This window comes from Roseospira marina (assembly GCF_014197855.1).
GTDB classification, from domain to species: Bacteria; Pseudomonadota; Alphaproteobacteria; order Rhodospirillales; family Rhodospirillaceae; genus Rhodospira; species Rhodospira marina.
On the sequence record NZ_JACIGJ010000004.1, the window covers coordinates 283,363 to 340,232 of the forward strand.

General features: G+C 66.6%; 51 protein-coding genes and 1 tRNA gene (2 of these 52 only partly in view). 15 read left to right on the forward strand and 37 right to left on the reverse strand.

The window, feature by feature from the left end; all coding sequences use genetic code 11:
• Window positions 1-611, forward strand: the 3' portion of a protein-coding gene (gene ribA, locus GGD82_RS07610; RefSeq protein WP_150062169.1) for a GTP cyclohydrolase II. 553 nt of this gene lie to the left of the window's left edge; only the last 611 of its 1,164 coding nucleotides appear in the window; its start codon lies off the left edge, out of view; the stop codon is at window positions 609-611.
• Between the two features lie 28 nt (window positions 612-639).
• Here the strand turns inward: ribA and GGD82_RS07615 are convergent, their stop codons facing one another.
• Window positions 640-1,425, reverse strand: coding sequence for a dienelactone hydrolase family protein (locus GGD82_RS07615; RefSeq protein ID WP_150062170.1), 786 nt, complete (start codon window positions 1,423-1,425; stop codon window positions 640-642).
• 99 nt (window positions 1,426-1,524) lie between these two features.
• On the opposite strand from GGD82_RS07615, the gene GGD82_RS07620 reads away from it, so the two are divergent.
• Window positions 1,525-2,406: a thermonuclease family protein gene (locus GGD82_RS07620; RefSeq protein ID WP_150062171.1), complete on the forward strand. Its 882-nt coding sequence runs from the start codon at window positions 1,525-1,527 to the stop codon at window positions 2,404-2,406.
• Here GGD82_RS07620 and GGD82_RS07625 read toward each other — a convergent pair.
• Genes GGD82_RS07625 through GGD82_RS07635 form a run of 3 tightly spaced genes read right to left on the reverse strand, consistent with a single transcriptional unit; the run spans window position 2,393 to window position 5,872 of the window.
• The gene (locus GGD82_RS07625; protein WP_150062172.1) at window positions 2,393-4,474 is read right to left on the reverse strand and encodes a sensor histidine kinase; all 2,082 of its coding nucleotides are present in this window, start codon (window positions 4,472-4,474) and stop codon (window positions 2,393-2,395) included. The two genes, GGD82_RS07620 and GGD82_RS07625, sit on opposite strands and share 14 nt — an antisense overlap.
• Entirely contained in the window at window positions 4,471-5,376 is a 906-nt protein-coding gene (locus GGD82_RS07630) for a substrate-binding periplasmic protein (RefSeq protein ID WP_150062173.1), read from the reverse strand. The genes GGD82_RS07625 and GGD82_RS07630 overlap by 4 nt, the downstream gene beginning before the upstream one ends.
• Window positions 5,377-5,425: 49 nt before the next feature.
• Window positions 5,426-5,872, reverse strand: coding sequence for a hypothetical protein (locus GGD82_RS07635; RefSeq protein ID WP_184013249.1), 447 nt, complete (start codon window positions 5,870-5,872; stop codon window positions 5,426-5,428).
• A 223-nt stretch (window positions 5,873-6,095) separates the two neighbouring features.
• Here GGD82_RS07635 and GGD82_RS07640 point away from each other — a divergent pair, with 223 nt between their 5' ends.
• Entirely contained in the window at window positions 6,096-7,442 is a 1,347-nt protein-coding gene (locus tag GGD82_RS07640) for a glutamine synthetase family protein (protein WP_150062175.1), read from the forward strand.
• A 45-nt stretch (window positions 7,443-7,487) separates the two neighbouring features.
• Here GGD82_RS07640 and GGD82_RS07645 read toward each other — a convergent pair whose 3' ends face one another.
• Both GGD82_RS07645 and phaR read right to left on the reverse strand, forming a co-directional pair.
• On the reverse strand, window positions 7,488-7,814 hold the full coding sequence (locus tag GGD82_RS07645; protein WP_150062176.1) for a hypothetical protein: 327 nt from the start codon (window positions 7,812-7,814) through the stop codon (window positions 7,488-7,490).
• Between the two features lie 241 nt (window positions 7,815-8,055).
• Window positions 8,056-8,802 carry a polyhydroxyalkanoate synthesis repressor PhaR gene (gene phaR, locus GGD82_RS07650; protein WP_150062177.1) on the reverse strand — a complete coding sequence of 249 codons (747 nt, stop codon included), beginning with the start codon at window positions 8,800-8,802 and terminating at the stop codon, window positions 8,056-8,058.
• A gap of 550 nt (window positions 8,803-9,352) precedes the next feature.
• Here phaR and GGD82_RS07655 point away from each other — a divergent pair.
• Window positions 9,353-10,759, forward strand: coding sequence for an alpha/beta fold hydrolase (locus GGD82_RS07655; protein ID WP_150062178.1), 1,407 nt, complete (start codon window positions 9,353-9,355; stop codon window positions 10,757-10,759).
• 205 nt (window positions 10,760-10,964) lie between these two features.
• The gene (locus GGD82_RS07660) at window positions 10,965-12,137 is read left to right on the forward strand and encodes an acetyl-CoA C-acetyltransferase (protein WP_150062179.1); all 1,173 of its coding nucleotides are present in this window, start codon (window positions 10,965-10,967) and stop codon (window positions 12,135-12,137) included.
• A 773-nt stretch (window positions 12,138-12,910) separates the two neighbouring features.
• Here GGD82_RS07660 and GGD82_RS07665 read toward each other — a convergent pair.
• From GGD82_RS07665 to GGD82_RS07750, 18 genes are all read right to left on the reverse strand, one after another.
• Window positions 12,911-13,747, reverse strand: coding sequence for a hypothetical protein (locus GGD82_RS07665; RefSeq protein WP_150062180.1), 837 nt, complete (start codon window positions 13,745-13,747; stop codon window positions 12,911-12,913).
• 35 nt (window positions 13,748-13,782) lie between these two features.
• A complete protein-coding gene (locus tag GGD82_RS07670) occupies window positions 13,783-15,273 on the reverse strand; it encodes a helix-hairpin-helix domain-containing protein (protein WP_150062181.1) in 1,491 nt (496 codons plus the stop codon).
• An 11-nt stretch (window positions 15,274-15,284) separates the two neighbouring features.
• The gene (locus GGD82_RS07675) at window positions 15,285-16,514 is read right to left on the reverse strand and encodes a PP2C family serine/threonine-protein phosphatase (RefSeq protein ID WP_170284262.1); all 1,230 of its coding nucleotides are present in this window, start codon (window positions 16,512-16,514) and stop codon (window positions 15,285-15,287) included.
• A gap of 680 nt (window positions 16,515-17,194) precedes the next feature.
• On the reverse strand, window positions 17,195-18,268 hold the full coding sequence (locus GGD82_RS07680; RefSeq protein ID WP_150062183.1) for a TerY-C metal binding domain-containing protein: 1,074 nt from the start codon (window positions 18,266-18,268) through the stop codon (window positions 17,195-17,197).
• A 114-nt stretch (window positions 18,269-18,382) separates the two neighbouring features.
• Window positions 18,383-19,018, reverse strand: a complete 636-nt coding sequence (locus GGD82_RS07685; protein ID WP_150062184.1) for a vWA domain-containing protein — start codon at window positions 19,016-19,018, stop codon at window positions 18,383-18,385.
• Window positions 19,019-19,167: 149 nt separating this feature from the next.
• A complete protein-coding gene (locus GGD82_RS07690; RefSeq protein WP_150062185.1) occupies window positions 19,168-19,803 on the reverse strand; it encodes a vWA domain-containing protein in 636 nt (211 codons plus the stop codon).
• A gap of 29 nt (window positions 19,804-19,832) precedes the next feature.
• Window positions 19,833-20,411: a TerD family protein gene (locus GGD82_RS07695; RefSeq protein WP_150062186.1), complete on the reverse strand. Its 579-nt coding sequence runs from the start codon at window positions 20,409-20,411 to the stop codon at window positions 19,833-19,835.
• 20 nt (window positions 20,412-20,431) lie between these two features.
• Window positions 20,432-21,013, reverse strand: coding sequence for an HAD family hydrolase (locus tag GGD82_RS07700; RefSeq protein WP_150062187.1), 582 nt, complete (start codon window positions 21,011-21,013; stop codon window positions 20,432-20,434).
• A complete protein-coding gene (locus GGD82_RS07705) occupies window positions 21,013-22,074 on the reverse strand; it encodes a TerC/Alx family metal homeostasis membrane protein (protein WP_150062188.1) in 1,062 nt (353 codons plus the stop codon). The genes GGD82_RS07700 and GGD82_RS07705 overlap by 1 nt, the downstream gene beginning before the upstream one ends.
• A 19-nt stretch (window positions 22,075-22,093) precedes the next feature.
• Window positions 22,094-22,546: a tellurite resistance TerB family protein gene (locus tag GGD82_RS07710; RefSeq protein ID WP_150062189.1), complete on the reverse strand. Its 453-nt coding sequence runs from the start codon at window positions 22,544-22,546 to the stop codon at window positions 22,094-22,096.
• Between the two features lie 128 nt (window positions 22,547-22,674).
• Window positions 22,675-23,838, reverse strand: a complete 1,164-nt coding sequence (locus GGD82_RS07715) for a TerD family protein (protein ID WP_150062190.1) — start codon at window positions 23,836-23,838, stop codon at window positions 22,675-22,677.
• Window positions 23,839-23,880: 42 nt separating this feature from the next.
• Window positions 23,881-25,254 (reverse strand): TerD family protein, encoded by a 1,374-nt coding sequence (locus tag GGD82_RS07720; RefSeq protein WP_150062191.1) that lies wholly within the window; start codon window positions 25,252-25,254, stop codon window positions 23,881-23,883.
• Window positions 25,255-25,318: 64 nt separating this feature from the next.
• Window positions 25,319-25,885, reverse strand: coding sequence for a TerD family protein (locus GGD82_RS07725; protein WP_150062192.1), 567 nt, complete (start codon window positions 25,883-25,885; stop codon window positions 25,319-25,321).
• 11 nt (window positions 25,886-25,896) lie between these two features.
• Window positions 25,897-26,475 carry a TerD family protein gene (locus GGD82_RS07730; protein ID WP_150062193.1) on the reverse strand — a complete coding sequence of 193 codons (579 nt, stop codon included), beginning with the start codon at window positions 26,473-26,475 and terminating at the stop codon, window positions 25,897-25,899.
• A gap of 964 nt (window positions 26,476-27,439) precedes the next feature.
• Window positions 27,440-28,429, reverse strand: a complete 990-nt coding sequence (locus tag GGD82_RS07735) for an HpcH/HpaI aldolase/citrate lyase family protein (protein ID WP_150062194.1) — start codon at window positions 28,427-28,429, stop codon at window positions 27,440-27,442.
• Window positions 28,426-29,517: a cysteine protease StiP family protein gene (locus GGD82_RS07740; RefSeq protein WP_150062241.1), complete on the reverse strand. Its 1,092-nt coding sequence runs from the start codon at window positions 29,515-29,517 to the stop codon at window positions 28,426-28,428. Before GGD82_RS07740 ends, GGD82_RS07735 begins: the two co-directional genes overlap by 4 nt.
• Before the next feature lie 5 nt (window positions 29,518-29,522).
• Window positions 29,523-30,278 (reverse strand): HAD family hydrolase, encoded by a 756-nt coding sequence (locus GGD82_RS07745; protein WP_150062195.1) that lies wholly within the window; start codon window positions 30,276-30,278, stop codon window positions 29,523-29,525.
• 1 nt (window position 30,279) lies between these two features.
• On the reverse strand, window positions 30,280-31,428 hold the full coding sequence (locus GGD82_RS07750; RefSeq protein ID WP_150062196.1) for a phosphoribosyltransferase domain-containing protein: 1,149 nt from the start codon (window positions 31,426-31,428) through the stop codon (window positions 30,280-30,282).
• Window positions 31,429-32,566: 1,138 nt separating this feature from the next.
• On the opposite strand from GGD82_RS07750, the gene GGD82_RS07755 reads away from it, so the two are divergent.
• Window positions 32,567-32,956, forward strand: a complete 390-nt coding sequence (locus tag GGD82_RS07755; RefSeq protein ID WP_150062197.1) for a hypothetical protein — start codon at window positions 32,567-32,569, stop codon at window positions 32,954-32,956.
• 320 nt (window positions 32,957-33,276) lie between these two features.
• On the opposite strand, the gene GGD82_RS07760 is transcribed toward GGD82_RS07755, so the two are convergent.
• From GGD82_RS07760 to dgcN, 3 genes are all read right to left on the reverse strand, one after another.
• Window positions 33,277-33,352 (reverse strand) — tRNA-Glu (locus GGD82_RS07760).
• 184 nt (window positions 33,353-33,536) lie between these two features.
• Window positions 33,537-34,520, reverse strand: coding sequence for an N-acetyl-D-Glu racemase DgcA (dgcA, locus tag GGD82_RS07765; protein WP_150062198.1), 984 nt, complete (start codon window positions 34,518-34,520; stop codon window positions 33,537-33,539).
• Window positions 34,513-35,520 carry an N-acetyltransferase DgcN gene (gene dgcN, locus GGD82_RS07770; protein ID WP_150062199.1) on the reverse strand — a complete coding sequence of 336 codons (1,008 nt, stop codon included), beginning with the start codon at window positions 35,518-35,520 and terminating at the stop codon, window positions 34,513-34,515. Before dgcN ends, dgcA begins: the two co-directional genes overlap by 8 nt.
• 118 nt (window positions 35,521-35,638) lie before the next feature.
• On the opposite strand from dgcN, the gene GGD82_RS07775 reads away from it, so the two are divergent.
• A complete protein-coding gene (locus GGD82_RS07775; protein ID WP_150062200.1) occupies window positions 35,639-37,156 on the forward strand; it encodes a malonate--CoA ligase in 1,518 nt (505 codons plus the stop codon).
• Between the two features lie 65 nt (window positions 37,157-37,221).
• Here GGD82_RS07775 and GGD82_RS07780 read toward each other — a convergent pair whose 3' ends face one another.
• On the reverse strand, window positions 37,222-38,715 hold the full coding sequence (locus GGD82_RS07780; protein ID WP_150062201.1) for an aldehyde dehydrogenase family protein: 1,494 nt from the start codon (window positions 38,713-38,715) through the stop codon (window positions 37,222-37,224).
• Between the two features lie 290 nt (window positions 38,716-39,005).
• On the opposite strand from GGD82_RS07780, the gene dctP reads away from it, so the two are divergent.
• The 4 genes from dctP to GGD82_RS07800 all read left to right on the forward strand — a co-directional run bounded on the left by dctP (window position 39,006) and on the right by GGD82_RS07800 (window position 42,925).
• A complete protein-coding gene (gene dctP, locus GGD82_RS07785) occupies window positions 39,006-40,019 on the forward strand; it encodes a TRAP transporter substrate-binding protein DctP (protein ID WP_150062202.1) in 1,014 nt (337 codons plus the stop codon).
• Window positions 40,020-40,131: 112 nt separating this feature from the next.
• Window positions 40,132-40,647, forward strand: coding sequence for a TRAP transporter small permease (locus tag GGD82_RS07790; RefSeq protein WP_150062203.1), 516 nt, complete (start codon window positions 40,132-40,134; stop codon window positions 40,645-40,647).
• 25 nt (window positions 40,648-40,672) lie between these two features.
• Entirely contained in the window at window positions 40,673-41,995 is a 1,323-nt protein-coding gene (locus tag GGD82_RS07795) for a TRAP transporter large permease (protein ID WP_150062204.1), read from the forward strand.
• A gap of 36 nt (window positions 41,996-42,031) precedes the next feature.
• Window positions 42,032-42,925: an alpha/beta fold hydrolase gene (locus GGD82_RS07800; RefSeq protein WP_150062242.1), complete on the forward strand. Its 894-nt coding sequence runs from the start codon at window positions 42,032-42,034 to the stop codon at window positions 42,923-42,925.
• A gap of 40 nt (window positions 42,926-42,965) precedes the next feature.
• On the opposite strand, the gene wrbA is transcribed toward GGD82_RS07800, so the two are convergent.
• From wrbA to GGD82_RS20805, 4 genes are all read right to left on the reverse strand, one after another.
• Window positions 42,966-43,571, reverse strand: coding sequence for an NAD(P)H:quinone oxidoreductase (wrbA, locus tag GGD82_RS07805; RefSeq protein WP_150062205.1), 606 nt, complete (start codon window positions 43,569-43,571; stop codon window positions 42,966-42,968).
• A gap of 103 nt (window positions 43,572-43,674) precedes the next feature.
• Entirely contained in the window at window positions 43,675-43,920 is a 246-nt protein-coding gene (locus GGD82_RS07810; RefSeq protein ID WP_150062206.1) for a helix-turn-helix domain-containing protein, read from the reverse strand.
• A 78-nt stretch (window positions 43,921-43,998) separates the two neighbouring features.
• Window positions 43,999-44,526, reverse strand: a complete 528-nt coding sequence (locus GGD82_RS07815) for a DUF2975 domain-containing protein (RefSeq protein WP_150062207.1) — start codon at window positions 44,524-44,526, stop codon at window positions 43,999-44,001.
• A 104-nt stretch (window positions 44,527-44,630) separates the two neighbouring features.
• Entirely contained in the window at window positions 44,631-44,870 is a 240-nt protein-coding gene (locus GGD82_RS20805; protein WP_221240734.1) for a hypothetical protein, read from the reverse strand.
• Between GGD82_RS20805 and GGD82_RS07820 the strand changes: the two genes are divergently transcribed.
• On the forward strand, window positions 44,869-45,288 hold the full coding sequence (locus GGD82_RS07820) for an isochorismatase family protein (RefSeq protein WP_246163844.1): 420 nt from the start codon (window positions 44,869-44,871) through the stop codon (window positions 45,286-45,288). The genes GGD82_RS20805 and GGD82_RS07820 overlap by 2 nt on opposite strands.
• A gap of 24 nt (window positions 45,289-45,312) precedes the next feature.
• Here the strand turns inward: GGD82_RS07820 and metH are convergent, their stop codons facing one another.
• The 4 genes from metH to GGD82_RS07840 form a co-directional block, all read right to left on the reverse strand.
• Window positions 45,313-48,840, reverse strand: coding sequence for a methionine synthase (metH, locus tag GGD82_RS07825; RefSeq protein ID WP_150062209.1), 3,528 nt, complete (start codon window positions 48,838-48,840; stop codon window positions 45,313-45,315).
• A 143-nt stretch (window positions 48,841-48,983) separates the two neighbouring features.
• The gene (metF, locus tag GGD82_RS07830) at window positions 48,984-49,880 is read right to left on the reverse strand and encodes a methylenetetrahydrofolate reductase (RefSeq protein WP_425468506.1); all 897 of its coding nucleotides are present in this window, start codon (window positions 49,878-49,880) and stop codon (window positions 48,984-48,986) included.
• Between the two features lie 44 nt (window positions 49,881-49,924).
• The gene (locus GGD82_RS07835) at window positions 49,925-50,929 is read right to left on the reverse strand and encodes an ArsR/SmtB family transcription factor (RefSeq protein ID WP_246163838.1); all 1,005 of its coding nucleotides are present in this window, start codon (window positions 50,927-50,929) and stop codon (window positions 49,925-49,927) included.
• A 195-nt stretch (window positions 50,930-51,124) separates the two neighbouring features.
• Window positions 51,125-51,664, reverse strand: a complete 540-nt coding sequence (locus GGD82_RS07840; RefSeq protein ID WP_150062211.1) for a peroxiredoxin — start codon at window positions 51,662-51,664, stop codon at window positions 51,125-51,127.
• A gap of 175 nt (window positions 51,665-51,839) precedes the next feature.
• Here GGD82_RS07840 and GGD82_RS07845 point away from each other — a divergent pair, with 175 nt between their 5' ends.
• Window positions 51,840-52,271 carry a nucleoside deaminase gene (locus GGD82_RS07845; RefSeq protein WP_150062212.1) on the forward strand — a complete coding sequence of 144 codons (432 nt, stop codon included), beginning with the start codon at window positions 51,840-51,842 and terminating at the stop codon, window positions 52,269-52,271.
• 28 nt (window positions 52,272-52,299) lie between these two features.
• Here the strand turns inward: GGD82_RS07845 and GGD82_RS07850 are convergent, their stop codons facing one another.
• Window positions 52,300-52,818: a DUF2141 domain-containing protein gene (locus tag GGD82_RS07850; protein ID WP_170284263.1), complete on the reverse strand. Its 519-nt coding sequence runs from the start codon at window positions 52,816-52,818 to the stop codon at window positions 52,300-52,302.
• A gap of 204 nt (window positions 52,819-53,022) precedes the next feature.
• Between GGD82_RS07850 and dprA the strand changes: the two genes are divergently transcribed.
• Window positions 53,023-54,177, forward strand: a complete 1,155-nt coding sequence (gene dprA, locus GGD82_RS07855; protein ID WP_150062214.1) for a DNA-processing protein DprA — start codon at window positions 53,023-53,025, stop codon at window positions 54,175-54,177.
• A gap of 62 nt (window positions 54,178-54,239) precedes the next feature.
• Window positions 54,240-56,870, forward strand: the 5' portion of a protein-coding gene (topA, locus tag GGD82_RS07860) for a type I DNA topoisomerase (RefSeq protein ID WP_150062215.1). The gene runs 204 nt beyond the window's last position; 2,631 of the gene's 2,835 nt are visible here — the first part of the coding sequence; its start codon is at window positions 54,240-54,242; the stop codon falls past the right edge of the window.

Consider the following 56,870-nt stretch of genomic DNA (forward strand, 5'->3'; position numbering starts at 1 on the left):
TCGATCATCACGAGGCCTGGGCCCGGGCGTTGCGGCCGGTGGGCGAGGCGCGTGTGCCGCTGGACGGCGCCGAGGAAACCCGAGTCGTCGCGTTCCGTCCGGTTGACGGCGGGATCGAGCATCTGGCGATCGTGATCGGCCGTCCGGATCCCGACACGCCCGTGTTGGCCCGCCTGCATTCGGAGTGTTTTACAGGCGACTTGCTGGGCTCTCTGCGCTGCGATTGCGGGGAGCAGTTGCGCGGCGCCCTTCAGGCCATTGCGGCGGAAGGGGCCGGCGTTCTGCTCTATCTCGCGCAGGAGGGGCGGGGGATTGGGCTGGTCAACAAACTGCGGGCCTACCGTCTTCAGGACGAGGGCCTGGATACCGTCGACGCCAACGAGCAACTCGGCTTCGACGACGACGAGCGGATCTATTCCCCGGCGGCGGAGATGCTCCGGCACCTCGGCTTTCAGCGCGTCCGCCTGATGACCAATAATCCGCGCAAGATCAGCGCCCTGGCCCGGCATCGCATCGAGGTGACGGAGCGGGTGCCGCACACCTTCCCCGCCAACGCCCACAACGTCGGTTACCTGCGCGCCAAGGCACGTCGGAGCGGCCACCTGTTCTGACCACATCGGGTGCGCCGGGCGGTGGGGCTTACCCCTTCAGGTGTTGGGCGAAGAACGCCATCGTACGGGCCCAGGACAGCTTGGCGTCCTCCTCGTCGTAGCGCGAGCCCGACGGGTTGGCGAAGGCGTGGTCGGCGTCGTACCAGTGCACCGTCAGGCTGTCCGCCTTGCCGGCCTCGGCCATGGCGCGCTCGAACCCGCCCACCATGTCGGCGTTAATGTAGCCGTCCCGCGTGGCGAAGTGACCCAGCACCGGCCCCTTCAGCGCTTTCAGCGGTTCGGCCTCCTGCACGAGGCGCCCGTAATAAATCACCGTGGCGTCGGACGGGGCCGCGAGCGAGGCATTCAGCGACCAGCCGCCGCCGAAGCACCAGCCGACGGTGCCCAGCGTGCCGTTCGAGGCCTCGTGGTTCCGCAGCCACGCCATCCACGCCGTGCAGGTTTCGGTCGCTTCGTCCGCGTCCACGTTCGCCATTTGGGTTTGGGCGGCATCCGGCGTGGTGGCGACGGACCCGCCCATCAGGTCGATGGCCAGCGCGACATAGCCGTTGGCGGCGTATGCGCGCGCGGTGGCCTTGATCTGGTCGTTCAGGCCCCACCACTCATGGATCAGCAGCACAGTGGGCGCTGGAAGAGTTTCCGGCAGGGCCAGAGCCGCCTGCACGGTCTTGTCCGACCCAAGGGTGAGCGAGACCGCTTCGGTTTCCTCGGCGGCGGCGCGGGCCAGAACGGGGTCGGCGAGCACGGCCGCGAACGAGGCGCCGGCCAACCCCTTCATAACGGTGCGGCGGCCGATTTGGGCATCATCGAGCATCGTGGTCTCTCCCTGGACACGGTATGGTCCGTGTCGGTGGCATCGAGTCGCGTGTGTAATGTTTGGAGTGCGTCCAAGGTGTGCGCGTCTAATGGGTACATGGCGACGAGCCCGAGCGCGTCAAGCCGGGCGGGTCCGGTGCTCGCGCGTCGTATTGCGGTCGGCGGGGCGCTGGCGCTCCTGGCCGGCGCCATGGGGGGCACCACGCCGGTTCGGGCGACGCCGGAACGACGCGGGCCGGCCGCCGGGCTGTCCGCAGCACCCGTGGGCGTCGTTCGGGCGGTGACCGACGCGGGCGAGCTGGTGCTGGAGGACGGACGCCGAATCCGGCTCGCGGCACTGCACCTGCCCTGTGCCGCCGATCTGCCCCAGGACACCGGACCGGAGGAGGCCGCGCGCCTGACCGCCCTGGCGGCGGCCGCGCGGGACGCGCTGCGGGCCTGGGCGGTTGGATGGTCCGTCGTCCCCTGGACGCCGCGCCTGGACCGGGACCGCTATGGCCGGGTGCTGGCGCAGGTGGTGGTGGGCCAGGATAGGCCCGTTTGGCTTCAGGCTGCGCTGATCGCGGCCGGTCTTGCACGGGTGGAGACCATGCCGGGCGTGGAGGCGGGCGCGGCCCGCCTGCTGCGGCTGGAGGCCGTGGCCCGGCGCCATAGGCGGGGCCTGTGGCGGGACCCGCTCTACCAGCCGCGCGCTCCCGATGCGACATGGCCCTGGATCGGCACATTCCAGATCGTGCGCGGCACGGTGCGGGCCGCTGCAAAGGTCCGGTCGCGGGTGTATCTGAACTTCGGCGCGGACTGGCGGCGGGACTTCACCGTCCGGGTGGACCGGCCGTCGGCGGCTGGATTCCGCACCGCCGATCTGCTCGACCTGACGGATCAGTACGTCCAGGTGCGCGGCTGGCTGTATCCGACCAACGGCCCGATGATCAACCTGGATCACCCGACCGCTCTGGAGACGCGCGTTATCCTCGAGTGATGCCCGCGCGCAGCAGGGGCAGGTCGGGATCGCCGCCGGGGCCATCGGGATCCGAGCGGCCCGACGGGCCGTTGGAGGGGTCGCGGTCATCCCCCGCAGCCTGCAAGGGCAGCGACAACTCCACGCGGGTGCCCCGGCCCGGTCCCTCCTGAATCTCCAGCGGAGCGCCCAGCGCGACCCGGGCCAGGCCATCCGCCAGCAGCAGGGCCGCCGCATCGGGGGCGCGGCGCAGGGCATGGGCCAGCCGTTCGGGATTCCGGTGAATCCCCTGCCATTCCCCCGGTTCGGTCGCGTCGGTCCCGCGCGTCCGCTGCACCAAGGCCCAGGTTTCGGGCGAGGGGGCGGGGCCGTCGTCGTCAATGGTCAGGCGTGCCCGGGCGTCGCTGCCGAGCACCACCCCCATCACGATGCCGGACAGGCCGTTCCCGCGGCCCTCCTTCTCGCGCGGCGGGTCCTCGGCGCGCAGCATGGCCGCCTCGACGACATAGCACAGGACGGCCGTCAGGATGCCGGGCGGTGCCTCTATGGTCGCGTTGGACGGGCATTGCAGGTCCAGTCCGATGTTCCGGCTGGCGAGCCGGGGACCGAGGACTGAGACGGTCTCGCGCAGGATCCGCTCCAGGGCCACCGGGGCCCGGGTCGGCCCCTCGGCGACGGGCGCCGACAGAAGGCGCAGCGCCGAGACGAGATGGGCCGCTTCGTCGACCCGCGCGCTTAGGGTTGTGCAGGCCTCCCCGACCAGATGGGCGGCGAGGGCCGCGCGTTCCGAGGAGACATCTGCCCGTCGTCCGCCGGCCGCCGTGGCCAGCAGGCGCGATTCCGTCAGCGCCAGGGTGGCCTGGGATCGCACGGCATCCAACGTCGTGTTGAGCGTGCGGGCGACCCCGGTGAGGTTGCGGCCCACGGCCGCCTCGGGTGCGGCGCCCAGCAGGGCGGCCGACAGGGTCGTGGCGTCGCGTCGGGCGTTGCTTTCCGCGTCGCGCGCCGACTGGGCGACGGCGGCGCTGTCTTCCATGGCGCCCACCAGCCGTTCCAGACTGTCCCAGGCCGCGTCGATGCCGGTGCCCGAGCGGCGCGGGTCGTAGCCCAGCGCGATTCCGCGCCGGGCCAGACGCCCCAGTGGGAGGGCATGCCCGACGACGGCGCGCCATGCGACCACCAAGCCGGCGGCCAGGGCCGCCAGCCCGAGCGAGACCAGCGCGGCGGTGAGCCGTGTCATGGTGCCGCCGAGAGCGTCGCGGGAGGTCTCCAGCACGCGCGCCGCGTGGGTCATGGCCAGATCACTGGCCTCGGCGAGGTCCGAGTCGCCCGTCTGCCAGAGCGTGGCGCGGGCTGCGCGGTCGGCGAGGGCGGCGCGTCGGGCCGCGGGGATGTCCAACGCCGCTTCTATGGCGCGGTGCACGGCAAACGGGTCACCCCGGACCACCGTTGTCGAGGGGGGCGCGGCGATGGCGTGGGCCGCATGGCGGTGTGCCTCGGCGGCGAGCAGCGGGAGGGCGGCGGCATTGGCCTCGGCCGCCTCGGCCAGGACGTCGTGCAGGGCGGTCAGGGCCTTGGCGCGGGGCCCGTCGCCCGCCGTGAATGGCGCCAGTTGAGCAAGGGCGCTCGCGATCTCGGCGGCCCACGGGCGTTGCGCCGCCGCCTGATCGGACAGACGCCCCGCGACCGCTACGGCGTCATCCAGCGCCGCGCCGAAGGCCGGCGGAAGGTCCGCGCGCCACATCGGGTCGCTGGCCAGCACGCGCAGGCGGGACAGAGCAACCCGCCGGGCTTCGGTCCCGGCCGCGCCCGGCGGCGCGACCCGAATCTGGCGCAGCAGACCGCGCAGACCTTCGACCGCCCGAGCGATCTCTGCGTCCTGCCGGGCGGTGTCGTGGGCCGTTTGCATCCGCGTTGGGTTCTGTCGGGCCTCATCGATCCGCCACACGGTCAACGTGGTGGGCCCGGCCAGCAACGCCGCGACGATCAACGCCAGTGTGAGAACGGCGAGCGCGGGTCGGGGCCGTGGCCGGCGGCGCGGGGGGGCGGCCGTCTCGGGTTCGGAGGACTCGGGGCCGGTCCAGGTCATGGCTGGGGCCCCGTGGCGGGGGTGGGCACCGGTAAGGCTCCGGGAGGTGGTACGTCGGACGGCACGAGGGTGGCCGTCGGATCGGCGTTGGCGTGCGTCAGCCGGCGCAGGGTGCCGTCCCGCAACAGGGCACGGAGGGCGGCTTCGGTGGCTCTGGCGAGGCCCTCGTCGCCCGTTGCCACCGCGAGCGCGACCGGGCCGCCGGCCGGCCGCCGAGTCCAAGGCGGTCCAAGGGCTACGAGATCGGCGCCTTCGGGTTGCGCGAGGGCGTCCAGCGCCAAGGCCAGCGGCAGAAGGGCGGCGTCGGCGTCGCCCCGGTGCAGGGCCGCGACGGCCTCATGCGCGGTTCGGGACAGGACGAGGGTCGCGGTCGGCGGGGCGGCCACCGCCAGGGCGCGGGCCTGATCGGTTCCCGAGGCACTCACCAGCACGCGGCTGGCCAGGGCCTCCGGGTCCGGCAAGCGGACCGGGGCCTTCACGACGGTGGCGGGCCAGGAGTCCGCCCGCCCGACAAGCAGCGACGCCGTGCGGGCATGCGGGGTCAGGAACCGCACCCGCGCGGCGCGGTCCGGTGTCGCGACCAGATCGGCCGCCACCATGTCGACGGCGCCGGAATCCAGGCTCTCGATCAGGCGTCCGGTCGGGGTGAGCGCGAAGGCGCAGGTGACGGCCAGCCGTTCGCAGACCGCGCGCGCGACCGCCACGTGAACGCCGGCCGGGCGCCCGCTGGCGTCGATTCCGGACAAGGGCAGGGTTCCGTCCTGGATGGCAATGGTGAGGGAGCGTGCGGAATCGATCGTCGGCACGCCACCGGAGTCGTGGACCGGTGCGACGGCCCGCCACCCCGCGACGGCCGCCCCGAGGATCAGGGTGAACACCACCCCCGCGCCGACGAGGGCCATGACCCGACGAACGCCGGAGCGGAGCGAGGAGGACGCGGGGGAGGCCGCTTTATTCGGTTTCACGACTGTAGATGTAAAGACTGCCGGATTCTTCCAGGATGCCAAAGTAATCCAACCGGTGGAACCGGTTTCCGGTCGGCTGCTTGCCGGCCCAGATAATGGGAACTTCCCAAAGCTCCTGCTCCCCGGCGCCGATCACGTAGAACGAAATCGATGTGCCGGTGATGGCCACCGGGTGGTAGATCGCCCCCGTGTTCGGATCAAGGGTCGGCTGCCCGAGCCGAAGCTCTTCGATATGATGGATGCGCCAGTTGCCCAGCTTCACAACGGTCCCGGCGGCAACCGAGTCTCCCGAGCCATCGGCCGCTGCGTCGGCCCCGGCGGCGTGCGCCGGCGTGATCGGCCCCAGGGCCAGGAGCCCACCGGCCAGCAGGAGCGCGGCGGGCAGGGCCGCGAGGGGCCGAAGTCCCAGGCGAAGTCCCATGCGAGATCCCATGAGGGCGTGTCTCCTTCGTTGCATCCGGCCACGATGGTGCTGGCATCATGGAGGGTGTCGCACCGTCCGGATTGGACGGCCCCCCATGCCGCGCCAATCCTAGCAACGGGAGCCCCCGGATGCCAACGGCTGCCGTGAGGGAATGACAGACAATTGACAGGATCGGGTGCCGGGAGGACTGTTGCATCGGGGCTTGCGCAGGTCTTTCAAGGATTGTTCCTTCATGTCGTCCGAGTTCGAGGCGTTCGTCGCCGGTCATCCCGATATCGCGTATGTGGACGGGCTGTTCTTCGACCTGTGTTGTGTGGTTCGTGGCAAGCGGTATCCCATCGGGGATGCCGAGACGCTGTTTGCCGAGGGCATGCAGATCCCGGAGTCCATCGCCCTGCTGGACGTGACGGGGGACTGTAACGATCCGCTCGGGCGCGGGTTCTCCGATGGCGACCCGGACTGTATCGCGGTGCCGATTCCTGGCACGCTCTGCCCGATTCCCTGGGGTGACGTTCCCAGCGCCCAGGTCATGCTGACGCTGATGACCCAGCAGGGCGAGCCGGCGATGGTGGACCCGCGCCACATCCTGGACCGGGTGGCGCGCCGCTTAAGGGCCGACGGCCTGGCGGCGACCATCGCCGTGGAACTGGAGTTCTTTCTGATCGATCCGGAGCGGGGGCCGGGCAAGGCGCCGCAGCCGCCCATCTCCCCCGTGACCGGCCGGCGCGACACGCGCACCCAGGTGTACGGCATGGCCGACCTGGACGACTTCCAGGTCTTTCTGCGCGCGGTGGAGCGCGCCTGTCTGGCGCAGGGCGTGCCGGCGTTCACGGCCAGTTCGGAGTTCGCACCCGGCCAGTTCGAAATCAATTTGAAGCATGTGGGCGATCCGCTGCGCGCCGCCGACCATGCCCTCCTGTTGCGCCGTGTCGTCGAGTGGGTCGCGGAACGGCACGGGTTCGAGGCCACGTTCATGTCGAAGCCTTACCCGGATCAGGCCGGCAACGGCATGCACATTCACCTGAGCCTGACCGACGAGGCCGGCCGGAACCTGTTCGACGACGGGGGGGCGCAGGGCTCCGACCTGCTGCGTCATGCCATCGCCGGCATGCAGGCCGCGATGGCCGAGAGCATGGCGATTTTCGCCCCGCACGCCAACGCCTACCGTCGGTTCGCGCCCAACCGGTATGTGCCGGTCAACGCCTCCTGGGGCTACAACAACCGATCGGTGGCGTTCCGGGTGCCGGCTTCGGGCGGAAACGCGCGCCGGATCGAGCATCGGGTGCCGGGGGCGGACGCCAATCCCTATCTCGTGCTGGCGGCGATTCTGGCCGCCGCCCATCACGGCGTGGCCCAGCGGCTTGAGCCAGGGGCAGCGTTCATGGGGAACGCCTGCGAGACGGTGGATCGGGCTCTGCCCTGGACATGGAGGCGCGCCCTGGAGGAGTTCGGGGCCGGGTCCATCCTGCGGGAGTATCTCGGCGCCGAATACGTCGACCTCTACAAGGCCACGAAGTGGATCGAGATGGAGAAATTCCAGGCCGTTATCGCGCCGCATGAATATGCCTGGTACCTGTAGGGGAGCGCCGGTTCGTGGGGTGCCGTTCGGCCCGGGCCGTCGCCGTTACCCCCACAAGGAGGGTCCGTCGCCGGCGCGGCTCCAGTCCACGCCTCCGTCGGCACCAAGGTCGTGCCGGGTGTGGTCCACCGCCGCATCCACGCCGGTCCGGTGGCTGAACAGCATCAGGCTGCCCAGCACCACGGTCAGCCCGAGTGTGAGCAGGACCGCCAGTAGGATCGCCGCGTAGCCGTGGCCCGACATCGGGGCTCCGGCGCCGATGGCGAAGCCGTCCGTCAGGCGGTCGAACACCCAGATCAGCGCCAGACCGATGGCGGCGGAGACGAGAGCCGACGTCAGGGTGGTCCGTGCGGAGGTAGGGGGCACCGTCATGGCCTTGGTCCCTCGTGCCCGGGTGGAGACCGGGTCCGCGCCACTCTTCAGCGTAGACCCTCTCTCATCTCACGTTGGCATGGAGGGCGGATGATCAAGGGCCCCGCGTGCAACGCCGCGCCGGCCCAGAGGCATCACCTTTCGCGTGCCCGCAGGCCGGTGGACGGTACGGCCCGACGGGAATCGGTTCTTTGCGTCGGTCTTTTCGGGGCTTCAGTCGTTTCGGATCCGATTTTTCAGGTCAGGCCTTTTGGGGGCCGGACGCGCTCGAGCCGGACTCGGCGCCATCGGTTCCGGGTTTGGCTCCCTCCTTATCCTTGGCGTCGGCATCGGCCATCAGACGGTCGAGCTTGCGCTGCATTTCCACCATCTGGGCCTTCATCGCCTGGACGTCGTCGCTGGCTTGCGTGGACGCGGGCGTCTCGGCGCGGGTCCGACCACTCTGGCCGGCCGGACCGCTGGGGGCGGTGGTGGCGCCGGGGAAGCCCGGCATCATATTGGGGCCGTCGAACGGCGAGAACATTTTCATCGCGCTTTCGAAAAACGCCATGTTCTGCTTGTTCAGTTCTTCTACATTCTGCATCGGGAACAGCCCGTCCAGCGCGTTCTGCATCACCTGACGCATCTGCTCCTGATTGCGGGCGAACGCCTGCATGGAATGTTCCAGGTATTGCGGCACGACCCCGCCCAGGGAGTCACCGTAAAAGCTGATGACGTTGCGCAGGAAGCTGATCGGCAGCATGTTCTGGCCGTTCTTGCCTTCCTCTTCGACGATGATCTGCGTCAGCACGGACCGGGTGATGTCCTCGCCCGTCTTGGCGTCGTAGACGACGAAATCAACCTGCTCCTTCACCATCTGACTGAGCAGATCGAGCGTCACGTAGCTGCTGGTGGCCGTGTTGTAGAGCCGTCGATTGGCGTATTTCTTGATGATGACGGGTCCGTCACCACCACGCTTTCCTCGGCCGGCGGCCGGCTTGTCCGTCATGCCCCAACGATCCCCTGTTCTGGCCCCTGTTCTGGCGCGGCTGTCTTTGCGCAGCAAAGAGTGACCTGCTCGCCACAGCCAACCCTGAGATTGGTACCGCTGCCAATCACCTCTTTTTTGCAAGTGTCCGGGTTCGGGCGTGGCATTGCAACAGGATTGTGCGCTCGCGAGCAGGCCCTGGGGGGTGCGCGGACACCGTCAATTCCTGTGCGCGGGGTCGGTCGGCGCGAGGTCGGTCGGCGCTGGGTCGGTCGACGCGGGGGCGCCCGGGGCACGTGAGGGAGCGGACAAGGGGGCGGGTGACAGGACCGCGACCGTGTCGGTATAGTGCCGTCCATGACCGACACGCCCGATCTGGAGACGCTGGCCCGCCGTTACCTCGACCTATGGCAGGATCATCTGGGGGCGATGGCGCGTGACCCGGAGGTGTCGGAGGCGCTTTCTCGCGCGTTTTCCGTTATGGTCCAGGGGGTGGCCGGAGCGCCGGGGGACGCGGGCCCAACCGCGACCGGGGACACGCCGGACGATCCCGTCTCGAACGAGCCCGCGCATGACGATCCCTCCGCCGCGCCCGCCCCCAGAAGCGCCACCCAAAGCGCCAGCCCCGCGTCAGGGGCCGCGTCCCCTGAGTGTGCATCTGACCACGCAGACCCTGCAGACGATGAGCTGGCCGCTCGGGTTGAGCGCCTGGAACGGCGCGTCGCCGTTCTTGAGGCCCTTCTGGTCGAGCGGCTCGGCGGGGGCGGATCCCCCCGAAACGCCCCCCCCCGAAACGCCCGATTCCGAAACGAACCCTAAGGCATCCGCTGAGCCCGACACCCGGGCGGCCCTCGCCGCCGTGCTGGAGCAGGCGCGCGCGGCCGGCATCGATCCGGCCGCGTTCGCGGCGGCTGTTGATGCCGAGGCCCGCCGCCGGTTTGGCGCCTTTCTGGACGGGGTCGCGGCGTACCGCGGTCATGCGGAGGGCCGGGCGGACCTCGACGGGTCGGTGGTCTGGGCGCGCGGATCCACGACCCTGCACGCTTTCGCCAGTATGCCCGAGGATTCGGCGCGCCGGGCGCGGGCGCAGGTCGGGCCGCCCATCCTGCTGGTGCCGTCGCTGGTCAACCGGGGGACCATCCTGAATCTGACCCGGCGGCGCGGCTTCGCGCCCTATCTGGCGTGGCGCGGGCTGCGACCCTTCCTGGTGGAGTGGGGGCGGCCGGGCGCGGCCGAACGCGGATTCGCCATCGCGGACTATGTCGTGGACCGACTGGAGGCGGCGTTCGACCATGTGGTGGCGGTCACTGGGCGCCGGCCCCTGGTGCTGGGCTACTGCATGGGGGGGCTGCTGGCGCTCGCGCTGGCGGTGCGGCGCCCGGCGGACGTGGCTGGGTTGGTGCTGCTTGCGACCCCGTGGGACTTCCACGCGGCCGGTGAGCCGGCGCGTCAGGGCCGGCTGGCCCGCGCCTACGCCCCGTGGGTGGAATCAGTGCTGGCGACTCAGGATACTCTTCCGGTGGATGTATTGCAGGCCGCCTTCGCCATGATCGACCCGCCCGGACTGGCCCGCAAATTCCAGACCTTCGGTCGGCTCAGGCCGCGTGGAGCCGCCGCGCGGCACTTCGTCGCGGTTGAGGACTGGCTTAATGATGGCGTGCCATTGGCCGCCGCAGTCGCCCGGGAGACGCTGGCGGGCTGGTACGCGGACAACGCTCCGGGCCGCGGCCAGTGGCAGGTCGCGGGGCAGCCGATCCAGCCCGAATCGATGACCCGACCGGCCTACGTCGTGGTGCCGGCGCGGGATCGCATCGTGCCGGCGGCCTCGGCGCGGGCGCTCGGACAGGCCCTGCCGAACGCGACCCTGCGCGAGCCGCCATTGGGCCATATCGGTATGATTGTCAGCCGTCAGGCGGTCGCGCGGGTGCACGATCCGCTGGTGCGATGGGCCTTGCGAATCGGTCGTGCAACGACCTAGGCACAAACTGAGGTTTTCGAAGTGCCTTTGTCTCATTATAAACGGATTCCAAGAGTGGCGAGCGTGATCCATCCAGATGCGGCTCCCTCCGGAACCGTCGCGGCCCGGTGCGACGCGAAGGGGGCTTGGCTGAGTCGATCTTGACAGCGGGAACGGGAACCGCAGGGGCGCGCGCCACCAGGGAGGAATAACAGGGAGATAAATCATGTCCGACATCGTGATTGCCGGAGCCGCTCGGACGGCCGTCGGAACCTTCAACGGCGCTCTGTCCTCGGTTCCCGCGCACGAACTCAGCAAAGTCGTTCTGCAGGAGGTCATGAAGCGCGCGAAGGTTGACCCGGAGGAGGTGTCCGAAGTCATCCTGGGTCAGATCCTGTCCGGGGACACCGGGCAGAACCCGGCGCGTCAGGCCGCCGTGAACGCGGGCATCCCGGTCGAGAAAACCGCCTACGGCATCAACCAGCTGTGCGGCTCCGGGTTGCGCACCGTCGCCCTGGGCTATCAGGCCATCAAGATGGGCGACAGCGACATCATCCTCGCGGGCGGCCACGAAAGCATGAGCATGGCGCCGCACATGGCGCATATGCGCGGCGGGACTCGCATGGGCTCGCTGGAACTGAAGGACAGCATGCTGCGCGACGGCCTGTTCGACGCCTTCCACGGCTACCACATGGGCGTGACCGCCGAAAATATCGCGCAACGTTGGCAGATTACCCGCGAGGAACAGGACGAGTTCGCCGCCGGGTCGCAGCAGAAGGCCGAGGCCGCCATCAAGAGCGGGCGGTTTAAGGACGAAATCATCCCCTACGTCATCAAGACCCGAAAGGGCGAGATCGTGGTGGATACCGACGAGCACCCGAAGGAAGGTGTGACCAAGGAAGGGCTCGCCAAGCTGCGCCCGGCCTTCAACAAGGACGGCACGGTGACTGCGGGCAATGCCAGCGGCATCAATGACGGCGCCGCCGTGGTGGCGCTGATGACCGAGGAGAACGCGGCCAAGCGCGGGGTCACCCCGCTGGCGCGGATCGTGTCCTGGGCGACGGCCGGCGTCGACCCGGAAATCATGGGCACCGGGCCGATTCCGGCGACCCGCAAGGCTCTGGAGCGGGCCGGCTGGACCCACGAAGACCTCGACCTGATCGAGGCCAACGAGGCCTTCGCCGCCCAGGCCCTGTCGGTGAACAAGGAGCTTGGTTGGGATACCAGCAAGGTGAACGTCAACGGCGGCGCCATTGCGCTGGGCCACCCGATCGGGGCATCCGGCGCCCGCATCCTGGTCAGCCTGCTGCACGAGATGCAGAAGCGCGACGCCAAGAAGGGGCTTGCCACCCTGTGCATCGGCGGCGGCATGGGCATCGCCATGTGCGTTGAGCGGTAAACGCGGGAACCGGTTGGCCAAGAGGCGTTTTCACGGACCGGCATGGAGCACGTCACCCCAAGACGGGCTCGCGAGAGCAAATCCCGAGCGATCTGGAACAGATCGCGACGACGATTTGCTTCAACATCAGTACGTTAGGGCATTTTGCGTGATCCCGATGTCGCGCTAAACGCTCTGGTGGGTCTTGTTCTGAGTGATCGGCTCTCGGGCGGGAGTCTCGGACGCCAAGATCGGCGTCCGAGGCCCCGCCTGCCTACCGCGCTACGGCACGCCCCAGGGTGCTGAGTCCGTCGAGCGTGACGAACGGTGTCGCGCTCCGCGCCCGGTCATGATCCCCTGAAACTCTTGATCCCTGAACCGACAAAAGCCGCCCGAGGGCGGCTTTTATGTCTTTGACACGCTTGGGAAAAGTGTGGCGTCCCCAAGGGGATTTGACCCCCTGTTGCCGCCGGGACAGGGCGCCATGTATGGGGTTTCCGGGCATTCAGGCGGCCTGTGATCCTGCCGGGTTCACGAAATGACCGGCGGGCGCCAGGGGTGAAGGCAGAGCGAACGGATTCGGTCCACGGTCAGGCACCAACCCGGCGGACTCTCCTGACCGCTGGACCAACGTTGGGGGCTGGGGTCAATTCCGTTGTGGCACGAACGACTCTCTGGCCGCCCCGCAGCCGCCCAGAGGATTGGGAGCCCGGCCGGACCTCGTAGATCAGGCCCACGGTGCGGCCGGGTTCTCCCCCTCTGAACCGTAAGGCGGCCCAAAGGTCACGCCGGGGTCACGCCGGCATCTCGGTCGGCCTGGACCGGACAACGGCATGAGCGTTGGACACGTCGAACCCTTCGTCCACCGCGAGGGTTCTCGTTGTCTCGGTGGTCATGTCGACGAGGGTGACGGCCCCGTTCACCAGGGAAACTTTGGCGAGGTGAGCCTTGGCGCCGGCCATCTCGGCCACGTTCACGTCCGCGTCGGCCGCGCACCCGAACACCACCGGATCCTTGCCCAGGGTGACTGTGATTGTGCGTTCCTTTTCAAGGCTCATACCTTTCGGCCGGATGGTCACCTCCAACCAGGCCCGGCGGAACGCGGTCTCCGCAAGCGCAATGGCCAGTCCGATCACCGCCCCTGTGGTCGCCGTACCCGCTGCCAGCGTGGACACCAGATACATCAGGCCGCATCCAATGAACCCGCCGACGGCCCCGGCAAAGGAGGCGGTCGCAACCTTGAGATTGGGGATCACCCACGAAACGGCGAAACCGACGGCCAGGCCCCCGAGCGTCCAGCCCAGGAACCGGCCCGCGTCGGCCTGCCCGCCCAGGAGCTCGGCAATGGGAAAGCCGGCCGTCAACGCCACGTAACCGCCGATCATTCCGCCGATCCCACCGATCACCACGCCCTTGGTAACCGATTTCCAGTCCGCAACCTTACCCACATACTGGGTCTGGGCGAACGCCAGCAGGCCGGCGATACACATGCCGTCGAGTCCGGTTCCGACAACCCACGACGCAAGCGCGCTATGAAGGCCCACGATGCCATACAACATGGCGCTTGCCAGTCCGCCCACCGCTCCGAAGACGGAGAAGTACACACGCTTATCTGAAAGAAGCCACTTCATATCTGGTTCACTTTCTCCTTTGCCCCAATGGGGTATCAGCCATTGACCAACTGGACCTGCACCAGTCTGCCGCCCTCTTCGCGGGAGAGCAGAAACTGGCTTCCATCGGTCAGCTTCACGTGCCCACCGATTGGCACGTCTTTTTTAGCAGAGACGTCGTGCATGTGCGGCATCCCTTCATTCACAAGATACCAGTCTCCATTATGGAGCTGGAAATAACCCACCCGCTTTTTCTGGGCGGCCGACAGGTGTTCATTGGGAAAGACGGCGCGGCTGACGTGCCAGGGGAATAGGGACTGGCCGTTCCAGACCATGACCCGATGGTTGTCCGGCATGTAGGTGCCGCTGTGCCGGCTGGAGTAGAGGTTCAGGACCGGCAACTGTCCCCTGTATGGCGTTCCGCAATACGGGCATTTCGGTTTGGTCGTGTTATCGAAGACATACCAGCCCATCTCGCACCCGTTGGCGCAGGGCTGGATCATATCGATCGTGCGGACCAGGGCATTTTCCCACTCGGACGGGGTTGGGCGCTCATGCGGGGCGTGAAGACCGGTGACAAAGGCTCTTTCGAACAGGTCCGCGAGCAGCGGCCCCGCGATGGTGTAGGGCATCCGGGACGGATCGCCCCAGGGGAGTTGCGCCTTGGTGAGCTGGTCAGCGTTCACTCTGTTGCCGGCATCGGTCGGGTGCTCGACAAACAGGGCCTTCGTGCCCATCGCCAGCTCTTCGTCCTTGGTCGCATCCATGTCATGCACCTTCCCGCCTCGCAGGGGGTGGCGGTAGAACAGGTACATGTAGATCAGGACGGCCAGGGCATGCCTATCGGTCAGCGTGGAGGGAAGTTTCCGGTTCTCGTCGGTTCGTTCGAGGTGCTGGGTGGCGATCACTTCGGGAGCGATGAAGTCCGGTGTGCCCACGACGTCCGGCGGAAACTTCCCCGGAACAACCAGACCGTCAATGTCGATCACGCAGGCACGGCCCGAGGACGGATCGACCAGGACATTCTTGTAAGACAGGTCCGAGTGGGCAAGGCCGGCCGCGTGAAGACGGCGGACCGCACGGCTGATCATCAGGCAGATTTGGAGATGGCTGAGCCAAGTCCCTTTCTCCTCCGGGGCCAGGAACTTCGCGCGGTTTGACGCACTCGCAAACCACTTGCCTTCTTTTTCCTTGCCCTTGATTCCCAGCATGTCGTTGTTGACGGAGCCGTGGGCGAAGAAGAAATGGGGCTTATAGACCGGGACGACGACGCCGATCCGTCCATCCCGCTCGACAACTGCCGTCGGCCAGCAGAACAGATCCTTCCAGTATTCTCCGCCCTCTCTTTCCAGTATTCCTTCTCTGTAGCTTCCGACAATCGATTTCAGGCGCTCTTTTCCTTGGTAATCCAGTGGGTCGCGGAAGAAAGCGACGACATAGGAGCGATCGGGGCTGAAGTAGACGTCCTTCATGCCGCCCTGGCCGATGATCTCGTCCTTGTACTGGACCGGCTGCCCATCCTGAGTCGTGAGCGTGATGATCGTCATATCCTGTTCCTTCAGGGCACCAGGACCGCAAGGGTCCGGTCGTCATGGTTACCGGGCGACCAGAAGTCGAGCCACTCAAGGAACTGCCGATCCATGGCCTCGTTCGTGCGCGAGAAATCAACAGACCGCGTCAGATCGTCGCGCCAGAACTCGATCCATTTTGCGCCGTCCGCAAAAACGGCGTCGGTGGGAAACTTCGGGTCCGAAATCCCGTCCGTCATCAGAGCCACGGCGGTGAAGTCTTTCCGAACGTCAAAGAAAAGCCGCTTCGCGACCTCTTCGAAGCCTCCGGAGAACTCCGATTTTTGCAGGAACCGGGTCTGACCCGCGAACTCGCCGCTGTCGGGCAACGTCAGAGGCGTCAAGGACCCATCGCGGACGTCGAACACCGCAGCCCCGCCGTCGCCCACGGAAAATCCGGCGATAAACCAGCCTTCCTCGACCTTGCGGACGACGCCGATGATCAGGGTTGTCGAAAATGCGGAGACCTTTTCGTTGCGGACCGCCGCCTCAGCCTCGAGATCCTTGGCGGCGTCAAAGGCGGCGTCGGCCAGGGAGAGGTAAAGCTGGCTCTTGATCTGCGCGGTGGCGTCGGTGTTGCCCTGCCTATGGGCGTGCACGAGTTTTCCCAGATGCGGCGTGACGTGCTTGTCGAGCCGTTTGGGCAGGCCACTCAAGACACTCTCGACGGCCACCTTGGAGCCGCGCCGCGAGAACGTCGCGCTGCCGGCCCCATCCGCCACCACGGCGATGTGCCAGCCTCCCGGGCCGGTGGCCAGGAGTCCGAAGTGGTCGTCGCGGAATGTGCCATCCTTGGCATGCGAGCGGCCCCGCTTGCTCGCCGCCACGCAGAGCAGGTCGCCCTCCGTCCGTTCGAAGGCCTCGTCCTCTTTCCAGAACGGGTCGTTGCGGTCGCTGGCCTTTGAGACCCAGAGCGACTTGGGGTCGGGGATCACCGCCAGATGGGCCGCAACCTCGCACCGTTTGCCGTGCAGAAGCGCCTGCAGGCGGAGGACGAAATCCCCGCTGGCCGTGGGCGTGCCCTTCAGAAGCCCGGACCCCTCGTCCAAGGTCAGACCCGAGCCGCCGGAGTCTTCAAGCTTCAGGCCCTTGAGACCGTCGATCTGGATGGCCCCTTCATAGGCCTCGCTGGTCCTGGCGTTCTTCAGGTACACCGTTTTCTTGACCGTCTCGATGGGGGCCGCGCCCGCGGACCCGGAGCACGCTGCGCGCGTCGGCATCGCGGGCACCCCGCCCGGCTGGGGGGTATCGAGGGTCGAACGGTCGGGCGGATCGGCCACAGGCGAACGGGGCGTCGCCGCCTTGGGTGACTCAGGCTTAGGTGACTCAGGCTTGGGTGAGTCGGGCTTGGATGAGTCGGGCTTGGGTGTCGGCGTGCCCGCCCCGTCCTCCGGCCGTGTCTGCGGTGCATCGTCGCTCATGGGAACCCTCGCAGGTGGGTCGGAGGCGTCGCGCTTTGGCGGGGCCGGTTCGGGATCCGGGTCTGAAACCGGATCGGAGGCCGAGGGGTCAAGCTCCGGCTTGGCCTCGGGCTCCGGCTCGGAGGCGGGCTCCGGCTCGGGTGCGGCCGGGTCAGAGGGCGCCAGATCAGGGAACGGCCTATCAGAGGGAGGCCCCGCCTCGTCCGCTCCAGCCGTGTCCACCGGCGGGCTCGGGGGGGGTGGTGACTCGCGCGGGCCCTGCGGCTCATCGGTGGAGGTCGGGCGCTGTGCCACTTTGCTTGTTTTTCTGAAATTTCTCTCGAAACGATCAATAACAAACAGAATTCTTCGAAGATGTGGCGGCAGACCGTAAAATCCTCGAAACCCGTCTCCCGGATCTGGCACGTTTTCCGTTACGAGCGCGTCGGCGAAGGCACGGGTTGCTGCGTTTATGGCCGGCGTCAACTTGAACTCGTCCGTCATCCCCGCCCCCGTCCGATGTCAAAACCTTCGCCATCGTCCGCGGCCTGATACATGCCGGTCTTGCCACACCACGGGCAGGTCTCCTCGCCGTCCCCCTCCACACAGTGGATCCCCCCGCACCGACACACCGCCATGGCGAACCGGGCCCCGCAATGGGGGCAGTTCGGCTGGCCGATCAGGTCTTCCGAACTGACGGCGTGGCCGCTGCCGATGCCCTCGGACAGATCGAAATAGCTGGTTTTTACCGGCATGGCGGTATCGAGGGTGTAGCGGCGGGTCTCGAGCAACTCGGACAGCACGGGGTCCGTGGTCTCGATCCGCCCCATGTGCCGCTCGTACTTGACCACATAGGGGAGCTTTTTCTTGGCGCATTTGCCCACGAACACAGCGTAGCGGTCGTCCACCCCCGCGAAGGGCGTCGCTCCATCCGCGGACTCGACCGGCACAAGCACGCCCGGTTCGGCCTTTGCCAGGGTTACCTTGCGGTCCTGCCCCGCGCTGACGCTTCGGCTCTGGCTCTGGATCGACTGGCTGATCCAGGCGATAAAGCGGGAGAACGCGTCGGGCGCGGTGTCATTGAACACCACCACGTCGTCGGTCAGCCGCTTCAGAAGGGCATGGTCGGCCCCGCCGCCGATGGACACGGCGATCAAGTTGACCCGCGTGCGATAGGCGCTGTTCCAGCGGTCCACGGCGGCCCCGACGGAGTCCGTCGGGTGCCCGTCCGTCAGCAGGAAGACGACGGGTCGCCAGTCGCCCTTGCGGTCCGGGGTTGTGGAGACGACCGTGCGATCGATCTCGTCCATCAGGTGGGACAGGGCCGCCCCCAGGGCGGTCCCACCGCCCACGGGAAGCTCCGGGGGATGGAAGGCGAACAGCTCGGTCAGTTGGATCACCGTCCGCGCCTTGCCCGCGAACGCGATCACCGACAGAAACGCCGTTTCCAGCGCGTAGGGGTCCTTGCGAAGGGTGGACACGACGGCCGCGATGCCCTCCTCAAGCTTGTACAGGTTGTCCCCGACCATCGATTCGGAGACATCGACGAGGAAGAAAATCGGCAGGCGACGCATCTTCGGCCCCCTTAGAGCAGTGTGCGCGACATTTGGACCACGCAAAATGCTCTAGAATATGGATATTAAAGCACATCGTCGTCACGATCCGTTCCAGATCGCTCGGGATATGCTCTAGAACACGACCTGAATTTCGGGCGGCGGCGGCGGCAGAGCCACGGTGGAGGTCGCCCCCACGGACTTGTTGCCGCCGGAAATGGCCGCGGTCACCCATTTGAAGAAGCCTGAGAACCCAGCGCTGTCCATGGTGTCCAGAGACACGACATGATCGCACAGCGGCTGAAGGTCTTCCTTGCGGGCCTTCGGACCGGCCACGCATCCGATGACGCTGGCGAACCCGATGGAGCGCATCTTCGGGCACTGCTGCTCGAAGAGTTGGATGTCCGACGGCTTGCCGTCCGTCATCACGAACAGGTACGGAGCCCAGTCGCCCTTCTCTTCAGCGGTGGACCGCCGGATTTCCTGGCGGATCCGGGCCCCCAGGGTTTCCAGGGCGAGGCCAAGGTGGGTCGGGCCGGATTTGGGTGTGTCGATCACCGGGACCTGAAGCTCGTCCAGCGCCGTCAGCGGCACCACGACCTTGGCGTCGGCATCGAAGGTGATGATGCTGACGTACACCGTCTCAAGGGCGTGGGGGTCCTGGCGCAGGGCGCTCACCATGACCCGAATGCCCGTGTTGACGGCCTCGATCGGCTCGCCCCGCATGGAGCCGGACGTATCAAGCAGCAAGTAGACTGGGAGCCTTCTCACGCGTCTCTCCCCTTTTTCTCAAGGCCGCGCAGGCCATGGTGGCCGGTCCTCGTCCTGACCGGTCAGGACGAGGACCATCTGCGGTGTCGCCGCGCCGGCGCACACACCGGCCGGTCGGACCAAAACATCTCGTCGTGGGTCGCCCGGGATCAGACCAGGCTGATCTGGGGAGGCGGCGGAGGTAGCTCGCTGAGTTCCGTGGACTCGGCTTTCGTGAGATCCACCTTCTTGGAACTGGTGGAGATCGACGCCGACACCCATTTGAAGAACGCGCCGATGGTTGAGGAATCGGCGGTATCAAGCGACACCACCACCTCGGTGATCGTCTTCAGGACTGTCGTGTCGGCCTGCGGGCCGGCGGCGCAGGCGATGACCATTCCGGTGCTCACCTCCCGGAACGTATCCAGCCCTTTTTGCCAGTCATCGGTCGGCCGGCCGTCGGTCATGAGGAAGACAAGCGGCTTCCAGTCGCCCTTTTCCTCAGCGGTGGTCTTTCGGACCTCCCGCTCGATGGACTCTTTCGTCACCCTGAGCGCGTCACCCAGGGACGTCGTCGATCCCGCCTCAATGGTGGGCGGCTGGAACGACATCAATTCCGTGAGGGGCACCGCCTGCCGGGCCTTGTCATCGAAGATGATCACCGACAGAAAAGCGGTCTCCAAGGCGTAGGGATCGGTGCGCAGAGTGCTGACGAGCATCTGCATTCCGTTGCGAACGGCTTCAATCGGTTCGCCGTGCATGGAGCCCGAGATGTCGAGCACGAGGTAAACCGGCAGGCGGCGCATTGGTTTTATCTCCGAACGGGTGGCCGTGGTCAGGCCACGTTGATGCCGTATTGGGCGCACATGGCGGCGAGGCCACCCGCGTATCCCTGACCGACCGCCCGGAACTTCCACTCGTTGTTGTGACGGTAGATCTCGCCGAAGATCATCGCGGTCTCGGTCGAGTAGTCCTCCGTCAGATCGTAACGAGCGATCTCCGTGCCCGTTTCGTCATTCACGATGCGGATGAAGGCGTTCTTCACTTGCCCGAAGTTCTGCCGCCGGGCTTCCGCATCGTGGATCGTCACCGTGATGGCCACGGCGTGCACGTCGGCCGGAACGCCGTCGAGGTTGACCTTGATGGCCTCGTCATCCCCGTCGCCGCTGCCGGTCAGGTTGTCGCCCGTGTGCTCGACGGACCCATCGGCGGATGTCAGGTTGTTGTAGAAGATGAACGCGTTGTCGTTCGGGACTTTGCCATTGGCGCCCAACATGAACGCCGAGGCATCCAGGTCGAAGTCGGCGCCGTCGGTGGATCGAGCATCCCAGCCAAGACCGATCATGATCTTCTTCAGTCCGGGTTCGCTCTTCGAAAGGCTGACGTTGCCGCCTTTGTTCAACGAAATGGCCATAGTACTTCCCGTTTCCGTTTTCAGGTTGGCAAGACCGTTGGATGGTCTGCCAGAGCAAGCATTGCCCCGTCGTGGGGCAGGTTTCCATAGGCCCACACGGGGCCCTCGCTGTCGGCGAGCCAGGCTTTCACCCGGCGCGCCTTTTCAGCCCAGGTGCAGGACGGCGTCTTCATCCGTCCCGTCAGGACATCGGCGTCGACCTCCATCTCCGTGGACAACAGCCCATCCACCTCGATGCCCTTCAGGGCCAGCAGGGTGGGCATGTATACGGAGAGGCTGCCCGTCGCCACGAGCACCGGCCGCCCGGCGTCCTGATGACCGGCAAGGGCGTCGGTTGTCTGGGCGATCCAACGCAGCCGAGGGAACAACCTTTCGGCCGCGTCTTTCGCCTGACTGACCGTCCGGCCTGCCAGCGTTCTGCGCAAGAGTTCCGCCCGGAAAGCATCCACCCGCCGTTGGCGAACGTAGGCCGACGCACTCGCCGCCGCGCAGCATGCGGCGATAAAGGTGCGTTGGCCGACAACGGTGCGGAGAAACATTGCCAGCGTTTCCTCCCGCACCAACGTTCGGTCGAAGTCGAAGATGGCGGCCCCCTTCGGCATCAGGAGACGTTCTTCCGCGCCGGATCGGACGGCTGTGTCTCCTCGTCGCCCTCCGGCTCCTCCTTCTCGGGCCAGATGAAGGACGCCACCACACCCACGGCCAGAGTCCCAAGCACGACCAGAAGGCTCACGTTCGGGTCGATGTGCAGGAAATCCCAGCCAAAGACGTGCTCACCGGACTGCACCGTCAATTTGAAGGCGATGAAGAAGAGCAAGGCAATGACCGCCTTCTCCAGGTGGACGAGATATCGGGTCAAGGCGGCAAGCACGAAGTACAGCGACCGAAGGCCAAGAACGGCGAAGATCATGGCCGCATAGACCAGGAGAGGTTCCTGGGTCACGGCAATCACGGCCGGCACGGAATCGAACGCAAACATGATATCCGAGGTCTCGATCGCCATAAGGCAAAGGAAGGCGGGCGTCGCGAACACCGCCGCGTCCTTCGCCGTGCGGATGGTCGGGTCGGCGTCGGCCAGATCCTTGACGATCGCCCTGGTCACAAAGAACCGTTCGGCGTGGAGACGCGGAAAGATCGGCATGACTTTCTCGGTCATTTTTACCGACCAATGCTCGGAGTAGTCGACGATGTCCTCATCATCGCCACTCGCGCGCAGCATTTTCCAACCCGACCAGGCGACGATCGCGGCGAATATGAAACCGACCCAAGGCGTCAGTTGGAACAAACCGGTGCCCGCGGCCACGAAGAGAGCCCGAAACACAAGTGCTCCAATGATGCCCCAGTACAGGATCCTGTGTTGCAACGCACCCCGGATGCCGAAGGACGCGAAAATCGCCATGAAAACCATCAGGTTGTCGATGGAGAGCGATTTCTCCAACGCGACACCGGCGAGATACAGATCCGCCCACTGCTTATCGAAGCGAACCCAGAGGTAGCCGTAAAAAGCAACGGCGAGCCCGACCCAGAATACCGACCAAAGACTGGCATCGAGGACGGAGATCTCCTTGTTCTTGCGGTGCGCGAAAAGGTCCATGAAGACGGAAAGGCTGATAGCCCCGAAAAAGATCGCAACCGTCTCAACTGGAAAACCGAAGTGGCCCATGACGATATCCTTGGGAGGATCACAGGTTGAAGTCGGACGGGTTCAGACCGAGTTCGGAACTCATGCGACGGACCGCCGCCCGTTCATTGGCATCGAAGTCTCCGTCGGAGGCCCCAATGGCGCAGCAAACACGGACGATGAGCTGGGCCTGCGGCTTGTCCCGGAACTTGCCGACCGCTTGCATGACCTCGCCGGTCCCGATGGTGGAGTCGAACTCGAATTTTTCAACGTATTTCTGAAACGTCTTGATGACATCGTTCGAGTCAAAGACCTTGAGCTGATCCGAGGTTTTCAGATAGCCCATCATCTTCTGCTTTTCTTCGGACGATACATTGCCGTCGGCATATGCGACGAGCGCGCACCCCGCGACGACAGCCTCCATCAGGTCCTTACTCTTGAATTTGGTAATTTCGGCGTTCAGGGTGTCACGGGCGTCTGTGACATTTTTCTTCACCCATTCTGTGAACGACATGGTTTTCTTTCTCCGTTTTCGATTCTCGGTTGTATCATCGGGGGGCGGCCCGGCGTGATGCCGGATCCACGGTGCGGTCACCGGGGGGCGTCCCCGTCATCCGCCGCCGTCCCGTACCCCATTACGTCTTATTTGCGGCCCGCAGACCACCGGAAGCCCCAGCCATAGGCTTCGTCCATATCGCGTTGACCGGTATGGAACGTGACCTCACGTGTCACGCGGACCTGCCCACCATCGTTCTCAAGGCGCGCGACCGCACACATGGCGCGCCGATCTCCGAACTCGTTCATCCGGACCTCGATCTCCGGCTGACCCGGCACCAGGATCCGGATCACACCGTCGGTTTCCTGCCAATTCGGAACGCCCTCGTAAATGAACGCGTAGACGAGGACCCGCTTGATCTCGGACCATTTGTCGCCGTTGATTTCAAGCCACTCGCCGTCCGACACGGCACCGGTCCGGTCGTCGCCGAGCAGCTTGACGTAGGGGGGCCTGGAAAAATCGCCGAACGCATTCCCAAGCGCCTGGACGACGTCCCGTTTCCCATCGTGGGTCTCGATGAAGGCGCCAACATCCAGGTCGATCCCTGACGACCCGCGTGAGAAGAACCCCTTCTTCTTGGTCTTCTGATTCCAATTCAGGTTGATTCGGACTTTTCCGAAACGGCCATCATCCTTCTTCAGGTTGACGGCATTGTTCTGCTTCGTCAGGGAAACTTTGGACAGATTCACAGTATTCGGCGCCGGGGTCGGTGCGGTGGAGGCTGGCGGGGAGGCCGGCGCAGGCGCGGGATCGGCGATCTCCACCCCGAGATGCGTGGCCAGCGCGGGCAATCCGCCGTTGAAGCCCTGCCCAACGATCCGGACTTTCCAGGCTCCGTTGCGCAGATAGAGTTCCGCCAGGATCAGCGCCGTTTCCGTCATCCCCGCGCACGGAATCTGTCCCTGAACCCCGCTGACATCGACCCCGATGTCCGCAAGCTGGCCAAAGGTGGCCCGGTTCTCGTGGATGGTCGCGGTAAAGATCACCTTCTCCACGCCGGCCGGGATCCGGCTTGGCGCGACCGCGAACCGTGTCTCCCCGTTTCCGGAGCCCGCAAGCGTGACTGCGCCATCTGCGACGGAAGGCTGACCGTAGAAACACATGTCCGCGTCTGACCGGACCTTTTCGGCGGACGTGACCAGAAAGGCGGAGACATCAATCTCGGCGCCGGAAAGCGATCCGTGCCGGATCAGAACCGACAGGTCGCCAGCAGGGACGGGCGCGTTGGCGCCAAGGGTAAGAAGGGTCATGTCTGGGTCTCTTCTGTCATTTCAACACCACCTGATCCGGCGCTACACGTTCGCGTATTTCTTGGTTCCGGAGCTCATCATTCGGGCGAACAGGGTTCGGCCCTTCTTGAAGACCGCGGGCCCGTCGAAGGTCACGGTCAGGCTCCGTCCGTCGCCTTCAATCCAGGGCGTATTCTCACTTCGGGGGGGGGACGTAAGACCGGACAGGCGAACGTCAAGATCGTCGCCGTCGATCAGGACCGTCCCAATCACGTACGTATAGACCCCCTTTGCCTGCGCACCGTCCGGGAAGTCGTAGGCACAGGTGACGATCTTGTCGCCGTGCTCGACACTCATGACCGGCTTGAGAGAGGCAATGGAGACCGCGCCGTTCGAGACGGCGCTGTAAACGCTAAACACCATCGCGACAGGCCCCCCGACCTTGTGGGAGATGCCGGCGTCCACCTCGATGATCTCGGTTCCGGGGGCGTCCTTCGTTGCGGTGCGGACGTCGCCCAGGTGACGCGCATACGGCATCGTCGTCAGATCACCGGGATGAGACGCGGCGAGCCATTGCATGGAGCCGTCCGGCATGCGCAGGCCCGCGCGCAAATCCAGATCGTCATTGTTGGAGCTCTTGTCCCCGTTATCGATCCAGGTCGCCGTGACCCGGATGATGCCGCTGCCCCGCTTGTCCAGAGTGATTCGGGAGGTGGCGCCGGTTTTGGTCAGGGTGACTTTCTTGAGGGAGACCGGCTTTGTATCAGGCGCCGGCTCTGGCGCCGATGTGGGCTTTGGGGTCGGAGAAGGCGCTGGCGCCGGCTCCGGCGCATCGATCTCGACACCCAGGTGGGTCGCCAGCGCGGCAAGTCCGCCCGCGAAACCCTGCCCGACGGCGCGCATCTTCCACTGGCCATTCCGGCGGTACAGCCGGACCAGCGTGATCGCGGTCTCGGTCATGCCCGACACCGGCAGATCGAAGCGTGCGAGCTCCTGCCCCGATGAGGGATCGATCAGCCGGGCGAACACACCTTTCAGGCTGTCAAAACTTTGGCCGCGGGCCTGACCCTCGTGGATGGTGACGCAGACATCAATGGCGTCGATCGTGGCGGGCACCTGACTCAGCGCCACGTCGAACGCCTGGGTGTCGCTCTCGGCGCCGGTGGCCGCGTCCGGACGGAAGCGGACGGATCCTTCGGGCGAGGCTTGCGCGCCATAGAATACGAAGTGCCGGTCATCCGGCACCTTTCCGTCCGCCCCGACCATAAAGGCCGAAGCGTCGACCTCCATCCCGGGGAGAGATTTCGGATCCCATCCGACGGCCAGCCTCACAGGCCCGCCTGCGGCAATGCCCGTGTTCGCACCCGGTGTCAGGACAACCGCAGACATCTCCATCCACTCCCTCACCATCCGCTCTGTCGGCCGATGCGCGCGCACCGGCGTCCCGACACGGCGCGAGGCCTTGATCCTGCGACGGACTCAGGATCAAGGCCGACCGGCTCTACAGAGCGGCTTGAATCGCCGGCATCATGTCGTGAAAGGTTTGCCCCATCGTCTTCTCGCCGATGGCGTGGATTTTCCATTCACCATTGTGCCGGTAGATCTTCGCCATCACCATGCCGGTGTGGGGGCCGGACTCGCTGAGGCTGAACTTTGCCAGTTCGGTCCCGGTCACATCATCGACCACACGGCAATAGGCGTTTTCCACCTTGTCGAAGGTCTGGCCTCGGAACGAGTTGACCGTGAACACCAACGACTTGACGGAGGCGGGAAGCTTCGACAGGTCCACCTTGATGGTTTCGTCGTCGCCATCACCCGCCCCGGTCAGGTTGTCGCCGGTGTGAAGGATCGCCCCGCCCATTCCCTTGAGCTGGCGGAACCAGATTTCGTCCACCTTTCCGCCGGCGTCGTCGAAGACCAAGCAAGACGCATCAAGGTCGATGTCCTTGCTTCGCCTAAAGAAGCCGCCCTTGGCGACATCCCAACCGACCCCCATGAATATGGAGGTCAGAGACGCGCCGTCCTTCGACAGGCTGATCTTCTGCCCCTTCGTGAGCGTTACACTCATTGTGCGAGACCTTACCCGATGTTGACACCGAAGTTCTTGGCGAGTGGCGCGAGCCCCCCTGCGAAGCCCTGCCCGATGGCCTTGAACTTCCACTCGGTGCCGTGCCGATAAAGCTCACCGAAGATCATCGCGGTCTCGGTGGAGTAATCCTCGGACAGGTCGTAGCGGGCGATCTCTTTCCCGTCGGCCTTGTTCACAACGCGGATATAGGCGTTGCTGACCTGGCCGAAGCTCTGCTTGCGGGCCTCGGCCTCGTGGATCGTGACCGTGAAGGCGACTTTCTGAACGTCCGCCGGAACCTTGCCCAGGTCGATCGAAACGACCTCATCGTCTCCCTCTCCCTCGCCCGTCAGGTTGTCGCCTTGGTGGGCGACCGAACCGTCGGACGAGACCTTGTTGTTGTAGAAAATGAAATCGGCATCGCTGCGGACCTTCCCGCCCTCGTTGCACAGGAAGGCAGAGGCATCGAGGTCGAAGGCGGAACCGTCTGTCACGCGGGCGTCCCAGCCCAGGCCGACATCAATGGCCGTGAGGCCCGGCGCCTCTTTGCTCAGGGAGACATTGCCGCCTTTGGATAGGGAAACAGCCATCGTTTTCTTCTCCGCTTGTGTGTGGGTCGAAACACGGCAAAGGAGCCCACTCTTAGCCGACCATCGATCGACAGAGGGTCCACCCCGCGGCCGCGTCCTTCTCTTCAAAGGTCACAGACTGGAGGCCAGCACTGTACGGGGATGTATTGAGCAGCATTCAGCAAGCACCGGCTCGCCCCGCCAAGATATGGCGGAGCCCAAAAGGTCGAGATTTGCAACAGAAACCTTCAACACCGACACCACTCAAACCGATCCGCTCAACAGGGATGCAGGATTTCCTGAAAAGACCAAAATGAGCGACAGGGTCACGACAGACCTCGACGCCATAGCGCTTGTCCCCAGGAGAACGACGGCACGCTCCATTGCGATCGGCGGCGCCCTCCCAAGCTAAATTGAAGTATAACCAAAACCTTTCCACTCGGTCCACCTGCAAAGGTCGACTGTAGTGCGTCGGTTTTAAATCATACCCCAATCCGCTTTGACAGATAGTTCGCGTTACCCCCTTTGTCTAGAGATACAACAAGGCAAAAATTTGGCGTGCCATCTGGGCGTGTAAAGGTTCCGCCGGTCCAGAAGGTGGGCCAGAAGGTTCGGCGCAACGGGCAGAATGTGCTTGCGGTCTGTGATGTACAGCCGTACGGTCAGGCGCGGCTTGGCCGGGGGGAGGGGGGGGCGTGGCGGCGCATCACGCACGCCAACCGGCGGCCTGGCGCATTGTGCGGGGCATCTGGGCGATACAAAGCGCCCCACTTTTTTGCTATACACGTAAATCGTCGTCGCAATCTGGTCCAGATTGCTCGAGATTTGCTTTAAATTAAGTTTTATTGATGTCGATTGTCGTCGCAATCTGATCCAGATCGCTCGGGATTTGGTTCAGTCCTCAAAAGGGAGAACGACACGCATCGCTCGGCCGCGGCCGGCCGCAAGGGCCGACGGCGGCACTCCAACAGCACGCGACGGCGGCTCAAAGCCGTCCGTGAAGGACCGTTGTGTGGTGCGCGTCCGTGTCGACCTCGCCGCTTACGGGCGCGCTTAAAGGAGGTGTCCATTGGGGTGGCGCCGGATCCCGTCGGGCGTCGACGGTCCCATAGATCGACGCCCGGACGACAATGGACTTCGCCCATTCCGAATGCGTCGCGGGCTCGTACATGAGTTGATCGATCTGAAACACGGCCGGGGCGTCGTGCGCAAGGACGGCTTCGGCCGCCTCAAGATCACTTCGCTGCACCCGATAGCACGTCTCGATGGTTGCGATCTGACAGGGGTGTATGGCGGTTTTCCCCACGAGCCCGTACTCAAGGTCGCGCATGACCTCCTGCGTGAGGGTCTCGGAATCGCCGAACTCGTCGAAGACCGGTGCCGTGAGCGGGAACCCGTAGGGCCGGAAGATCGCGACCAGGTTCGCGATCACGGGCCCCACGGCCGTGTCATAGATCGTCCGGCCGGGCCCGCGTCGAACGCCGAGAAAATTCAGCAGGTCGTTTCCACCGATGCGGAGGGCCAGGATCCGCTCCTTGAGATCGGGTGCCGACAGCACGTCCCGAAGCGCGCTCATTCCACCGGGGTCAAAAGCCTCCAGGGTTTCCAAGGTCGGCATCAGGTGAAAGCGCCGGGGCGTCATTGCGGCGCACGCGGACACACTGTCCGCGGTTGCCTTCGGGAGGACGAACCCATCGATCCGCTCCACCCCGGGCATCGTCAGAATGCGCGAGAGCGTTGCCGTGTCACGCGGGCGTACGAACACGAGCGCGCGGCGATCCGTCCTGATCTGCGGCAGGCATCGGCGCAGGTTGTCCAGGGCGGCCTCGACCTGGCCATACAGAATGCTGTCTTCCGTGCAAAGGATGACGGACCGCAAACCGGGGTGCCGGTCGCCATTGGCGATCGAGAGAATATCGGGCCGGGTGGCGGGAATGTACAGACTGGCCCCAAGGCGAAGGTGCGTGTTGGTCATGCGTCCCCCAACGTCCGGATGACGGCGCACGCCGAGTAAGGGAGGTCGGCATCGAACTCCACGGCAAGGCCCCGCTCTGCGGCGAGCGAGACCAAATGATCTGTGTCTTCCGAGGTCGGAGTGCGCACAAAAAGCCGCTCGGGAACCCGTCGCAACAGGGCCCGCGTGGACTCGCCGATGCCGGGCTTGATCCTGTTTCTGTCCCCGATCCCGCTGCGGGCGAGCATGGCCTCGACGAAGGCCTGCGACACCGCGGAGGCCCGCGACCGTTCCGTTTGCGTCCAGGCGGCCGGTTCGGCATCGGCCAGACAGACACGAACGTCCGCCATCTGTTGATCCACGTACCAGCGGCTCAGGTCGCGCTCCGACAGATGATCCAGAATGACGCAGCCGTGGAAATCCCCCGGCCCGACGACATCGGCGTTCAGGACCGTTCGGCTGACGAGCCCCGAGATCACCCCGTTCAGGATCGCGGAGGGAATGACATAGTCCTCGTCGCCGGCGGCGATGTCCGCCTTTCCCGCCAAGTCGGACAGGACACACAGCGGGGCGTCGACAAGCTCCGGAAGATCGCGGGCAAGGGTCTCGGCGAGTTCGTTGGCAATGGCCCCCTTGCCCGTCCAGCCATCCACGAAGACCACCGTCGAGGTCGCATGCTGCGCGAGGATCGCCCGCATGGCGATACGATCGATTCCCCGGTCGCGAATGATGGAGACCGAGTAGTGCGCCACCGTCCGCCCCAAGGTTTCAAGCGTTCTTTTGAGAAGAACGCCGATGGGTGTGCCCGCCCGGGCCAGGCTGACCAGCACGATCTCCTCGCCGCCCCGCGCGGCCAAGGCCTTGGCGAGGCGCGCGATATCCCGGCCCACGCGCCCCCGGTTGGCGTCGAAGGCCTGTTCGAACGCCCGCATGTAGGCGGGCGTTGGGGCGCTTTCCGGGGCGAGCATTTCGCTGTAGTGCCGCCGGCCGCTCTGGATCGCCCGTTCCTTTGCCTCGACATCGACGAAGTCCATGCGCACAGGCTTGAGGAGGAATTTCACGTCCGCCGGGTCATAGCTCCCGCTGACTCCGTGCTCCAGTCCCATCATGCCGATCATGCCCCCGCAGCCATGGGCAGCGGCGTCCGAGCCGACAGCGCGGCCATGATCTGGGAGTCGGACGGCGCCACCGCAAAGTCACACAACCCCATGAACGCCACGTCGGTGAGGCTGTCGCCCACCCCCACCGTCAGGACCGGCTCCTCGCCGATAAGGGCGGCCTGCACATACGCGACGGCTGCGGCCTTGCCCAGAAACGGGGGCAGCACGGCCAGATTTGTCGCGTTCAGGTGGATCGTCCAGTCGTCCGGAACGAAAGACGTGATGGCCGTCCCCAACCGCGACATGTCCTCGACATCTCCCGCGTTCAGCTTGACCGAAATGTAGAGCGGAAGCCCCGCGTCCTGGATGATGCGATAGCGGACGTCCACGCGCTGATCGGCGGCCGCCTCCGCGACACCCTCCAGCAGCCGTTGCAGGACGGGCGCCGTTCTGTCCGCCGCCTGTGCCATGCGCGCGTGCCACACGGGATCCGGCTGACCGTTGGCCGCCAGGATGACGCCACCGAACGAGCAGACCGCAAGGCTGTCGAACGGGAGGGTCACCCGCCGAAAGGCGTCGACGTTGCGGCCCGTGACCGGAATCACCGTGGCATCCCTGGCGAGCCACTCAAAAAAGGCGACCTGGCGCCCGCATCGGAAGGACAGCGGATGGCCATCACGGTCCATAGCGGCCGGGTGGTCGGCCGCCGGCTTTTTCCGATGGGTCTGGAAAAGGGTGTCGTCCAGATCCACGAAGACGATGCGTCGCATATCAGGCCCCGGGCGCGTTGAAGAAAACGGGTTCGGCCCCAAGGGTCGCGAGCAGCCCCGTCTGGGCGGTCTCCGGCGGGGTTTCGTAGCAGACCAGAACGCGGTCGTACTGTCCGTTCCGAACACCGTAGAGGAAGTTGGGGATGCCATCGTTGTAGGCATCCGGGAACTCCAGGATGCCTTGGATCTCTGTGCCTTCCTGGATGGGTGAACGGGTGGTGGCCTGCACCCGGACGTCGGCGCCCATGCCCGCAAGGCGGCGGGCGAGTTGGAACGGCGGGTAAACGAACTCGCCGGTGCCCAGCACCAGGATCCGCTCACCCCGCCGGGCCCGGATCGCCGCCACATGATCCGGCAGGGGACGCGGCGTGCGCAGGCCGAGACGGCCCCAATTCACCGGGATGAGCGCATCCTTGACCTCTCCGTTGCCCGTCACATCCGGCATCCTGGGCGCGCGGGCATCCGACGCGGCGCTGAAGGAATGGCGTCCCTCAAGCAGGGAGAGAAATACCGTCGGGGCGGGCAGTTCGGCGCGCACCTCTTCCCTTCGCGCGTGGCCCATCCAGTCCGTGATGGTAACGCATGCGATCTGCGACAGATGCGGCATGTGCCGACGACAGACGTCGGCGAGGGCAATAAACGTCGAACCGGTCGACGCCTCGTCATCAACCAGAACCAGGGTCCGGCACGCTGCGAACAGCGCGGCATCGGCGGGTGCGGCCGGCTCATAGATCAGATGACCCGTGGCGTGACTGTGGCTCTCTTCGAAGCGCGCGAGCACGCGGTGGTCCGCCAGACGGTACCGGGTCGAATGCAGGAAAAGGAGGTCCTGCCGTCCGGCCAGGGTCTGCCAGGCGTCCTGGATGCCGTGCCCAAGGGCGATGGCGGTCTCGGCCATTCCGATCACCACAACCGGTCCCGGCAGATCGTTCGGCAGTTTGGCGGCCAGCTTTCGGTGGATCATCCGCATAACGCGGGGCTGCACCGGCAGGTGCCGTCCGAGGACGCGGCTGACGAAGATGAAGGGGCGCTTAGGGTTCCGGCGGCTCGCAAAACCGCACAAGTCATCGAGAGCGAGATCGCTGCGGTCGACATTGACCTGGAGAGTCCCCCCCGCCAAGCAAACGCTGGCTCTGGTCATGGCAGGCATACCGTTCGTCTCGCCCTCTCGACCATCCCTTGGCAGACCGCAAAATCAATGGCCGTCTGGTGGGGTCGGCGGCGTCGGCAGGGGCCGAGCCGCTGTTTGGGACAGATTAAAACCATCGTGAACGTCATACTCGCAATACAGCCCTTACCGTGCCCTCCGCTCGGACACTCTGTACCCTTGCTCGCGACCATGCCGGAGGCCCCCCCCGGCTCATCCCGGTCCGTTGAAGCGCCGGGCGCATCGTGCCGACCCGGGGCTTCCGACCGATCTGTGCCCGCGGCGCCTGGGCTTTACCGATGCGGCGTGCGAAGGCCCTGCCCAACCCATGCCAGCCTCCTTAAAACTAGGCACTCAAACAACCGACACAAACCCGTGACGAGGATCACCGTGCTCTTCCCCTCGCCGTTGTGCAGAGACGACGTGCGATGACCTTGCCGTGGATGTCGCGACTCACGACACCTCAAAACGGACGATCATCAGAGGCGACCGTTTCTGAGCGGTGGGGAGGACCACCGGGGATGGAGTTCATCGGGTGGGACCGTACATATGCCACCATCCGCTTTCACTGCTGCCCTCCTGCTGCTGAATGGCACGTGAGCGCTGAAGCATCGGATGGAGTTGTATGGCCAGCCTATTATAGAGCCGGATACCGGCGCGCCGCTTGGCCTCACACTGGCAAGCGGCCGGAAGATGGCACAACCCAGCCCTTCGCGCAAAGAGTTGTCTTATGTGGCCTGAAGTGGCTTCAGCAGGGGGCCCTTGCCGCTCCACACAGGCTTCGGTACCACCGGGGCGCTCGGATTGCGCGACTGCTTTCTCAGAGATCCGGACCACGAGGCCTTAGACAGGGCTTAATCTGTCTGTGGCGCCCCTCCCGCGTGGCACGGGGTCACGTCAAACGTGCCACAGGACCAAGGGCCATGAAGGGGATCGCAGCCATGGGCCCGTGTGTCGTTTTGGACGTTTCGTTAAACGAGCCGACGATCTGCGTCATGGATGGCGGGACAGGGATTGTCGGACGTGGCCGGTGCGGATCGACACGGGAGGCGATGGCGGAAGCCCGCCCTGTTGCATCAGCAGAACAATCCTTGCTTGAATTCCGCTTCGGCCGACTGGACGAGGTAGTGGGGCGTGATAGATGGCGGACTTTCTTCCAGACACGATCGTCGCCGTGCTGTCAGTTCTCTTCAGCATGGCGCGCTTCGAAAACCAGAGGTGGATCCGCGCGCGGCTCAACGGTTATCGGGGCAGCTGGCAACTTCTCGGGGTCCTCGTCGATATGACGGGCGTGCTGGCGCTGTTGTTCTCGGTCGCCTTCCTTGTGGCTTATGACTATGGCACCTCGGTGGAGCAGGCCGTCGGCCTCCTGGTGATAACCTTTGTCGGCGGCATGGTCGGTTCGACGGCGCTGGGCGCGGTGCTTGGCGGGGATCGAGCCATCGTGTGGCTGCTCGCGACGCTCCTCGTGTGGGCGCTGGCGGTCGGTTTGGCTACCCATGTCTCGTGGTTCGGGCTGGTGCGGCTTTAGCCGGTGCCCCTGCCTGCCCTGACACGGTGGGTGCTGGGTTGCGCCAGAGTGGCCCGCGACCGCAAGGATGGTCGAGGCATCTGATGCCGGAGGTTTAGCACCTTGGCGGTGGACCCCGACGCCCCCGGCGCGGAGGACCTGTTCGGGGGGCTGACGCCTCTATAAGGCAACATGCCGAGATTGCAGCGGGCACCATTGCGTCTGGTGCGTCCCGAACCGTCCGGCCCCGTTCCGGCACGTCCATTCCGTATATTTTCCGTACGAACGACAAAAGCCGCCCGAGGGCGGCTTTTAAAGCTTTGACACGCTTGGGAAAAGCGTGGCGTCCCCAAGGGGATTCGAACCCCTGTTGCCGCCGTGAAAGGGCGGTGTCCTAGGCCTCTAGACGATGGGGACCCAAGGTCCGGCGCCATCGCGCCGGGGACGAATGGTTAGACGATCCGGGGGACGGTTTGCAAGCGGTTTCTTGCGCCCTTTGGCGCAAAAAAAAGGGGACCGGAGGACGCAAGCGAACCTCGGGCGGGCGACCGGAGCCCCGCGCGCCCCGGGCCGCTGTACGTATCCGGTCGCCTCGTTCCCCTCAGCCCCACAGGGCGCCGGGCGGCGGGCTCATCCAGCCCCGGTCGTAGGCGATGCCGGGCACGCGGTCCTTGCCCAGGAGCACCGGTCCGTCCAGGTCCACGAAATCGGCGCCGCTGGCGATCACGGTGGCGGGCGCCATGGCCAGCGATGTGCCCACCATGCAGCCCACCATGACACCCAGGCCGGTCGCGCGTGCCGCCGCCGTCATCTCCAGCGCCTCGGTCAGGCCCCCGGTCTTGTCGAGTTTCACGTTAACGGCGTCGTACAGGGGGGCGAGCCGTTCGATATCGGTGGTGACATGGGCGCTTTCGTCGGCGCACAGCGGCACCGGCGCCTCCAGGCCCACCAGGGCGGCATCCTGGTCCGCGGGCAAGGGCTGTTCCAGCAGGCCAACGCGCAGGCGGGCCAACGCCGGCAGCGCGGCCCGAAGCTGGTCCAGGGACCAGGCCTCGTTGGCGTCCACGATCAGGTCGGCGGCGGGCGCGCCGTCGCGCACGGCGGCGATGCGCTCCAGTGCACCCTCAGCCCCCACCTTGATCTTCAGCAGGGGACGATCGGCGAGGGCGGCGGCTTTGTCGCGCATGGCCTCCGGGGCGGCAATGGAGAGGGTTTCGGCCGTGACCATGCGCTCGGGCGGGGCTGCGACGCCCGCCAGATCCCAGGCCCGCCGGCCCGTTCGCTTCGACTCCAGGTCCCAGAGCGCCGCATCGACTGCGTTGCGTGCCGCACCCGCCGGGAGACGGTCGCGAAGATGCTGGCGGGTCAGGCCGCCGGTGAGGGCGTCTTGAATCCCCCGGATGCTCTCGACCACGCCGTCGGGGGTCTCGCCGTAGCGGGCGTAGGGCACGCTCTCGCCGCGCCCCCAGACCGAGCCCTCGGTGAGCGTGACCACGACCACGACCGCTTCCGTGCGGGTGCCGCGCGAAATGGTGAAGCCGCCAGCGATCGGCCAGCGCTCGATGTCGACGCGAACCTCAGGCATCGGCGAGCAACCGATCCACGAGCGGCTCCACGCCCGTGCGCACCGGATCCACGACCGGCAGGCCGAGGCGCTCGCTGGCGTTGTGCAGTTCGCGTCGGGCGGCGTCGTCGTCCAGCGCCGAGGTGTTGAAGCAGCCACCGATGAACCGGGCGTCCGGGCACACCAGCCGGGCGCATTGCAGGTTCAGCGCCATGCACTCTTCCAGGTCGGGTAGGGAATAGCCTGGCAGGCCGCGCATGTGGGGACGGCCGGGCTCGTGGCACAGCACGAGGTATTGGGGTTGCGCGCCGTGCAGCAGACCCAGGGAGACGCCGGCGTAGGAGGCGTGGAACAAGCTGCCCTGGCCTTCGACCAGATCGTAGTGGTCGGGGTCGTTGCCGGGGCAAAGCACTTCGGTCGCGCCGGAGATGAAGTCCGCCACCACCGCGTCGACGCTCACCCCGCCACCGGCGATCAGGATGCCCGTCTGGCCCGTGGCGCGGAAATCGGCCTTGCAGCCGCGCGCCTTCAGCGCGTGCTCCATGGCGAGCATGGCGTACATCTTGCCGACCGAGCAGTCGGTTCCGACCGCCAGCACGCGCTTGCCCGGGCGGGGCACGCCGTGGGCGACCGGGAAGGTGTCCTTCGGATGACGGACGTCGTGTAGCACGCGGCCGTGCTCCTGCGCGGCGTCCATCAGCTCCGGAATGTCGGCCAGTCGGTTGTGCAGGCCCGCCGCGATGTCGAGCCCGGCGGCCAGCGCGTCCCGGAACACCGCTCGCCAGCTTTCCCCGATGATGCCACCCCGGTTGGCCACGCCCACGACCAGGGTGGCGGCGCCGCGTGCGGCCGCCTCCTCCACGGTCATTTCGGGCAGGCCGAGGTCCGTTTTGCAGCCCGGCAGGCTCAATTGGCCCACGCAGGCGTTCGGACGCCAATACTGGATGCCGCGCGCGGTCTTGGCGGCGAGGTGGTCGGCGGCATCGCCGAGAAACAGGAGATAGGGCTGGCTGAGATTCATGGACGGGAGTCCCCTCGCTACGACGTGGGTGCCGGACACCGTAGGCCCGCTTTTGCCTCGGGGAAAGGGTGTGTGTATAAGGCGTCGTTCCGTCACGCTGTTCCGAGAGGTTGAAGCGATGTCCGAGTCCTTGTACGCCCTGATGGAGTCCCGGATTCCGGGTGATCGCAGCAGGGTTCTGCTGGAAACCGGCGACGGCGGCTCCTACAGCTATGCGCAGGCGGAGACGGCCGCGATCCGCATGGCCCGGGCGCTCGCGGACCGGGGCGTGGCGAAGGGCGATCGTGTCGCCGTGCAGGTCGATAAGTCACCCGAGGCGCTGTTCCTGTATCTGGCGTGCCTGCGGGCGGGATTCGTGTTCCTGCCGATGAACACGGCCTATCGCCCGGACGAGGTCGATTATCTGGTGGGTAACGCGGAACCGTCCGTGATCGTCTGCCGGCCGGCGGATGTGGCGATCATGGAGGGCATCGCGGCCAAACACGACGGGCCGCTGGTGCTGACGCTGGATACGGACGGAACCGGAACGCTGGCGGAGGCGGCGGAGGAGGCGCCGGCCGACTTCCCCATGGTCGAGTGCGCCGCCGACGATCTGGCCGCGATGCTGTACACCAGCGGCACGACCGGCAAGCCGAAGGGCGCCATGCTCACGCACGGCAATCTGGCGGCCAACGGCTTGGATCTGGTCGAATCCTGGCGTTTTACGGCGGACGATGTGCTGTTGCATGCGCTGCCGATCTTCCATGCGCACGGCCTCTTCGTGGCCTGCCACTGCGTGCTGCTGGCCGGCGCGTCCATGATCTGGCTGCCCGGCTTCGATCGGGCGGAGGTGCTGCGGCACCTGCCGCGCGCGACCGCCTTCATGGGCGTGCCGACGTTCTATGTGCGCCTGCTGGCGGGCGAGGATTTCAATCGCGAGGCCTGCGCTGCCATGCGGCTGTTCACGGCCGGCTCCGCGCCGCTGCTGGCGGAAACGCACGAGGCGTTCAGCGCCCGCACCGGCCACGCCATCCTGGAGCGTTACGGCATGACCGAGACCGGCATGCTGACCGGGAACCCCTACGACGGGGAGCGGCGGCCGGGTTCGGTCGGGTTCCCGTTCCCGCAGGTCGAGGTCCGCGTGGCCGACGAGCAGGACCAACCTGTGGTCACCGACGCAATCGGTGACATCCAGGTGCGCGGGCCGAACGTCATGAAGGGCTATTGGCGCCTGCCCGAAAAAACGGCCGAGGACTTCACGGCCGATGGCTGGTTCCGCACCGGCGATGTGGGGCGGATCGACGAGCGAGGCTATCTGTTCATCGTTGGGCGGGCCAAGGATCTGGTGATCACCGGCGGCTACAACGTCTATCCGAAAGAGGTCGAATCGGTGATCGACGACCTGCCCGGGGTGGTCGAGAGCGCGGTGATCGGGGTGCGGCACCCGGACTTCGGCGAGGGCGTGCTGGCCGTGGTCGTGCCGGCGGCGGAGGATGCTCCCGATGAGGCGGCCATTATGGCCCACTGCAAGGAGCATCTCGCGAACTACAAGACGCCGAAGCGCGTGTTCTTCGTCGAGGAGCTGCCGCGCAACACCATGGGCAAGGTCCAGAAAGCCCAGTTGCGCGAACAGCACGCCGATCTGTTCAAGGGGTAGGACACCCGTCTCGGCCGGTGCGGGGAAGATCGGCCGGCCGAGGCGGGGGTGCGCATGGACGGCGATCAGGTCATGTTGATGATGATCGTCTTCTTGTGCGTGAAGTGCTCCAGCATGGACTCGAGCGAGGCTTCCTTGCCCAGGCCGGAGGCCTTCACGCCGCCGTAGGATAGGTTCGGCTGCACCACGAGGTTCTGGTTGACCTGTACGAAGCCCGCTTCCAGCCGCTGGGTGGCGTTCATGGCGGTTCTTAGGTCGCGGGTCCATATGGTGGCGGCGAGGCCGTACTCGCTGGTGTTGGCCTCGTCGATCACGGCCTCGTAATCGCGGAATTTGAACACGCAGGCGACCGGGCCGAAGATTTCTTCTTTGGCCGGCGGGGCATCGGGCCCGATGTCGGTGAAGATGACCGGCTGCAGGAACAGCCCCTTCTTCAGCGCCGGATCCTGCGGCAGGCGGGAGCAGGCGATGGCGGTGCCGCCGGCCTTTTTGCCGGCCTCGATATAGCCCTGCACCTTCTCGAACTGCTGCGGCGAGATGATGGTGCCGATGTCGGTGGCCTCGTCGAGCGGATCGCCCATCACCATGGCGTCGACGCGGGCGCGCACCTTCGCGACGAAGGCGTCATGGACGGCCTCGTGCACGTAGATGCGCGATGAGGCGGTGCAGCTCTGCCCCTGGCGGGTGAAGCGCATGCCGGTGATCGCGCCCTCGACCGCGCGGTCCAGGTCGGCGTCGTCCATGACGATCATCGGGCTCTTGCCGCCCAGTTCCAGCGTGACCGGGATCAGCCGGTCGGCGGCCGCACGGGCGACGATGCGGCCGGTCTCCACCGAGCCCGTGAAGCTGACCTTGGCGACCTTCGGGTGGGCGACCAGTGGCCCGCCGCAGTCGGGGCCGAAGCCGGACAGCATGTTGAAGCAGCCGGGCGGCAGGATCTCGTTCATGATCTGGCAGACGCGCAGCACGGTCAGCGGCGCCTCTTCCGCCGACTTCACCACCACCGTGTTGCCTGCGACCAGGGCGGGGGCGATCTTCATCGCCATCAGCAGCAGCGGCACGTTCCACGGGATGATGGCGCCGACCACGCCGACCGGCTCGCGCACGGTGACCGTCATCATGTCGGGATTGAAGGGCACGCTTTCGCCCTTCAGCTCGGAGCCGAGCCCGCCGAAGAACAGGAACATGTCGGCCAAGACGCCGGCCTCGACCCGGCTTTCCGTCCGCAAGGCCTTGCCCGTCTCCAGGGCGATCAACCGGCCCAGTTCGTCAGCGTGCTGCGCCAGGCGGGTGCCGCACTCCGTGACCAGTTTCCCGCGCTGGCGGGCGGGCAGACGCTTCCACGCGGTTTGTGCGTGAGCGGCGGCCTGGACGGCGCGTTCGACGTCGTCGGCGTTGCCCTCGGCCGCCTGGCCGATGACGGCGCCGGTGGCCGGATTGACCACGTCGAAGGTGCGCCCGGAGGCGGCGGCAACCAGTTGCCCATCGATCAGGTGGTGCCCGCTGAGCGCCTGGGCCAGGGCAAACGGATCGGTCTGGGGCGTGGTATCGAGCGGCATGGCGTGGATCCTCCCTTGCGCCCGGCGTTCGTGCGACCGGGCCGTTTGCGTTATCGGGGCTCGCTTTGATGCCATGCCCGACCCGGGGGTTCAAGCGGACCCGCAGGGGGCGCCTCGGCAGCACCCTATTACAAGGGGACGGGGTGTGTCCGCCGCTGCGCGCGCAAACCGATTGGCCTTGTCGGGAATTTTGTGTCTACACTCATGTACCCTACCGGGCCGCGACCGGTTCGGAACGGGTCTGAAAGCCGGGCGAACCGACGAAGAACGACGGATAGGGAGAGAAACGCATGATGCAGACCACACGTGTGGCCGGGCTTGCCCTGGCCGCCGCCGCGACGGCCTTGATTGCGATGAGCGGCGTCTCCGATGCCTCCGCTCGCACGCTGAAGGCCTCCCACCAGTGGCCCGGCGGCAAGGGCGATCTGCGTGACGAAATGGTGCAGATCATCGCGCGCGAGGTCGCGGCGGCCAATGTCGGGATCGACGTCCGCGTCTATCCCGGCGCCCAGCTCTTCAAGCCGCGCGAGCAGTGGAACGCCATGGTCAAGGGCGTGCTCGACATCTCGGCCTTCCCGCTCGATTACGCCAGCGGGCAGCATCCGCAGTTCAGCGCGACCCTGATGCCGGGCTTGGTGAAGAACCACGAGCACGCGCTGCGTCTGAACGACTCGCCGTTCATGGACGATATCGAGGCCATCATCAACGAAGCCGGGGTGGTCGTGCTGGCCGACACCTGGCTGGCGGGCGGCTTCGTGGGCAAGGAGCACTGCATCGTGGCGCCGGACGATGCGTCCGGGCAGACCATGCGCGCCGCCGGTCCCGCGTTCGAGCAGATGCTGGTGGGCGCCGGGGCGTCGATCGCCTCCATGCCCAGCAGCGAGATCTACACCGCCTTGCAGACCGGCGTTCTGGACGGGGCCAACACCTCCTCCGGCAGTTTTCTGTCCTACCGGATCTATGAGCAGGTCGCGTGTCTCACGCCGCCCGGGGACTATGCTCTGTGGTTCATGTACGAGCCGATCCTGATGTCGAAGCGCACCTGGGACAGCCTGAGCGAGGAGCAGCAGGCCGCGTTCCAGTCCGCGGGTGAGAAGGCCGAGTACTACGCCTACGAGGCGGCGAAGGAGGTCGACGGCAAGATGGTGTCCGCCTTCGAGAATGCCGGCGTGGAGATCGCCCACATGGACGCGGACCAGTTCAAGGCGTGGCTGGCGATCGCCGACAAGACCTCGTACGCGGCGTTCTCGTCCCAGGTCGAGGGCGGGCGTGCCCTGCTCGACAAGGCGCTGGCGGTCGAATAGTCGCGACCGTGCCGCATTCCCCGACGCCGGGTTGGACACCGGGCGGGATGGCAGGCCGCCGTCCCGCCATGGGCCCGGCGGGCGGCCGATTCATGCCGACGGATTCATGCTCATGGATGCCTTTCTCGCGGCCGTGAAGGCCGTTTCCCGTGCGTGCGGCGTTACGGCGGCCCTGTTGGTCGCCACATCTGTGCTCGTCGTCTGCCACATGGTCGTGCTGCGCTATCTGCTGAACGAAAGCACGCTTTGGCAGACCGATTTCGTCACCTATGCGCTGGTCGCCGCCACGTTCGTCGGCTGTCCCTACGTCCTGATGCTGCGCGGGCACGTCAACGTGGACCTGATCCCCCTGTTCCTGCCGCACCGGGGCCGGATCGCGCTGGCGCTGCTGGCCGCGCTGATCGGGCTGCTGTTCTGCGGGGTGCTGGCGTGGAAGGGCTTCACGCTGACGCTGGAGGCCTACCACGAGGACTGGCGTTCGGCCTCGGTATGGAAGGCGCGGCTGTGGATTCCCTACGCCGCCATCCCGGTGGGTCTGGGGCTGACCTGTCTGCAATACGTGGCCGATGTGCTGGCGCTGCTGACCGGACGGGACCTGCCGTTCGGCATGCAGCCGCACGAACGCTGAGACCGGAGCAAGGGGACGACGGTCCATGGATCCGATTCTGATTGGCGCCCTGATCGGCGCGACCACCGTTGTTGTCCTGGCGCTCGGGGTGCCGGTCGCGTTCGGGCTGGGCATCGTCGCGATCGCCTATCTGGTCTGGTTCGACGGCTGGTTCAGCCTGTCGGTGATCGCCGAGACGTTCTACGCCGGCATCGGCGACTTCACGCTGGTCTCCATCCCGATGTTCATCCTGATGGGGGCGGCGGTGGCCAGTTCCCCCGCCGGCAAGGACCTGTACGAGGCCCTGGATCGCTGGCTGTACCGGGTGCCCGGCGGGCTCATCATCTCCAACCTGGGGGCCTGCGGGATCTTCGCGGCGCTGTCGGGCTCGTCGCCCGCGACCTGCGCGGCCATCGGCAAGATGGGCATTCCGGAGATGCGCCAGCGGGGCTATCCGGCCAGTCTCGCCACCGGCTCCATCGCGGCCGGGGGGACGCTGGGGATCCTGATCCCGCCGTCCGTGACCATGATCGTCTACGGCATCGCCACGGAAACCTCGATCGGGCGCCTGTTCTTCGCCGGGCTTGTGCCCGGGGCGCTGCTGGTGACGCTGTTCATGGCGTGGTCCCTGTTCGATGCGTGGCGCAAGGGGTACGCGCTGACGGGCCTGTCGGCGGGCGGGTTCACCCTGTGGCAGAAGGTATCGATCCTGCCCAAGGTGCTGCCATTCCTGCTCATCATCGTCGGGGTCCTGTACGTGCTCTATGGCGGGGTCGCGACGCCGTCGGAGGCGGCCGGTGTCGGCGCGCTGTTCTGCCTCGTGCTGGTGGTGCTGATCTACCGAATGTGGAGCGTCCGCCGGCTGTGGACCGTGCTGTCCGACGCCACGCGGGAAAGTGTCATGATCCTGATGATCATCGCCGCGTCGGAGCTGTTCAGCTATGCGCTCTCCAGCCTGTTCGTGACCCAGTCGATCGCCCATGCCATCGCCGACATGGAGGTGAACCGCTGGGTTCTGATGGCCATGATCAACCTGTTCCTGCTGGTGGCCGGCTTCTTCCTGCCGCCGGTGGCGGTGATCCTGATGACGGCGCCGATCCTGCTGCCGATCATTGTGGGCGCCGGGTTCGATCCGTACTGGTTTGCGGTTGTCCTGACGATCAATATGGAGATCGGCTTGATTACGCCGCCGGTCGGGTTGAACCTGTATGTGATCAACGGCATCACCCCGGACGTCCGGCTGCCGACCATCCTGTGGGGTGCGTTTCCCTATGTGGTCTGTATGGCCCTGGCGATCGTGATCCTGTGTGTGTTTCCGGGGTTGGCCACATGGCTGCCGGACCTGCTGATGGGGCCGGCGATCGGGTGACCGTGCCGCGCGCCAAAGCAGAGGAGACTTCCCGTGATGGACACCAAAGAGAGCGAGGCCGCGTCGCGCCATGTTCTGTGCGCCCGGCAGGAGGGGCTGAAGCGCATGGCCTATCGGCGTTGGGGGGTACGGCCGAAGACGCCGGACCCGGCCCTGCCGGCCGTGATCTGTGTGCACGGCCTGACGCGCAACAGCCACGACTTCGACGGCCTGGGAGCAACGCTGTTGGATGCGGGCGGTCGCACCGTGATGGCCTGCGATGTGCTCGGCCGCGGCAACAGCGACTGGCTGGCCGACTCGTCGGGCTATCAGGTGTCACACTACGTGGGCGACATGTCGGCGCTGATCGCGCGCGCGGGGACGGATGAGGTGGACTGGGTCGGCACGTCCATGGGCGGGTTGATCGCCCTGCTGCTCGCCGCCAGCCCGCTGTCGCCGATCCGCCGCCTCGTGCTGAACGATGTCGGGCCGTTCGTGCCCAAGGCGGCGCTGGAGCGGATCACCGCCTACACCACGGCGCCGGCCCCGACCTTCGCCAACCTCGACGAGGCGGAGGCACACTATCGTGAGGTCCACGCCGATTTCGGCCCGATGACCGACGCGGACTGGGCCGCGTTCACGCGGTTTTCGACCGTGCCGCTGGAAGACGGATCCGGCCGCTGGCGCCGCCATCAGGATCCAGCCATCGGTGACCCCATGAAGGGTGTCGAGGCCACGGACCTGGATCTGTGGGTGTTGTGGGACCTGATCCGCTGTCCGGTTTTGGTGCTGCGCGGGGCCCGGTCGGATCTGCTGCTGCCCGACACGGTCGAGGAGATGAAAACTCGAGGCCCCGGCTGCACGGTCTATGAGGTGCCCGACGCCGGCCATGCCCCCATGTTCACCACGCCCGAGATCAACCACATGGTGGCAGATTTCCTGGCAGGTTAGGCGGGGCAGTTTAGGCGGGGCGGGGTAGGGGGCGGCCGGATCAGCCCTTCAGCTTCTGGGCGATGCCGGTCAGGTGCTTGGCCTGGAAGCGCATCAGGCTCAGTTCCTTCTCGGTGGGCTGGCGGCTGCCGTCGCTGCCGGCCAGGGTGCTTGCGCCATAGGCGCTGCCGCCCCGCACCTCGCTGAGGTCGGTGAGCTCCGGGGCCGAATAGGGCAGGCCGACGAAGACCATGCCGTGATGCACCAGGGTCGGGATGATCGACAGAATGGTGGTCTCGTTGCCGGATCCGGTGCCGGTGGAGGTGAACACGCCGGCCGGCTTGCCGATCAGCTTGCCCTCGGCCCACAGCTTGCCGGTCTGGTCGAAGAAGTTGCGCATCTGGCCGGTCATGTTGCCGAACCGCGTCGGCGTGCCGAACAGGAAGCCGTCGTAGTCGGCCAGTTCGCCCGGATCGGCCACCGGCGCCGACTGGTCCGTCTTGCCGCCGAACGATGCCAGGACATCGTCGGGGATATGCTCCGGCACCCGCTTCAGCACGGCCTCGGCGCCGTCCACCGAATTGATGGCCTCGGTCGCCGTGCGGGCCAGGGTCTCGATGTGCCCGAACATGGAATAATACAGGACCAGGATTTTCACGTCGCTCATGGGAGTCTCCAGCCGGAGGGATGCGAAACGGGCCGCCGCGTCGCGACGACGCCGGCGACCCCTGCTGTCCCCCGATATAGGTCTCGTACCGCCCGGGGCAATCTCAGGGGCGTTGACCACGGGCCTCCGTCGGTGCGGGCTCGTCGTCCGGCTGACAGACGAGGATGTCGCCCGGTTGGCACTCCAAGGTGGCGCAGATGGCTTCCAGCGTTGAAAAGCGCACCCCTTTGACCTTGCCGGATTTGAGCAGGGACAGGTTCTGCTCGGTGATGCCGACGGCCGCCGCCAAGTCGCGCGATTTCATCTTTCGGCGCGCAAGCATGATGTCCAGGGTCACGACAATGGCCACAATTCCGGGTCCTGTTTTTTGTGGGGGCGCGAACCCGCGCCGCGCCCCGAGGATGCTCCCCCAAGGCCGCCACCGGCCTCAAATGATGGTGGCCTGCTCTTCCCGGAGGAGGCGTCCTTCATCCATGACCCGGGCGATCACCAGGAAGACGCTGCCAAGGATTAGCGTGCTGACCTGACCATGGTCGACGGTAACTTCAAGGATTCGCTGTCCCACCGGTGCGGTCATCGTGAGGATCAGCACAAGGAGCGTCGTGAGAACGACGGACGTCAGCGCGTACGCGATGAGCCCGAGCCCGAACCGACGCAGGGCCAGCACGTTGTCCCGTTCGAAGATTCGGCCCTGGCCGTACAACCCGAACAAGCGCCACAGCGCCGACAGCATCCAGACTCCGACCAACCCGCCCGCCGTGGCGACGGCCCCTCCGACCCATTGCTGCCAGACGGCCAGGGTCGCCGGCATATGCTCGCTTAGGGTCGATGTCGTGCGCAGCCAGACCGGTTCGCTCCAGAGGAGGGCAGGCATGGCGATAAACGCCACGATGCCCAAGGCGACGACCAAGCGGAGGGCGTGGCTCAGGCGACGAATGTGATCCAGGTTGCGCATCGCGGCATCCTCTCAAGCGCGGGACGGCCGTCACAGTGTCACCGGTTTTGCTGTTTTACAATAAATTTTTGCCCCTTGGCGATATTGTTTGCACAAGGGTCCGTTCATCGGGGCCAGCCCCGGATGTGGAGGCCCGGCGTCAAGGGGCCGCGCTTCGGGTGGCGAAGCGCCGGCGGTACGCCCCGGGTGTCAGCCCCATCTGGCGTTTGAACACCCGCCGTGGCGGCCAGATGACCCAGGGTGATGACCTCGCCCGCGTGCGCCTGAATCCAGTGCTGCGCGCGCAGCACCGCCGCTAACGCCGCCTGCCTGCTGGCCGCGTGGCGCGACCGGGGGGCGCCCATCCTCCATGTTCGGCACGAGTTTCCCACGCCGGACGCGCCGTTCTTCGCCGCCAACTCCCCCGGTGCGGCGATCCACGACAGCGTCCGCCCGCAGGCCAACGAGCCCGTGGTGCTGAAGCGCAAGGCAAACTCTTTTCGGGACACCGATCTGAAGGACCGGCTCGACGCGCTCGGTGTGAACCGCGTCGTGATCTGCGGCGCCATGAGCCAGATGTGCATCGACGCAGCCGCCCGCGCGGCGGCCGATTTCGGCTACGCGGTGACCGTCGTCCACGACGCCTGCGCCGCCCGACCGCAGAGCTTCGAGGGCGTGGATGTTCCGGCGGACCATGTCCACGCCACGGTCATGGCCGCTCTCGGTGCGTTCTACGCCACGGTGCGCGCGACCGAGAACGTGTGGACCGAGAGCGGCCGGTGACGGGTTCGGTTGAGGGGGCGGTTCCTACACCCGGAAGTATTTCGCTTGCGGGTGCAGGATGACGATGGCCGAGGTGGACTGTTCGGGCACCAACTCATCCTCGTCGGTCAGCGACAGGCCGATCCGATCCGCGCCTAGCAGCTCCAGCAGCCGGTGCTGGTCGGCCAGATTGGGGCAGGCCGGATAGCCGAAGGAGTAGCGCGACCCCCGGTAGTCCTGCTTGAACAGGCCTTCGATCTCGCGGCTGTCCTCGCTGGCGTAGCCCAGCTCGCCCCGGATCCGCTTGTGGACGACCTCGGCCAGGGCCTCGGCCATCTCCACGCCGATGCCGTGCAGGTAGAGGTAGTCCTTGTAGCGGTCCTCGGCGAACCACTGGCGGGCCACCTCGGAGACCTGGGCGCCCATGGTCACGGCCTGGAGGCCGATCACGTCGCGCTGCGGGTCGTTGATGTCGCGGAAGAAGTCGGCGAGGCACAGCCCGCCCGGCCGGTCCTGGCGCGGGAACGCGAAGCGGGCGACCTCCGTCGTGCCATCCGGCTCGAACAGGACCACGGCATCCCCCTCGGAGGCGGCCTTCCAGTAGCCATACACCGCCTGCGGCTTGAGAATGCCCTCCTCGGTGCAGCGCCGCGCCATGTCGTGGAAGATGGGCCGCAGCTCCTGCACCGCCCAGGCCTTCCAGTCGGCCAGGGTGCGGCCGCTCTTCTTCATGCCCCACTGGAACTGGTACAGCGTGTTCTCGTTGACGTAGGGCACCAGCGTCTTGGGCGCGATCGAGGTTTCGAGCACGCGGGCGCCCCAGAACGGCGGCTCCGGCGGGGCGATGTCGGCGTGCAGCTCCTGGCGGCGCAGGCGGATTTCCTCCGCCTCGACGGGCCGGTTGGTGCGCGTGCGGGCCTCCTCCGGGATGTCGAGCGCCTCCGGCTCCGCCTTCTTCTTGCGGGACGGCCGGCTGGCGCGTTTCTCCTGCAGTTCGGCCAGATAGCCGTCGAAGTCGCCCTCCATCACCTTGCTCATCAGGGTCAGACCGTCGAAGGCATCGCGGGCATAGGCCACGCGGCCCCGGCCGCCCTCGTAGGCGGCCACGCAGTCCTGTTCGACGAAGGCACGGGTCAGCGCGGCCCCGCCCAGGATGACCGGCGTGTCCCAGCCCTCCCGCGTCATTTCGACGAGGTTGTCCTTCATGATGACCGTGGACTTCACCAGCAGGCCGGACATGCCGATGGCGTCGGCCTTGTGCTCCTCGGCCGCCTGAAGAATGGCCGCGATCGGCTGCTTGATGCCGATGTTGACGACCTTGTAGCCGTTGTTGGTGAGGATGATGTCCACGAGGTTCTTGCCGATGTCGTGCACGTCGCCCTTCACCGTGGCCAGCACGAGCGTGCCTTTCTCCTGGCCCTTGATCTTCTCCATGTGCGGCTCAAGATGGGCGACGGCGGCCTTCATGGTTTCCGCCGATTGCAGCACGAACGGAAGCTGCATCTTGCCGGCGCCGAACAGCTCGCCGACGACTTTCATGCCGCCCAGCAGGAACTCGTTGATGATCTTCAGGGGTGCATGGCTCTGCATGGCCTCGTCGAGATCGGCGTCCAGGCCCTGACGGTCGCCATCGACGATGCGCTGTTGCAGGCGCTCCTCGACCGCGGCCGGGCGCTCCTTCTTCTTCTCCGTCTCGGCGCTGCGATCCTGGTACAGGCGGATGAACTCCTGCAGCGGATCCGGGCCGCCCTCTTCGCGCTTGTCGTAGATCAGGGCCTCGGCGGCCTTGACCTCGGCCTCCGGGATGGCGTGCAGCGGCTTGATCTTGGCGACGTGGATGATGGCCCCGGTCATGCCGTGGCGCACCGCGTGGTCCAGGAACACCGAGTTCAGAACGTGCCGGGCCACCGCCTTCAGGCCGAAGGAGATGTTCGACAAGCCGAGCGCGATCTGGCACTCGGGCAGGGCCTCGTGGATCAGGCGGATGCCCTCCAGCGTCTCCATGCCAAGTTTGCGGTCGTCCTCGTTGCCGGTGCAGATGGTGAAGGTCAGCGGGTCGAACATCAGGTCCGCCGGCGGCAGGCCATGCTGGTTGACCGCGAAGTCATAGAGCCGCTTGGCGATCTCCAGCTTCTTGTCCGCCGTCTTGGCCATGCCGTCTTCATCGATGGTCAGGGCGATGACGGTCGCACCGTGCTTGCGGGCCAGCTTCAGGCGCTCGGCGGCAATCTCCTCACCATCCTCGAAGTTGATCGAATTGATGATGGGCTTGCCGCCATACAGCTTCATGGCCGCTTCCAGCACCGGCGTTTCCGTGCTGTCGAACACCAAGGGTGCGTTGACCGAGCCGCGCAGGCGCGTGACCACCTCGGTCATGTCCGAAATCTCGTTGCGGCCGACGAAGGCGGTGCAGACGTCCAGGGTGTGGCTGCCGTCCTTCACCTGATCGCGCGCGATGCCGACGATGGCGTCCCAGTCCTCGGCGTCCTGCAGGTCGCGGAACTTCTTGGAGCCGTTGGCGTTGCAGCGCTCGCCGATGGACAGGATGGCGTTTTCTTGGCGCAGCTCGACACGGGAGTACAGCGAGGCGACCGAGGGCACCCAGACCGTGGTGCGCGTTTGCGCCGCCGGGCGGTGCGAGCCCGCGCGCGCCGTGTCGCGCAGCATGGCGTCGATGGCCGCGATATGCTCCGGCGTGGTGCCGCAGCAGCCGCCGACCAGATTGACCTTGTCCTCGGCGATGAAGCGGCGGTGCCAGTCGGCCAGCTCACGCGGGGTCAGCGGATAGAACGTGGCGCCGTCGCGCAGTTCCGGCAAGCCCGCGTTGGGCTGCAGGCTGATGTATCCGCCCCAGTTTTCCGAGACCCAGCGCACATGCTCGGCCATTTCCGCTGGACCGGTGGCGCAGTTCATGCCGAACGAGTCCACGCCCAGCGCCTGCGCCACCGTGGCGGCGGCGGCGATGTCGGCGCCCACCAGCAGGGTGCCGGTGGTCTCCACCGTGACCTGAAGGAAGATCGGCACGCCGGCCTGATTCTGTGTGATCCGTGCGGCCTTGATGCCGTTGATGGCGGCCTTGAACTGCAACGGGTCCTGGCAGGTCTCGACCAACACGCCGTCGCAGCCGCCGGCGATCAGGCCCTCGGCCTGGGTCGTGAAGGCGGCCTCCAGACTGTCGTAGTCGATGTGGCCGAGGCTGGGCAGCTTGGTGCCCGGCCCGATGGATCCCAGCACATAGCGGCGGCGGCCATCGGTGAACGTTTCGGCGGCCTCACGGGCCAGCTCCACGCCGCGCTTGTTGATCTCGAACGCCTGATCCTGGAGATCAAATTCCGCGAGAGTGATGGGCGAGCCACCGAATGTGTTGGTCTGCACCACGTCGGAGCCGGCGCCGTAGTATTTCTGGTGCACCTCCCGGACCACGTCCGGCCGCGACAGGCTGAGAACCTCCGTGCAGTTCTCCTTGCCCCAGAAATCCCCCTCGACGGACAGGTCCATGGCCTGCACGAGGGAGCCCATGCCGCCATCGCACAACAGAACGTCGCGGGACAGGTGGTCGAGAAAGTCGCTCATGGATGCTGCCTGCTTGTCTGAAAGGGCTTCATCCCGAGGGCGCAGCACGCCCGACGGCGCCCGGGCGGCGAACCGCCACCACGCGGGAACGGTCGGTCCGTGCGGGCGCTCGGGATGGGAATGTCGGTTGCGCCTCGGCCCCGTCAGGCCTCGGCCATCGCGGGGGAGGGCACGGGCATCGGCGGCCGTACCCCCAGCACATGACAGATGGCATAGGTCAGGTCCGCGCGGTTCAGGGTGTAGAAATGGAACTGGTCGGCGCCCGCCGCCGCCAGGCCTCGGCACTGCTGGGCGGCCACCATGGCCGCGACCATTTTGCGCGTTTCCGCGTCGTCGTCGAGACCGTCGAAGGTTTCGGCCATCCACTGCGGGATGCTGGCGCCGCACATGCCGGCGAACTTCGTCACGGTGGTGAAGTTGCTTACCGGCAGGATGCCCGGCACGATCGGCACCGTGATGCCGGCGGCGGCGGCGCGGTCGCGGAAGCGGTTGAACACGTCGACATCGAAGAAGAACTGGGTGATGGCGCGGGTGGCGCCCGCGTCGACCTTGCGCTTCAGGTTGTCGAGGTCCGCCTCGGCGCTGGACGCCTCCGGATGCGGCTCCGGATAGGCGGCGACGCTGACTTCGAAGTCCGCGACTTTCTTCAGGCCCGCCACCAGATCGGCGGCGAAGGCGTAGCCGCCCGGGGTCGGCCGATAGACGCCGTCGCTGTCCGGGGCGTCCCCGCGCAGGGCGACGATGTGGCGGATTCCGGCGTCCCAGTACTGCCGGGCCACCGTATCCACCTCCTCGCGGGTAGCGTCGACGCAGGTCAGATGCGCGGCCGGCTTCAGGGCCGTTTCACGGGCAATGCGGGTTACGGTCTCGTGCGTCCGCTCCCGCGTCGAGCCGCCGGCGCCATAGGTCACCGACACGAACGCCGGGTCCAGCGGCTCCAGCCGTTTGACGGCGGCCCACAGGCTTTCGGCCATCTTATCCGTTTTGGGCGGAAAGAACTCGAACGAGACCTTCACGTCGTCGGGCAGGTGGTTGCACAGCGGTAAGGTCAGGGCCGGTCGGGCGGCGGTGGTGGGGTCGAGGGTCACGCGGCGTGCTCCTTCTCGCGGGAGTCGTCACTGGGATCGGTGCGGGGCTCGGCGGCGGCCTCCAGAGGACGGCGGGCCAGCCACAGAGTCACGGTGAGCGCGCCGCCCGGCAGGTCGACGATATCGACCACGTCCAGGTCGGCGGCGGAGCACCAGGCGGAGACCTCCTCATGGGCGAACCCGAGGCGGCGGTGTTGATGGCGTTCGCGCAGGTCTTCCAGGTCGTGGGGCGCGAAATCCACGATGACGAGACGCCCACCCGGGCGCAGGACGCGGGCGCATTCCCGCACGGCGTCCGACGGGCGCTCCACATAGTGCAGAACCTGATGGACGGTCACGGCGTCGCGGCTGGCGTCCTCGCAGGGCAGGTGGTACAGGTCGCCGAGGCGCGCCTGACAATGGGTGGCGCCCACCTCATCCAGGTTAGCCCGGGCCACCGCCAGCATCTCGCGGGACAGGTCCAGGCCCAGGCCTTCGCGGATGTGGGGCGCGTACAGCGCCAGCATCCGGCCGGTGCCGGTGCCCACGTCCAGCAGATCCCGCACGGTTTCCGGCGGCAGAAGGTGCAGCAGGGATTCTTCCACCCGGCGTTCGTCCGCGTGCAGGCGGCGCAGGTCGTCCCACTGGTCGGCGTTGGCTCGGAAGTAGGCCTGGGCGGCCTCCGCCCGGACCCGCAGAATCTCGTTGTGGCGTTCACGGTCCCGCGCGGCCACGGGGTCGCCCTCCGGCAGAAGGTCCACGATGGCCCGCGCCACGGTGCGGCCGGGGCCGTGCGCGGCGAGGCGGTAGAACACCCAGGTGCCTTCGCGTACCCGCTCCAGCAGGCCGGAGTCGCACATCACCTTCAGGTGACGCGAGACGCGCGGCTGGCTGAGGCCCAGGATCGAGACCATGTCGGTTACGGTCAGTTCCCCCCGCGCGCACAGGGCCAGAAGCCGCAGCCGCGTTTCCTCCCCGGCGGCGCGCAGCCCGGCCAGAACCTGATCCATGGTCGCGATCATACACGGAGCCTTCGCGGTTCGTTGCGAGGCGGCCATGTTGGTCGCCTCTCTGCATCTACATATAAAGATATCTTTATATCATGACAAGCCGCGTCTCCCCGTGCTTCAAAAAAAGGGACGCGCGGAAAAAAAAAGGGCGCCCGCCGCGCGGACGCCCCCCGAATGCGCTGCCCGCCCGCATGGGCGGGGCCGCGACTACGCGGCGGCCTTGTCGGCTGCGCGGCCCTTCAGCCAAGTCAGCATGGTGTCGGCGTCGGACACCTCGAACGGGTCGACCGGACAGTTGTCGTCGTGGCCGGGCTCGACGAACATCTTCTGGATCTCGCCGTCCTCGACGTACATGGAATAGCGCCAGGAGCGCATGCCGAAGCCCAGATTGGACTTGTCCACCAGCATGCCCATCTTGCGTGTGAATTCGCCGTTGCCGTCCGGCAGCAGGAAGACATTCTGCGCGCCCTGGCTTTTGCCCCACTGGAACATCACGAAGGCATCGTTGACCGACAGGCAGACCACGGCGTCCACGCCCAGGGCGCGGAACTCGTCGTACAGTTCCTCATAGCGGGGCAGGTGGCTGGTGGAGCAGGTCGGGGTGAACGCGCCCGGCAGGGCAAACACGACCACCTTCCGTCCGCCGAACAGCTCGGCCGAGGGCAGGTCCTTCCACTCGAACGGGTTCGGGCCACCCAGGGCCTCGTTGCGGACGCGGGTCTTGAAGGTGGTGTTGGGAACACGCATGGAAAAGTCTCCTCTGTGCGGCGGTTGCGATGCGATGCAGCATGGCGCCGTGCGATCGCGTGATAAAGCGGAATATTTCGACCACTTTGATCGATGGAATCAATCAATGACCGGGCCGGGTGATGGGCGGGGTGGGGCATCCGGTAATGCCGTGGCCTCGACAATAGGGGCGGCCATGGAAGCGGCTCTGGCGGCGGCCGACGCGGCCGGGCAGGCGGGCGAGGTGCCGGTGGGGGCGGTTCTGCTAGACGCCGACGGGCAGGTTCTGGCGCGGGCGGCCAATCGGGTCGAGACGGACTCCGATCCGACCGCACATGCGGAAATGCTCGTCCTGCGCGCGGCCGCCACGGCATTGCGCACGCCGCGGCTGGTTGGCTGCACCCTGGTCGTCACCCTGGAACCCTGCGCCATGTGCGCCCAGGCCATCGCGCTGGCGCGCGTGGACCGGCTGATCTTCGGCGCTTACGATCCGAAAGGCGGCGGAGTCGAGCACGGCGCCCGCGTGTTCGAGCGCACCACCTGCCACCACCGGCCGGAGGTGGTGGGCGGTGTGCGGGAGACCGCCGCCGCCGCCCTGCTGCGGTCGTTTTTCCGGGCGCGCCGGTAGGCGGGCGCCCAGAGTCTCCCGGGGCGGCTCAAAGCGAATACCGCATGCGCAGGGTTGCCAGCGTTTCCGGCGCGGTCACCGTGATCGCGGCGTCGTCGAAGCTGGGGCGCTCCGGAATCACGGACGGGTCGCGGGTGAAGCCGAACCCCTCCAGCGGGATGCCGAACAGCCCGGTGTCGAACGCGCCGTTGTCATCCTCGTCATGATACATGGCCACGGCATAGCGGCCGGGCGGCAGGTCCGGGATGGTGATCTCGACCGCCCCGGCCTGTGCGGGGGTCTTGGCGCCCACGCGTTTCTGCTCGGTATCCAGAAATGTGGCGGGATCGTCATAGACGGCGACGTAGATGGTGCCGTCCGCGTTGGCGACGTGGGTGATGGTCAGGGTCAGGGTGGCATCGGGAGGGGCGGCGGTGTCCGCCGGTTCGGCTCGGCCGGGCGAAGCACTCGTCATCAGCAGCCCGGTTGTCAGAACCACCAGCGGCACGAGGTGTGGTGTGTGAAGGGTGGTCCGGCGCCCCGCTCCGCGCTGGTCTTCCCGTCGCATGCTGTTCTCCGTCTCCAACAAAAGGGGCTCCAACATATGGGGGGGCGGCACCGCTCCAAACGGGGCGTGCCCGCGCCCGCTCCGGCATGAACACCATTACATAGGCCGTCGGATCGTGCTGCGCTTCCCCGTCCGGAGCGGAGGCGGTATGCCCGGTCCGAAAAACGCTTTGCTCTTTGCGTGTGTCGCCGTCATTATGCACGTATGATTCATGAAGCTGTGGTTTCGCGTGTGGATTTGGGCCCGGCGGAGCGCCTGGACTGGCTGCGTCTGATCCGTAGCGAGAACGTCGGGCCGATCACGTTTCACAGACTGCTGCGCCAATACGGAACAGCCGCCGCTGCCCTGGAGGCGTTGCCCGCGCTGGCGCGGCGCGGGGGGCGTGGCAAGCCCCTGCGGGTGTGTCCCCGGGGCGTCGCCGAGCGTGAGTTGGCGGCGCTCGACCGGGCCGGCGTGGCCGTGCTGGCACAGGGCGAGGCCCGCTATCCCGCCGCCCTGGCCGCCGTGGAGGACAGCCCGCCGCTGCTGTTCGCCCGGGGGCATGCGGCGCTGCTCGACCTGCGCGGGGTCGCCATCGTCGGCGCCCGCAATGCCTCGCTGAACGGGCGCAAGCTGGCCCATCGCATGGCCCAGGATCTGGCACGGGCCGATCTGCTGGTGGTCTCCGGGATGGCGCGGGGCATCGACACGGCGGCCCATCAGGGGGCGCTGGCGGCGGCGGGGGCCGGTGGGACCGTGGCGGTGCTGGCGGGCGGTGTGGACGTGATCTATCCGCCGGAGAACGATAGCCTTTATGCGGCCCTGGAGGACCAAGGCGTCATCGTCTCGGAGATGCCGCTCGGTGAAGCGCCGCAGGCGCGACATTTTCCGCGCCGCAATCGAATCATTTCCGGGATATCGCTTGGCGTTGTGGTGGTGGAGGCCGCCGCGCGCTCGGGCTCGCTCATCACGGCGCGGCTGGCGGGAGAGCAGGGACGCGAGGTGTTCGCCGTTCCGGGCTCGCCGCTGGACGGCCGGGCCGCCGGACCGAACCGACTGTTGCGCGACGGTGCCACCCTGACAGAATCTGCAGATGACGTATTGCAGGGGCTCGCGGACCTTCTGAGGGCGCCACTGAGGGAGCCGGACCCGGCGGATTTCAGGCCGGCCGCTGCCCCCGTGCCCTCCGACCGCGAACTGGATAGGGCCCGCGCGGATGTGTTGGAAGCCCTGGGGCCGGCTCCGGTGACGGTTGACGAAATCATCCGCGGCTGCCAATTGTCCGTATCCGTCGTTGCGATCGTGCTGCTTGAGCTGGAACTGGCGGGCCGCCTAGAGCGGTTGCCGGGCGGCCGTGTCGCGCTCGTGACGGGGCCTTGACTGGACGGCGACCTGCCGGCCGGCGAGGCGCAACCGGATAGGACGAAAGGCTGTCGTCGCCCATGCGCGTTGTCGTTGTTGAATCCCCGGCCAAGGCTAAGACGATCAACAAGTACCTTGGAGACGACTTCACGGTGCTGGCGTCGTTTGGCCACGTGCGTGATCTTGTCGCCAAGGACGGGGCCGTTGATCCGGACCAGGACTTCTCCATGAAATGGGAGATCGGTCCGAAGTCCGAAAAGCACGTCCGCGAGATCACCGAGGCGGTGCGCAAGGCCGACGCCGTGTATCTCGCCACTGACCCCGACCGCGAGGGGGAGGCCATCTCGTGGCACGTCCGCGACGTGCTGGCCGGGCGCAAGGTGCTGGGCGACAAGCCCGTGCACCGCATCACGTTCAACGCCATCACCAAGGCGGCTGTCACGAACGCCATGGCGGCGCCGCGCGACCTGCATCAGGAGTTGGTCGAGGCTTATCTGGCGCGTCGTGCGCTGGACTATCTGGTGGGCTTTACGTTGTCGCCAGTGCTGTGGCGCAAGCTGCCGGGCAGCCGCTCGGCCGGGCGCGTGCAGTCGGTGGCCCTGCGCCTGATCTGCGAGCGCGAAGCGGAGATCGAGCGCTTCAAGGAGCGTGAATACTGGTCCGTCGAGGCGTTGATGGCCACCACGGCCGCCGCCGGCGGTCAGCCCTTCACCGCGCGCCTGACTCACCTGAACGGCGCCAAGCTGGACAAGTTCGACCTGCCGGACGCCGCCGCCGCCCAGACCGCCGTCGCGGCCATCGAGGGGACGACGTTCTCGGTCGGCAAAGTCGAGCGCAAGACGGCTCGCCGCAATCCGGCGCCGCCGTTCACGACCTCGACCTTGCAGCAGGAGGCGTCGCGCAAGCTCTATTTCTCCGCGTCGCGCACCATGAGCGTGGCGCAGCGTCTGTATGAGGGCATCGCCCTTGGTGGCGAGACCGTCGGCCTCATCACCTATATGCGGACGGATGGCGTCCAGATGGCGCCGGAGGCGATCCAGGGCGCCCGCGCCACCGTGGAACGGGAGTTCGGCGCCCGCTACGTGCCGGACAGCCCCCGCGTCTACAAGACCAAGGCGAAGAACGCCCAGGAAGCGCACGAGGCCATCCGCCCGACCGACCCGGGCCGGACGCCGGCCATGGTGGCGCCCTATGTCAGCAAGGAACAGCTCGCGCTCTATGAACTGGTCTGGAAGCGCACCATCGCGAGCCAGATGGCCAGCGCCGAACTGGATCAGGTGGCGGTTGATCTGACGGCGGCAAACGGCGCGGCGACGCTGCGCGCGACCGGGTCGGTCATCACCTTCGACGGTTTCCTGAAAGTCTATCACGAAGGCCGCGACGACATCGGGGACGCGGGCGGCGACAGCGACGACGAGTCCAACCGCATTCTGCCCCCGCTGACGGAGGGCGACGCGGTGGATCGCCGCGAGGTGCGATCAAACCAGCACTTCACCCAGCCGCCGCCGCGGTATTCCGAGGCCAGTCTGGTCAAAAAGATGGAAGAGCTGGGCATCGGCCGGCCGTCCACCTACGCCAGCGTTCTGTCCGTGCTTCAGGACCGCGACTATGTGCGGCTGGACAGCCGCCGGTTTGTGCCGGAGGACCGGGGCCGGATCGTGACGGCGTTCCTGGAGAACTTTTTCGCCCGCTACGTCGAGTACTCGTTCACGGCCGATCTGGAGAACAAGCTCGACGAGATTTCGGCGGGGTCGCTGAACTACCGGGCGGTGCTGCGCGAGTTCTGGAGCGAGTTCAAGAGCACGGTGGACGAGATCCAGGGGCTGCGCGTCTCGGAGGTTCTGGACGCCCTCGACGCCGAGTTGGGGCCGCACCTGTTCCCGCCGCCGGAGGACGAATCCGGTCCGGATCCGCGCGCCTGCCCGAGCTGCGGCGAGGGGCGTCTGGGGTTGCGTCTGGGTAAGTTCGGGGCCTTCGTCGGCTGTTCGAACTATCCGACGTGCCGCTTTACCCGCCAGCTTGTCGCGACGAACGAGGACGATGGCGGCGCGGACGATCTCGCGGCCGGGCCGCGCCTGCTGGGCACGGATCCCGAAACCGGCAAGGCCGTGACCCTGCGCAAGGGGCCCTACGGCCTCTATGTCCAGTTGGGTGAGCAGGAGCAGATCGGCGAGACCAAGGCCGGCAAGCCGAAGATGGGGCCGAAACCGCCTCGCGCCTCGTTGCCACGCGGCCTGGACGCGGACCGCGTGGACCTTCAGGTGGCACTGGGGCTGCTCGCGTTGCCGCGCGACGTGGATGTGCACCCGGACGATGGCACCATGATTCAGGCGGGCCTCGGTCGATTCGGGCCGTACCTGAAGCATGGCGACGTCTATAAGTCCCTGCCGAAGGACGACGATCCGCTTCTGGTGCTGACGATCGGTCTGAACCGTGCCGTGGATCTGCTGGCGCAGCAGAGCGGCGGGCGCACGCGGATGGCGGCGCGGTCGTTGGGCGACCATCCGTCGGATGGCAAGCCGGTGACGCTGAAGGACGGGCGGTTCGGTCCCTATGTCGAGCACGGCAAGGCGCGGGCCTCCCTGCTCAAGGCCGACCGGGAGAATATCGAGGGGCTCACGCTGGAGAGGGCCATCGAACTGATCCGCCTGAAGGCCGAGAAGGACGCGGCCAAGGCGCAGGGCACCGGGGCCGTCGAGGGGAGCTCCGGC

Bases quoted from the DNA above. Each gene is read 5' to 3' on its own strand.
- GGD82_RS07845 (WP_150062212.1), top strand. From the start codon at position 51,840: ATGGAAGCGGCTCTGGCGGCGGCCGACGCGGCCGGGCAGGCGGGCGAG.
- GGD82_RS07745 (WP_150062195.1), bottom strand. From the start codon at position 30,278: ATGCGACGCATCGTCTTCGTGGATCTGGACGACACCCTTTTCCAGACC.
- dgcA (WP_150062198.1), bottom strand. From the start codon at position 34,520: ATGCCTGAGGTTCGCGTCGACATCGAGCGCTGGCCGATCGCTGGCGGC.
- GGD82_RS07705 (WP_150062188.1), bottom strand. From the start codon at position 22,074: ATGGGCCACTTCGGTTTTCCAGTTGAGACGGTTGCGATCTTTTTCGGG.
- GGD82_RS07640 (WP_150062175.1), top strand. From the start codon at position 6,096: ATGTCGTCCGAGTTCGAGGCGTTCGTCGCCGGTCATCCCGATATCGCG.
- wrbA (WP_150062205.1), bottom strand. From the start codon at position 43,571: ATGAGCGACGTGAAAATCCTGGTCCTGTATTATTCCATGTTCGGGCAC.
- GGD82_RS07625 (WP_150062172.1), bottom strand. From the start codon at position 4,474: ATGACCTGGACCGGCCCCGAGTCCTCCGAACCCGAGACGGCCGCCCCC.
- GGD82_RS07690 (WP_150062185.1), bottom strand. From the start codon at position 19,803: ATGCGCCGCCTGCCGGTTTACCTCGTGCTCGACATCTCGGGCTCCATG.
- GGD82_RS07795 (WP_150062204.1), top strand. From the start codon at position 40,673: ATGGATCCGATTCTGATTGGCGCCCTGATCGGCGCGACCACCGTTGTT.
- GGD82_RS07695 (WP_150062186.1), bottom strand. From the start codon at position 20,411: ATGGCCATTTCGTTGAACAAAGGCGGCAACGTCAGCCTTTCGAAGAGC.
- GGD82_RS07730 (WP_150062193.1), bottom strand. From the start codon at position 26,475: ATGGCTGTTTCCCTATCCAAAGGCGGCAATGTCTCCCTGAGCAAAGAG.
- dgcN (WP_150062199.1), bottom strand. From the start codon at position 35,520: ATGAATCTCAGCCAGCCCTATCTCCTGTTTCTCGGCGATGCCGCCGAC.
- GGD82_RS07715 (WP_150062190.1), bottom strand. From the start codon at position 23,838: ATGACCCTTCTTACCCTTGGCGCCAACGCGCCCGTCCCTGCTGGCGAC.
- GGD82_RS07655 (WP_150062178.1), top strand. From the start codon at position 9,353: ATGACGATCCCTCCGCCGCGCCCGCCCCCAGAAGCGCCACCCAAAGCG.
- GGD82_RS07725 (WP_150062192.1), bottom strand. From the start codon at position 25,885: ATGAGTGTAACGCTCACGAAGGGGCAGAAGATCAGCCTGTCGAAGGAC.
- metH (WP_150062209.1), bottom strand. From the start codon at position 48,840: ATGAGCGACTTTCTCGACCACCTGTCCCGCGACGTTCTGTTGTGCGAT.
- GGD82_RS07700 (WP_150062187.1), bottom strand. From the start codon at position 21,013: ATGCCGAAGGGGGCCGCCATCTTCGACTTCGACCGAACGTTGGTGCGG.
- GGD82_RS07815 (WP_150062207.1), bottom strand. From the start codon at position 44,526: ATGCGCAACCTGGATCACATTCGTCGCCTGAGCCACGCCCTCCGCTTG.
- GGD82_RS07735 (WP_150062194.1), bottom strand. From the start codon at position 28,429: ATGACCAACACGCACCTTCGCCTTGGGGCCAGTCTGTACATTCCCGCC.
- GGD82_RS07635 (WP_184013249.1), bottom strand. From the start codon at position 5,872: ATGGGATCTCGCATGGGACTTCGCCTGGGACTTCGGCCCCTCGCGGCC.
- dprA (WP_150062214.1), top strand. From the start codon at position 53,023: ATGATTCATGAAGCTGTGGTTTCGCGTGTGGATTTGGGCCCGGCGGAG.
- GGD82_RS07710 (WP_150062189.1), bottom strand. From the start codon at position 22,546: ATGTCGTTCACAGAATGGGTGAAGAAAAATGTCACAGACGCCCGTGAC.
- GGD82_RS20805 (WP_221240734.1), bottom strand. From the start codon at position 44,870: ATGGGCGCCCCCCGGTCGCGCCACGCGGCCAGCAGGCAGGCGGCGTTA.
- GGD82_RS07630 (WP_150062173.1), bottom strand. From the start codon at position 5,376: ATGGCCCTCGTCGGCGCGGGGGTGGTGTTCACCCTGATCCTCGGGGCG.
- GGD82_RS07675 (WP_170284262.1), bottom strand. From the start codon at position 16,514: ATGCCGACGCGCGCAGCGTGCTCCGGGTCCGCGGGCGCGGCCCCCATC.
- phaR (WP_150062177.1), bottom strand. From the start codon at position 8,802: ATGACGGACAAGCCGGCCGCCGGCCGAGGAAAGCGTGGTGGTGACGGA.
- GGD82_RS07850 (WP_170284263.1), bottom strand. From the start codon at position 52,818: ATGCGACGGGAAGACCAGCGCGGAGCGGGGCGCCGGACCACCCTTCAC.
- GGD82_RS07665 (WP_150062180.1), bottom strand. From the start codon at position 13,747: ATGAAGTGGCTTCTTTCAGATAAGCGTGTGTACTTCTCCGTCTTCGGA.
- GGD82_RS07680 (WP_150062183.1), bottom strand. From the start codon at position 18,268: ATGCGTCGCCTGCCGATTTTCTTCCTCGTCGATGTCTCCGAATCGATG.
- dctP (WP_150062202.1), top strand. From the start codon at position 39,006: ATGATGCAGACCACACGTGTGGCCGGGCTTGCCCTGGCCGCCGCCGCG.
- GGD82_RS07740 (WP_150062241.1), bottom strand. From the start codon at position 29,517: ATGATGGGACTGGAGCACGGAGTCAGCGGGAGCTATGACCCGGCGGAC.
- GGD82_RS07835 (WP_246163838.1), bottom strand. From the start codon at position 50,929: ATGATCGCGACCATGGATCAGGTTCTGGCCGGGCTGCGCGCCGCCGGG.
- GGD82_RS07840 (WP_150062211.1), bottom strand. From the start codon at position 51,664: ATGCGTGTTCCCAACACCACCTTCAAGACCCGCGTCCGCAACGAGGCC.
- GGD82_RS07775 (WP_150062200.1), top strand. From the start codon at position 35,639: ATGTCCGAGTCCTTGTACGCCCTGATGGAGTCCCGGATTCCGGGTGAT.
- GGD82_RS07645 (WP_150062176.1), bottom strand. From the start codon at position 7,814: ATGACGGTGCCCCCTACCTCCGCACGGACCACCCTGACGTCGGCTCTC.
- GGD82_RS07780 (WP_150062201.1), bottom strand. From the start codon at position 38,715: ATGCCGCTCGATACCACGCCCCAGACCGATCCGTTTGCCCTGGCCCAG.
- GGD82_RS07615 (WP_150062170.1), bottom strand. From the start codon at position 1,425: ATGCTCGATGATGCCCAAATCGGCCGCCGCACCGTTATGAAGGGGTTG.
- GGD82_RS07660 (WP_150062179.1), top strand. From the start codon at position 10,965: ATGTCCGACATCGTGATTGCCGGAGCCGCTCGGACGGCCGTCGGAACC.
- GGD82_RS07755 (WP_150062197.1), top strand. From the start codon at position 32,567: ATGGCGGACTTTCTTCCAGACACGATCGTCGCCGTGCTGTCAGTTCTC.
- GGD82_RS07750 (WP_150062196.1), bottom strand. From the start codon at position 31,428: ATGCCTGCCATGACCAGAGCCAGCGTTTGCTTGGCGGGGGGGACTCTC.
- GGD82_RS07670 (WP_150062181.1), bottom strand. From the start codon at position 15,273: ATGACGATCATCACGCTCACGACTCAGGATGGGCAGCCGGTCCAGTAC.
- GGD82_RS07790 (WP_150062203.1), top strand. From the start codon at position 40,132: ATGGATGCCTTTCTCGCGGCCGTGAAGGCCGTTTCCCGTGCGTGCGGC.
- GGD82_RS07620 (WP_150062171.1), top strand. From the start codon at position 1,525: ATGGCGACGAGCCCGAGCGCGTCAAGCCGGGCGGGTCCGGTGCTCGCG.
- GGD82_RS07800 (WP_150062242.1), top strand. From the start codon at position 42,032: ATGGACACCAAAGAGAGCGAGGCCGCGTCGCGCCATGTTCTGTGCGCC.